The sequence below is a fragment of the Castellaniella sp. genome (assembly GCF_049671645.1).
Taxonomy (GTDB): Bacteria; Pseudomonadota; Gammaproteobacteria; order Burkholderiales; family Burkholderiaceae_B; genus Castellaniella.
The window spans coordinates 57,026-114,696 of the sequence record NZ_JBATVG010000022.1 but is presented as its reverse complement, the minus strand read 5'-3'; the positions used below and the strand labels follow the sequence as shown (position 1 = coordinate 114,696).

Sequence of the window (57,671 nt, the reverse complement as noted above, 5' to 3'; positions counted from 1 at the left end):
CACCGCCCGACTCGCCCACCCCCAGGACCCCGTCTGAACCATCATGTTTGAACAGCTACGCGAAGAAATCGCCTGCATCCACGAGCGCGACCCGGCAGCCCGCAGCCGCATCGAGATCCTGACCTGCTACCCCGGTCTGCACGCCATCCTGATCCACCGCATGGCCCATGGCCTGTGGCGGCGCAACTGGTTCTGGGCGGGACGCTTCGTCTCGCACCTGGGGCGGATGCTGACCGGCATCGAGATCCATCCGGGGGCCCGGATCGGACGGCGCGTCTTCATCGACCACGGCTTTGGCGTGGTGATCGGCGAAACCGCCGAAATCGGCGACGACTGCACGATCTACCAGGGGGTCACCCTGGGCGGCACCCGCCTGTACAAAGGCGAAAAACGCCACCCCACCCTGGAGGAAGGCGTGGTGGTCGGCGCGGGCGCCCAGATCCTGGGCGGGTTCACCGTGGGCGCCCATGCCCGCATCGGATCCAACGCCGTGGTGATCAAACCCGTGCCGGCCGGCGCCACGGCAGTGGGCAACCCGGCTCGCGTCATCCTGCCGCAGGATCACGCCGCGGATGAAGCGCACGCCTCGGACACCCGGACTTCCGCAGCAGCCGCCACCGGCGACGAGACGCCGACACCCGCCGCCACGCCGATTCAGGCCGGGGCCGCGCCGGCGTCATCCGCGCAGGCCGGGCAGGAACTGCCCTGCCAATCGGACTGGGCGGCCAAGCCTTTGCAGGACCTGCTGCAGCGCGGCCGCCAGGGCGAAGACGGCCAGACCGCCGACCGGCCGGAAGATTTCGCGCCCTATGGCGTCGGCCGCGCGGACGACGACCCCCTGGTCAAGGTACTGCACGAATTGATCAACCACACGGCCCAGCAGGACCAGCGCATCCACCGCCTGTGCCAGGCCATGGAAGACCTGGGCCAGCGCATTGAAAACGGTCAGCGCCCGCTGGACGTGGAACGCCTGAACCGGATGGTGGACTGAAGGGCCAGCCCGTCAGCCGCCGTTGGCGGCTGCGCGCGGCGCGGATGCCTGCTCGTTGATGGTCCGGACTTCACGCAGCGGGATCGGGCTGCTCAGTCCGGCGTTGCGCAGCACCTGCGGCGCCTGGCGCTGCAGGTCGAAGCGGACATCCCAGTACTTGTCCGACAGCGTCCACAAACGGATGTTCAGCATGACGGCGCTGTCGCGGTATTCCATCACCATGACCTGAGGCGCCGGGTCCTTCAGCACGTCGGCATGCCGGTCCACCAGGCCTTGCAAGGTCGCCAGGGCGGCGTCCAGGTCATCGCCCTGGCGCACCCCGACCATCATGTCCAGGCGGCGGGTCGGATTGCGGCTGTAGTTGACGATGGGATTGCCCCAGACCAGGGAATTGGGCAGCAGCAGGTGAATGCCATCGGCCTGCACCAGCCGCGTCATGAACAGGCCGATCTCGTCGACCGTGCCCATGCCCTTGCCTTCCACCGAGACGAATTCGCCCGCCCGCACCGGGCGCAGCAGCAGCAACATGATGCCGGCGGCGAAATTCTGCAAAGTCCCCTGCAAAGCCAGGCCGATGGCCAGGGCGGAAGCCCCCAGCATCGCTACCAGGCTGGCCGTCTGCACGCCCAGTCGGGCCAGCACGGCCAGCAGCACGACCGTGCGCACGGACCAGACGGTCACACTGCGCAGGATGGGAATGACGGTGGGATCGATGCGTGTCGAATGATCCGCCAGACGGCGCACCAGTCGCCCGAACCCATTCGAAACCATCCAGCCGATCACCAGGATCAGCAGCGTGACCAGCAGATGAACGGCGGCATCTTGGAAGTCCGGCATGGATGCCCAGAAAGCTTGGAATTGTGCCATGGTGAAGGCCATTATCGCGTTGAGAGGGACCGGGTAATTCTACCGTGCCGCCGGATCCGCGCCCCCGGCCCGAGGCGCCCTCAGCGGCAGCCGCACGCTGAAGCGGCTGCCCTGCCCCGGCTGGCTATCGACCTCGATCCGCCCGCCGAGCAGCCCCGTCACCAACGTATGGGTGATGTGCAGGCCCAGGCCCGATCCGCCCTGCCCCAGGCGGGTGGAAAAGAAAGGGTCGAAGATCCGCTTCTGATCGTCGGGCGCCACGCCGCAACCATCATCGCTGACGGTCAGGCACACGGTATCCGCGCCATCCGGCTGGGTCGCGGACAACTGGACCAGGCCGGTTTCACGCCCGTCAAAGGCGTGGATCAAGGCGTTATTGATCAGGTTCATCAGCACCTGCCCCAAGGGGCCGGGAAAGCTGTCTAGGGTCAGCCCATCGGGAATCTCATCCCGCAACCGGATGTTCGTCTTGCGCACCGCCGGGCGCATGGCCATGACGACCTCCTGGACCAGCACCCGCAGATCGAAGGGGCGGCGCTGGTAGCTGGTCTGGTCGGCCGAGAGCTGCTTGAACCCACCGATGAGCTCGGCCGCGCGGACCAGATTGCGTTCGATGATCTGGCCGCCTTCCTCGACATCGTCCAGGTAGCTGGCCAGGGCGCTGCGGGTCAGGCCGGATTCGGTCTGCGCCCTGAACCGGCGATGTGTCTGGGCCAGGGTCGAAGCCACCGTGACGGCATTGCCGATCGGGGTGTTGAGCTCGTGCGCCACGCCCGCGACCAAGGCCCCCAGAGACGCCAGTTTTTCGTTTTGCAGCAGCTCGTCCTGGGTGCGGCGCAGCCTGTCCAGCGTCGATTGCAATTCCACCGTGCGTTCCAGCACGCGGCGTTCCAGGCCGGTGTTCAGGTCCCGGATTTCCTGTTCCTGCCGCTTGCGTTCGGTGATGTCCAGTTCGATGCCGTCAAACGCCAGGTGGCCATTGTCCAGGCGCCGGGGCGACGACGCGATCAGAAACCAGCGCTGGCTGCCATCGGGCAGGGTCGAGCAGATCTCGAATCTGAAATCGGACATATCCGCCAGGCATTGGCGCTGCCGCGCCAGCAGGCGTTCCTTGGTACCCGGGGAAACCTGCCCGTAGATCAGTTCCGGCGACCGCAAGGCATCCGCCACCGATACCCGATGCAAATTCCAGACCCCTTCGCTGACATAGGTGAAGGTCCGGGTGTCGCCCGTGGGGCCGCAATCCACCTGGTACACCATGCTGTCGGGCAGATTGTTGCTGATCGAGGCCAGCCGTTCCTGGCTTTCGCGCAGGTGCGCCTGGGTCTGCCGCAGCGACGTCACATCGATGTGCGTGCCCACGGTGCGACTGGTCCGCCGCCCCCGATCGTCGCGCAAGGCGCTGCCGCGCGACCAGATCCAGACCCAGCCGCCGTCGGCGTGGGCCATGCGGAATTCGCTTTCATACATGTCGGCCGTATCCGAAGCCAGATAATCCGCGAAGCTGCGGCTGGCCTGTTCCCGGTCGTCGGGGTGCAGGAAGGCGATCCAGACGGCGTCCAGGTTTTCTTGGGCCTGATCGGCAAACGCCGCCGGGTCGCGCCCCAGCATCCTGAAGTATTCGGGGCTGCACCACAGATGGCGTCGGTCCGCATCCCATTCCCAGACGCCGGTATTGGATACCCGCGCCAAGGCCGCGAAACGTTCGCTTTCCTGGCGGGGCTCGCCCAGCGGCCCGCCCGGGGAGGTATCGGTAGCGTTCATGATTCCATTCTGTTGAAATACGCCGGCCGACGCAAGGCGGATCTTCAGGACGCGGCTGCCCGCCGATCCATCAACCATTGCCGGAACGCGGCCTCGTCCAGCGGGCGTGAAAACAGGTACCCCTGCCCTTCTTCGCAGCCCGACGCTTGCAGCGCCATGCGCTGCTCGCTGGTTTCGATGCCCTCGGCGATCGTGGCCACCTGCAGGTGCCGGGCCAGGGCGATGACGGTCCGGGCAATGCCGAAATGATCATCGCCGCTGCGCGGGCCGCTGATGAAACTGCGATCGATCTTCAGCCGATCCAGGTTCAGGCGCTGGATGACGCTGAGCGATGAATATCCCGTGCCGAAGTCATCCATGGCCACCCTGACGCCGCGCGCGCGCAATTCGTCCAGGCGCAGGGCCAACAGATCGATATTGCCGATGGCCACCGATTCCGTCAGCTCGATTTCCACCTGCTCCCCGGGGATGCCTGTTTCACCCAGGATACCCAGCAGCCTGCGCACGAAATCAGGCTCCGCGAACTGGACATGGGACACATTCACCGCCACCCGGAAATCATCACCCACCAGTCCCACCAGCGATCTGCGCCACTTCAGGGCGGTGCGAAACACCCATTCGCCGATCGGAATCATCAAGCCGGACTGTTCGGCCAGGGGAATGAACTGGTCAGGCGGAATGAACTGGCCTTCGGGGGTTTTCCAGCGCAGCAGGCATTCCGCCCCCATGACCCGGCCGTCTTTCAGGTGCACGAAGGGCTGATAGTGCAGAAACAGGTGTTCCGCCGAAAAAGAAGCCCGCAAGCGGTTCAGCATCTGGATCCGATCCCGGGCCGCATCCGCCTGGGCGGCCTCGAACATCATGGATTTGCCCCGCTGGAAACGCTTGGCCTGCTTCAACGCCGCCCCGGCATTCTTCAGGACCGCCACCCCCGGCAACCCGTCGTCCCGCAGCCGCACCAGGCCCGCCGTGGCCGACAGGCGCAGAGGTTCTCCACCCGCCATTTCGAAGGGTTCGGCGAAGACCTGCGCAATATGCTGCGACGTCACCTGGTCGCACGGCCCATACAGGCCGAAAAGATCGCCGCCCAGCCGGGCCACCATGGTGTCCGCGGGGAAGGCCAGCCGCAGTTTCCGGGCGGCCGCCAGCAGCACGGCATCCCCATAGCTATCGTCCAGGATGCTGTTGATTTCGGAGAAGTTGTCCAGATCCACCAAGGCCACAGTTTCCATGCCGGGCTCGTGGGCATCGATGGCGGCCACCATGGCGTTGCGATTGGGCAGGCGCACCAGCACATCCTGATAGGCCAGATCGTTGATATCCAGGTACAGCTGCAGGTTTTCAAAGGCAATGGCGATATTGCCGCAAAAGAGCTCCAACAGGCGCCGCTCGATCTCCGGCAGCGGGCCGGGCATATCGACGAAGGCGGCCAGCACTTGCTCTCCCCGTCCGGCAAAAAACAAGGCCACGCCGTCCTCGAAACAATGCCGCCGGGCATCCAGCACATGCTGCAGGCGGCGCTTGACGCGTTCGTCGGGCACATCCTGCAGCGCCATGCCCACCCAATTGTCATACTGGCCGGCCGCCGCCAGGATGTAGGACGGCGCCCCGGGTTCCCGCATCGCGGCGCACACCAGGCATTCCGCGCCGACGTTCAAGATGGCGCACAGCTGGGTCACGATGCCGCTGACAAAGGTTTTCAGGCCGACCAGCTTGCCCAGTTCGGTCGTGGCGGACAAGACCTGCTCCAGCCCGCGCCGACCGGATTCCAGCTGCCGGATCTGCGCATAGGAACGGATCGCCATTGTCAGGCTGGTGAACAAACGCACCTGGGTCAGTTCGGATTTGGTCTTGTAATCGTTCAGGTCGTACAGCCGGATCGTATCGATCTCAGGCGCATAGCCTGGCTGCCCCGTGCGCAGGATGATGCGGATCACGGGGTTGCCCAGATCCTCGCGAATCCGGCGCACCAGCTGCAGGCCTTCGTCATTGCTGCCCATGACGACATCGACCAGCGCCACGGCGAAATCATCATGCTGCGACAACAGTTCGATGGCCTGCGCCGCGGAATAGGCGTGGCTGAATTCAATCGCCCGGCCTTCGATGTCCATGCCCTTCAGCGCCAGCCGCGTGGCGGCATGAACATCGGGCTCATCGTCGACCAGCAGTACCCGCCAGACCTGCGCCTGCGCATGTTCGTGCCCTGCCGGTTCCCCCGACTCGTCCATGAAGACGAAGGCTTCATCATCACTGCTGGCCATGAAACCCCTTTGATTTTTGCTGCGCTTTTCCTGCCGGACGATGTGTCTCGGCGCGGATGAAATCAAGCTTACACCACGACAATCAGCACCATTTCTGAAAAGAAATGTCACTTTTAGGACCATCACCCTGCTTTGTGGGACATCGCCGGGCGATTCCGCCTTGCTATCTGCATGACACCAGTCCGAAGAAGCCCTCCACTGATTTATCCACGCGGTGTGTGGACAAACCCATGGACAAGCTGCGGGTTATCCCTGAATCTTCTGTCTGATCAAAGACTTGGACGCAACGCACAAAAATCGCCCAGTGTGCTGAACTTGTCCACGGAAATTGTGGACAAGGTTAGGGATAAGGCCGGGGGGTTCTGGAAGGAGGCTTTAGGATCAAGGGGTTGGGGGGATGGGGCGCGGGGTGATCGGGGATGGGGGTTCTTAAAAGGCTGCTCGGCGGCTGTGCGGGCCTGCATGGGTGCGCGGGGCAGGCGGGGAGGAGTTACTAGGATTCAGTGGACAGGGGTAGCATCCAATCAGTGACTGGGGGTAGCCATCATGTCGAAAACCAGTGTTCCCAGCACAGTAAGGCAGGCATACAAGTTCATTGAATCGCATAGCGGCCAATTCAACGTGACGACCATACTGTGCGCCCTGATCTGAATGGATCAAGGCATTCCGAGGGCGTTAACTCCGTACCGCTTTGGTGATAGCATCGAGCACCAGCTCACGGTGAATGGTTGGCCGGACGGCCCGGCCAACGATCTTTCTCGAGAATAAATCGATCACCACGGCCAGATAAAGTCAACCCTGCCAAGTCCGGATGTAGGTGATGTCCGCCACCCAGGCCTAGTTCGGTCTCGACACCATAAATTGGCGTTGTAGCAAGTTAGGGATCAGCGCTGGTGGTTTAGAGAATTGGATATGGCGTATGCGGTATCCGTGTAATGCACGCAAACCGTTCTCCGACATTAAGCGTGCGACTCTATGCTTACTGCACGTCTCCCCTTGTTCACGTAGGTCTTGCAAGATCTTCGGCGCACCATAGATACCGTGTCTAGCGGTAAAGGAGCACGGATCAACTTGAGAAGCCGGGCGTCTCCCTGAGCCCGATCAGATATTGGATGCTGAAACCATGCGTAGTAGCCTGAGCGCCGAACACCGAGAACTCGGCACATGGTCATCACGTTGAACTCGCCACTATGCGATTCAATGAACTTGTATGCCTGCCTTACTGTGCTGGGCGCATTGGCTTTCGACATGGTGGCCACCCTCAGTCACTGACTGGATGCTACCCCTATTCAGCGAATCCTGGTAACTCCACAGGTTTCAATCCACGCGCCTTCGCGAGGCGCGACGTGTCGCAAAAGGAGCCTGGCGATACGTGCTGGCGTTTCAATCCACGCGCCTTCGCGAGGCGCGACCGCCGTGGTCGGTGCGATCCGGGTTGTTGTCGAGGTTTCAATCCACGCGCCTTCGCGAGGCGCGACATGCAGAGAATTTTGAAGGGGGTTGCATGGACATGTTTCAATCCACGCGCCTTCGCGAGGCGCGACAGCATGAGATGTACCACATCGGTCAGGAGCAGGATGTTTCAATCCACGCGCCTTCGCGAGGCGCGACCTGGATCAGATCCGGCACGTCCACAATCCAGGTGTTTCAATCCACGCGCCTTCGCGAGGCGCGACCCGGCAGCTGGGAGATCATCGAGGACCACCGCAAGGTTTCAATCCACGCGCCTTCGCGAGGCGCGACATCGTTGGCATCCGGTCATTGCTGCACCTGGGACGTTTCAATCCACGCGCCTTCGCGAGGCGCGACCAATAGCCGGGGGCGGCATCACGATGGCAAACGTGTTTCAATCCACGCGCCTTCGCGAGGCGCGACAGGAGGATGAGGGCGGTTGTCGATCCGCCCGTGAGTTTCAATCCACGCGCCTTCGCGAGGCGCGACTCTGGCCGAGCGCTTGGGCTACACGATCACGATTGTTTCAATCCACGCGCCTTCGCGAGGCGCGACGCCCGTGCAGATGTCGAACACCTGGCGGAAATTGTTTCAATCCACGCGCCTTCGCGAGGCGCGACCCGCTTTGTTCGCAGCTATCGCAATCCATGCTGCGGTTTCAATCCACGCGCCTTCGCGAGGCGCGACATTGACGACCTGATGACCGGCGATGCCGGTAGCGTGTTTCAATCCACGCGCCTTCGCGAGGCGCGACTGCAGAAGCGGCGAAGATCGGACAGACAATAGGTGTTTCAATCCACGCGCCTTCGCGAGGCGCGACAGCCCGGCTTGGCCGACGCCGGCACGTTGCAAGTGTTTCAATCCACGCGCCTTCGCGAGGCGCGACCGTCCAGATGCACTTTGATCCCCTTGTCTTCGAGGTTTCAATCCACGCGCCTTCGCGAGGCGCGACCCGGCACAGGACCAGCGCACGCGGCGATATTGGGAGTTTCAATCCACGCGCCTTCGCGAGGCGCGACGGCCGGCCGAGCCTATCTCGTCGTATTTCAAAATGTTTCAATCCACGCGCCTTCGCGAGGCGCGACCCCGCTGGCCGGGGCGGCTTGCTTCAGCTCGATATGTTTCAATCCACGCGCCTTCGCGAGGCGCGACGGGCCCTGATCAGCCGTTGCGGCATCGAGTTCGGCGTTTCAATCCACGCGCCTTCGCGAGGCGCGACTGGCGCGCTGGATCAGCCGCCACGTCAATCCGCGTTTCAATCCACGCGCCTTCGCGAGGCGCGACGCCAGACGGAAGCCTGGTTCTTCGCCAATGCCCTGTTTCAATCCACGCGCCTTCGCGAGGCGCGACGCACTGCAATCTCGACGTCTTCGCGTGTGGAGCGAGTTTCAATCCACGCGCCTTCGCGAGGCGCGACCATCCAAGGGATCGCACTGGCCGCCCAGGTCCAGTTTCAATCCACGCGCCTTCGCGAGGCGCGACCCACGCTGGGCGGGTTCTTCTGCACGCTGATCGTGTTTCAATCCACGCGCCTTCGCGAGGCGCGACCTCCATTGCCCATTCACTGGCAAAGGAGCGCAGATGTTTCAATCCACGCGCCTTCGCGAGGCGCGACGGTGGCCGGTGATCTTGGCCAGCACCGTGGATGGGTTTCAATCCACGCGCCTTCGCGAGGCGCGACCTGGCTGGTCGGGTCACGCAGATTGTCATCCGTCAGTTTCAATCCACGCGCCTTCGCGAGGCGCGACAGGCCGGCGGCGAACAGCTTGCCGGCAGAGGTCATGTTTCAATCCACGCGCCTTCGCGAGGCGCGACGTGAGCAGCAAAAGCGAGTAGTCGAAGACACCCATGTTTCAATCCACGCGCCTTCGCGAGGCGCGACGCGAACCCATACCCGAGTTGGCCCAGCATCCCGAGGTTTCAATCCACGCGCCTTCGCGAGGCGCGACCGCCAGCGCCTACAACATCCATTTTGCCGCGAAGGTTTCAATCCACGCGCCTTCGCGAGGCGCGACCGGTGCCCTCGTGAGGCAGCGGCACGACCAGATTGTTTCAATCCACGCGCCTTCGCGAGGCGCGACGTCTGCCCAAGGTCAACCGCGGATCCGTACGGATGTTTCAATCCACGCGCCTTCGCGAGGCGCGACGTGCGCAGGCCGCCGATCGTGCCGGCTGCATCGCGGTTTCAATCCACGCGCCTTCGCGAGGCGCGACAACCAATGCGGACGAGGGCGCGCCCAATCCCGCTGTTTCAATCCACGCGCCTTCGCGAGGCGCGACTGGATGGTACGCCGTAGACATAAGCCAATTCATCAAGTTTCAATCCACGCGCCTTCGCGAGGCGCGACACAACACGACCGTCACTGCGGATCTGGGATATCAGTTTCAATCCACGCGCCTTCGCGAGGCGCGACTCGCCGTACCCAGTTCGACCTTTATGCTCCAAAGTGTTTCAATCCACGCGCCTTCGCGAGGCGCGACCCGCGATGATCAACTGGCTCGCCCAGGGTTACTAAGTTTCAATCCACGCGCCTTCGCGAGGCGCGACCCCAGCGCGCAAACTGATGTCGAGACATCAGCATGTTTCAATCCACGCGCCTTCGCGAGGCGCGACCCTCGTTCGCCTCATAGTGCGGCTCAGATTCACGGTTTCAATCCACGCGCCTTCGCGAGGCGCGACACCCAGCGCGCAAACTGATGTCGAGACATCAGCATGTTTCAATCCACGCGCCTTCGCGAGGCGCGACCAATGGTTGCGATAGTTCTAGACATTGAGTTTAGGTTTCAATCCACGCGCCTTCGCGAGGCGCGACTCCCCTTGCGTAAGCACGCAAAATCAAAGGGAAAGAAATAATAAATACGCGAACCGTTCTTGTACAGCAGCAAGATATGGAAGGCCACAAAAAATTTTCTGAAAACCCCTTAATAATCAAATAATTATATTTCCGCGAAAGCGGTAGGGAATTTTCAGACACTTAAGGTTCGCGTCAGAAGACCAGCGGCCCATTGAGGTTGAGAGTAGGTTTCGCGCCAATGTGCTCGATGCGGTGCTCCCACTTCGCGCCCAGTTGGTAAAAGCGCAAGCTGTCAAACTCTGGATCGATCAAGTCACACAGCCGCTGCCGCAGCTGCACCCATTGCGCAGGCTCGACTTCGATTTCGAATACAGAGTACTGCACGCGCTGCCCGTAATCACGGCAGGCCTTGGCAATGCGGCGCAAACGCCTCGCACCGTCGGAAGATGTCGTACTGACATCGTAGCTAACCAGGACCATCATCGCCATGCGCTCCGATCATTTCCAAAGAAACGGCGGATAGCCGTCAAGGTCACCACGCAAATGGCGGGCAAGCAGTTGCGCCTGTGCAAAAGGCAGCAGGCCGATATCGACTTTCTCGTCCAGGAAGGCGTGATAGAGTTGCTCGCGCTTACGCTCCTGATAGGCCACCAACACGGTCTTACGCGCATCATCTTTTAACTGCACAGCCCCACTGTCGAAAACCTGGAAATCACGTTCATTCAGCTGCCGCCGGTTGATAAGCGATAAAGCAAGCCGCTCCCCCAGCAAAGGGCGAAACTCCTCAGCCATATCGAGTGCCAAACTGGGGCGCCCTGGACGGTCACGGTGCAGAAAGCCAACAGAGGGGTCCAAGCCTACCGTCTCCAATGCAGAGCGGCAGTCATGAGTGAGCAAGGTATAAAGAAAGGACAACAGCGCGTTGAAAGCATCTCGCGGTGGGCGGCGGTTGCGACCGCCAAAACGCAACAGGGGCGACTCAGCCCGGATCAGCTGGTCGAACACACCGAAGTAGACTTGAGCCGCCTCACCCTCCAGACCACGCAGCAAGTCCACATCGCTTTCCTGCAGGATACGTTGCGGGATACGCTTGAGCCGTTTGAGCGCATGTTGAAAAGCAAGGCGGTCAGTCAGACGATCACCGTGGTCACGCCAGCCCCGGGCCAGCACCGCCCGCTGGTTGTGAATCTTGCCAACGAGTAGATTGCGCACGATGGCGGCACAGCCCTGGGGATCGTCACTGCGACGGTACTGTTCGCGGCGCAGCAGGACATTCCCAGAAACGGGGCCTTCGACGCGTGCCAGGAACCGTCCATACGGCGTGAGATAGCAGATGCTGATGCCCTGTTCTGAGCAGAAACCCAATAATTGCGGAGAGACCGCGACACGGCCAATACACACCAGACTTTCCAGCATGTGAACCGGCAGTCGCGCGCGCTCCTCGCGCTCAACCTCCATCACGATGGTGGCGCCATCCTTGCGCAGCCAGGCGCCATCGGTAGTGACGTACAGGGTGTTGAGTTGGCGACGCATGCTCAATCTTCCTTTTCATCAATCTGCCGTCGTAACCAATCGCCAACGCTGCGGCGACCTAGCAGGCGTGGTTGGCAGAGTTCCAATAGCGAACAGGCATCACAGCGTTTGGCCTCATAACAAGCGGAAGGCGTTTGCCGTGAAGCGATCATGGTGCGAACTTCAATGATGGTGCGTTGGGTTAGGTCACGCAGTTCTGGATCGAAGGGCACCTCCTTGCGCCGCCGGGTTTTTCCGTAGAACAGCGCACCTGCCTCTACGGGCACGCCAAGCATGGCTTCCAGGCAGAGTGCCTGCGCACACAACTGGACCTCATCGGCGCGGTGCGCCTTGGGCCGGCCGCGTTTGTATTCAACCGGGAAGGCACGTTCGCCAGTCTCGCCACGGTGGAATTCGACCACATCCGCCGTGCCTGTAATACCCAATTCCAGCGAAAGCAAGGGCATAGCCGTCACCGTGCGCACCCCCCGCCGCCGTTCAATCTGTGGAGTGTCGGCCCGCTGATGCAGCAAGCGGCCTTCCGCTGTCAGCCGGTTCTCCGCCCATTGCTGTTCCAAATGGATCAGCGCGCACTGGCGTGGGCAATACAGGTAATGTTGAAGAGCCGAGAGCGGAAGCAGGTCCTCGTCGTCCATGGTTTCCGCTCTCGTGGTGGGGATCAGAACAGTTGGGTGATGGTTACGCCCGAGGGCATCCCGGCATCATCCATCTTCACACTGTAGTCGGAAAAGCTGCGGGGAATTTCGGTGCTCTTTTGCACCTTGAGCCGCTCGAACAGTGCATGCGCCGGGGCGTTCCCCAGTTCCGAGTCATGTTTGAATATATACAGTCCGCGAGTGGCCATTTCGCCGCGAGCAGCGGAGCGATCATGCTCGAACATCTGTCCAAGAGCCTGCCACAACAGTGCCAGATCATCTTCCGAGAAGCCGGTTTGTTTGGCGAGAAAGCTTGATACAAAACCATGTGCAACGTAGAGACCGTAGGGGACGGTGTGCTTGCGGCCCATAGTGCGGTTGTCCCCCCCCTGCTTATCAGCCTCGGCTTCGGTCGCCACCGCCATACGGGTGATCGAGTGTTCTTGGGCAATGATCGGATCCACCGAGCGAGCAAAGGTAATCTGAACCGGACCACGTACTTGACCACAATTAACGCCGGTGGACATGACTGCGCCAAAAGTGCGTATATCGAAGAAATTCCGACACATCCAATCGCGAGCTTCGTTTACTGCATCACCACCCTTGCGCTTTTTGTCGTCACCTTTCAACAGTTCTGCCTTCCCAATGCCTTCATAGGCCCGTTCGTGAGTCTTGTTGAGAATGGCCTTTTCCTTGACATAGATCTCATACGGCGACGCATCTCCCTTGACCAGACCAACGAAATTACGCACCTTGCGTTTGAGCGACACATCGGTCACGAGCCCATGACCTGTTTCAGCGTCCAGGCGCGGCAGGTTTCCAGCATCCGGATCGCCGTTGGGGTTGCCATCCTTCACATCAAAAAGCAGGACGAAGTCGTAGCGGTGGTTGAGGCTCATTGGGATTCCTCCTTGCTCTTAGGTTCGGATTTGATAAAGAAAGCTTGGCGTTGATGGTAATAGCCAAGGGCGAAGCGCGCTTGGTCAGGCAGCGGCAGTACACGCGGAGGAAAGCTATCGACATCGAAGCCGTTCATAATGTCGCCAACCAGCCTTTCACGCGACACAGCGAGCCCGCCCGAAAGCTTACCCAGATGGTGCTTGGACAAGCGGATCAAGGTTGGAAATACGGAGGACGGCGTACTCGATGCTGCTCCGTAATACCGATCACGGATGGTGGCATTCAATCCAGGATTCGCGTCTTCCTGAATTTTTTCCAGCGCGGCGAACAGGCGCCCCAACCGGTAGCCTGGATTGATATTTTCAGGGTCAAGCATGGGCAGGAACTCCTTCTCGGGACTTAGGCGGAAACGTATCTGACGATTTAGGCAGGCCTTTATCACAGCAGCACGTGCATAACTCACGTTCTGAGTTGGCCTACCATTTTGATCCTTGCGGGATTGCTCGGCGCGGCAACGCATCACTGCTTGATTCAACAGTGCCACTGGATAGGGCAGCCCTTCTAGGATGGCGCGTACGACATCACCACCGAGATTGGGTGGAATATTGTCAGCCTTGTTGAGCAAGGCCACACCAGTCAACAGACGGAACAGCGACAGGTAACGTGGCTCGTAGTCGGCATGCGTAATGTCGGTGTCGTCAAAGTGCTGTTTGATGCGTTGCGCCAACTCAGCTGCAGTTGCCGTTTCCCAAAAACGGATGCTGATGCGAGCGGCATTTGGCGCAAGCCCCAATACATGGAAGCGCGTCTCTACACCCCCTTCGGCAAACTTCCCCGTATGGAGGGCGGAATACAAGGCCTCCACGGCCTGGACATGCCGATCAGGATCGTCTTTGGGCGCATCGCCGAATAGATCAGGTATCGCGTTCTCAAGGTCATGCGGCTCCTCTGCCCAGAAGACTGTAGAGGCATCGCCGATCTGGATACGTTGGCGTGAGTCTCGCGCCAGAAGATGATTCAATGCCGTGGTGTAGGCAAATACCGCAGCCTTTCCCAACGGAGCATTGGCGCCTTGTAATTTTCCATACGAGTTAAAGGCATCGAGATTGAAAGACACAATATTTGCGCCAAAGGTCTGCGCCCCCCATACGCCTTTGATCGCCGGATGCAGGCGTTCGATGGCAGCTGGCTGGCCAAGGACCAAACAGACCCCGTCAGGCGGGACTTCACTTTCACCTGTGACTGCATCAACAACGGCGCTGCGCTGACACACCAACTCAACGCCACCGCTCAATCGAAAACTGAGAACAGGATTACCAGCCTGAATGTCGGCAAAAGCAGGAAACCGCTCAAGCGCCGTTATTTCAAGTTTGCCAAAAAAAGCAAGTACAGCACGCACCCCAGCGTCCTCCTTCACCTCTCTTGGCAAGCCACTGATTTTTTCTAAAAACGCAGCATGCATGCCCAGCAGGCGTTCCCGATATTCGTCTTCTTTACCCTTCTTGCGACTCTCGTCAAGCTTCTTGTTATCCGGCAGACCAAGTACATATTCCGCGTTGTCCCAAAAAAGGTTCGCGGCGACGCCTGAGGTCTTCTTAATGCCTTGCGGCACCAGAAAACGTTGGCCTATCTTCTTTTTCCCCTCAGGGCTGCGTGTATCAGCAATATTGAGCAAGGCGCCATCGGCGGAAATCTCCAGAATAAACGGGATTTCCTTGTCTTCCAGGCCTTCGGCCGGAAGACGCTTGGTCGGATCTGGATCCATCTGTTTACGCCGGTAGTAGGCGTCGAGTGCTTGCAAAATCATCTGCGCACCTCACCACTGTCCCAGTCCGGAACGGCCACTACTCCATTGTTAAGCTGGGCGCGAAAGAAATGCGGCAACGGGTCGGCTGGTTCGGAAAAATCCAGGTCATGCAGCATGAAGCCCAAATCCCGTGTCTCAGTAATGGCTGCCCGCTCAGATTTAGGGTCACTCACTAACCGAAATGCAGCGGCAAATTCGCGGCAACCAAGGTAGGGCTGATTGACGCATTGTCCCTTGCGGGCACGGCGCTCAAACATTTCCTGGTACTTCATTGGATTAGCCGAAGGATCACGTTCATGCAAAAATTCCAGATCAGCGTGAACACGGTAGGCGACATCGCGAAGAAACAGGCCGGCCCGTTGCTGACGATCATCTTCGATGTACAGAGCAAGATCTCCCTTGCCAGCCTTCATTGCCGCCTCGACATTTCGCATGGAAACAACGCTGGCGACTTCATTGCGCCGTAGATTGATCCAGCGGATTGGTTTAAGCACCTCAATTTTGCGAACATGCCAGCGGACGGCAGGTTTCCATAGGATTGCTTCGAAGCAGGCGCGTCCGGCAGATGGCGTCATCACGTCATAACTCACACGCTCGACTTTCATTTCCGGACGGGTAAAACAAGCGTAATCACCGGAAAGTTCAAGACAGTAGTTTTTCAAAGGGCTCTCCATCAAAAGCTAATCAAAACGCTACATACGCTATCAACGCCGCCAGGAGTACAGCACACAACGTGTAAAAGCGACCGGCCGGAAGTTCAGTCAGCAAAATACGGAGCTCTCGAATCGCGCTTGCCCAGTCCATGACCATATGTGTGAAGTGCTCATGGACAGACTATACCATTCTTTCTTAGACAGGCCTAAAGCATGCTATTATTCTGCTCACGCGATTCTCGTGTGGATTGAAACTTAGATAGGCCAAAAGCCAAGGCAGCGGGGGACTTATCCCCCGCATTACCCCGCTCACATCACATAATCCTCAGCCGCCCACGTTTTCCCGTCAGGCAGTAATCCAAGCTGTTCGTCGTACACCCAGTGACCTTGCTCTATCTGTGCATACAGGCCCGGCAGCACCTCCTCAATGTCACCGCGATCCAGCAAAGGGACGGCCTGACGGCGATTCAGGTTGACGGTATAGCGCTGCAACTTGCGCATCAGCCAGCGTTGCGGCCCATCTCGGTGCAATAGACCGAGCCATTGATCGATACTTGTGTCTTTCCCATCTTTACCGTGATAGCGCACGACAATCGGCAGGCTATCCTCGTCATCGATCAGCCGGAATTTTTTGGCAGCGGTCCGAAAGGCAATCGCAAGTGTGTCTGCCGATAGCTTTTTATGTGCCATGAACAGGTCATCGCAGATGCCGTATTTATCCAGTGCGCATCCGTAGTACAGACGTTCGAAATAGGCCGCAAAAAGGGGGCGAGTCAGCCGCGAACCCACAACATCACGTAGCACTTCACGGCAGGCGTTTTCGCCCTGGCGCAGCAATCCTGGCGGCGCAGGGTTGGGCGGGACGAAGACGACGACCTCGCCCTTTCTATCCAATTTCCCCTCGCGATTACATCGTCCTGCTGCCTGGGCAATTGAATCCAGTCCTGCCATCGCCCGATAGACCACAGGAAAATCTACGTCCACACCAGCTTCCACCAATTGCGTGCTGACGACGCGGGTGGGCGTACCCGCCTTAAGCCGCGTCTTGATATCCTGAATGACTTGCGAACGATGTGCGCCACACATCAACGCGGACAGGTGCAGCGTCCCCTGCGGCATGGCCTCCCACAACGCACGGGCATCCTTGCGAGTGTTGACGATGGCAAGCACGGAATCGCGTGTACTGAGTTCCTCAGCCAATTGCAGCCATTCGATCGACTGCTGCCAATCTGTAGGCAATCGAACCTTGACGCGTTCCAGCGCTTCATACAACGCGTCAGGATCGGCGATGATCTCGCGCACATCGTCCAGGCCGCGAAGGCTCTGTCGAACATCGAAATACTCACGACTGGCAAGCGCAGGCTGTGTGGCGGTCGAGATCACCACAGTTACGCCATAATGCTGCGCCAACAAGTTGAGCATATCGAGAATAGGCTGTAGAAATTCCGGCGGCAGCAACTGCGCTTCGTCCAGAATAACCACCGATTCAACGATATTGTGCAGCTTGCGGCAACGCGAAGTACGTGAAGCAAATAGCGACTCGAAGAACTGCACATTGGTCGTGACGACGATGGAGGCGTCCCAGTTTTCGCAGGCCAAGCGCGAAGCCGATGTTTCCTGATCGGGGCTGGACTCGGCATTACTGTGATGCTCAACGACCGCATCGCCAAAGATATTGCGAAAGATGTTGGCTGTCTGCTCGATGATGCTGGTGTAGGGAATGACGTGGATGACGCGACGCTTGCCGTAGTGGCGTGCATGCTCCAGCGCAAAAGCCATGCCAGAAAGCGTCTTGCCACCACCGGTCGGGACGGTTAACGAAAACAGGCCGGGCTCAAGGGCAGCAGCGTCACGGCATTGACGCAGAATGCCGGCGCGCAATATGTTGACGTCGGTGGGCTTCGCTTGATCAGCGAGCTGCGTCATATGGGTGTCGAACAGAGGTGTCAGCTCTTCGAGTGTAGGCCACGTATTGCGGCGGACGAACTTATCCGGATCCATGTAACGTTCAGTGTCCAGAAAGTCCGCATCGACAAGCGCTGAGAACAGCATGCGCACCCATAGCGCGAAGCCGTTTTTTCCTCCAGGGACGGCACGTAAAGCCGCAGCGGGATCGAACTCCCCCACATCCAGTAGTTCGGCAGGAGGATTTTCGGCCAACGATTCAGACAATTCCTCGCGGCTTTTTGGATCGTCAAACCGTTCACGCAAGCCACCAAACCAATCGTCCAATCCAGCATGGTGCCCAGCAATCAGGTAGGCCAGAACGCGTCCCGCGACATCAAAACGGTCAATGGCCAACATGGCGCCAGCCGTCGAATGCGGGGCTTTCCCAGCTTCTCCCTTGATGTGCGCATCAGCCTCGAAACCGCTGACGAGCCGGATATACTTTTGAAACCGAGGGCGGAACTTCCCCAAATCATGCCAACGCCCGGCAAGCCGTGCCCAATCAGCACCAAACCACTGAGCAAAGTCAGCAGCCAGTTCGCCGACACCATGTAAATGCGCGACCAGATCATGCGGTTCACGCCAATTGCCATTTCCGTCTTGAGCGGCATGAGCAATAGGAGCAAGCCTGTGAGGAGCATTGGCTCCATCATGACTGGGCTGCATTGAGTTGCTTCCTCTCAGGATGGGTTACCAGTTCTAACATTTAACATAGTATCGGCACAAAGGCCAGCAACCCGACCCCTGTAGCAACCGCCGCGAACCCAGGGCCCGCCACAGCCAGTGGCGCATTGCCCCACCGGAAGCCATGGAACCCATCGACTCCACGTTCGAGACCCTGTAGCTACCCAGGCTGACACCTCCAACCGCCATTGAACGATAATACGTTTCTCCCCGTTCCACCCCCACGTTACGCCTCACTCATGACCACCCCCGATCTCTCCGGCCACACCCCCATGATGCAGCAATACCTACAGCTGAAAGCCCAGGCGGGCTCTCACCTGCTGTTCTATCGCATGGGGGACTTCTACGAGATGTTCTATGACGACGCGGAACGTGGGGCGCGGCTGCTGAATCTGACGCTGACCAAGCGCGGCACGTCCAACGGCGCTCCGATCCCGATGGCGGGGGTGCCGCATCACGCCATGGAAGGCTATCTGGCGCGGCTGGTGGCGCTGGGCGAATCGATCGCGATCTGCGAGCAGGTCGGCGATCCGGCGGCCAGCAAGGGGCCGGTCGAACGCAAGATCGTGCGGGTGGTCACGCCCGGCACGCTGACAGACGAGGCATTGCTGCCGGCCCGCGAAGACCGCGTGATCGCGGCCTGGGTGACGGGCCGCAACCGGCAACGGGACGGCGCGGGGCTGGCCTGGATGAATCTGGCCAACGGCGAATTCAAGACCTGCGAATGCACGCCGGAACTGCTGGACACGGAATTGGGGCGCATCGCGCCGGCCGAGCTGGTCTGCGCGGAGCAGGCGGACGTGCAGGCGCTGGAGGCATCCGGCCTGGAATCGGCGATCAGCCGGGTGCCGGACTGGCATTTCGAGCCCGACGGCGCGCGCGACACGCTGCTGCGCCACTTCGGGGTGGCGGACGTAGGGGCGTTCGGGCTGGACCACCTGCCGCTGGCGATGTGCGCGGCCGGCGCCCTGATGCGCTATGTGGGCGCCACGCAGGCGCAGACGCTCAGCCACGTCCACAGCCTGGCGGTGGACGCGGGCGGCGATTATGTCGTGCTGGATCCGGCCACGCGGCGCAATCTGGAACTTACCGACACGCTGAACGGGGGCGAAGGGCCGACGCTGTTCAGCACGCTGGACCATGCCCGCACGCCGATGGGCAGCCGCCAACTGCGCCGCTGGCTGCAGGCGCCGCTGCGCGACAACCCGCAGGCGCAAGCCCGGCAGGATGCCATCACGCAGCTGCTGCAGGCTGCCGACGCGGACCAGGCGCTGCTGACCCTGCGCGACGGCCTGCGCGCCCTGCCCGACCTGGAACGCATGGCGACCCGGCTGGCCCTGGGCACCATCCGCCCGCGCGAGCTGGCCAGCCTGCGCGACGCGCTGGGGACGCTGGAACCGCTGTCCTCGGCGGCCCAGGCCGATTTCCAGGCCGCCGGCCTGCTGGCCGACTGCCTGCAGGCGATTCCGGTGGATGCGGCGCTGGCCGCCCTGCTGGTCCGGGCCATCGCGCCCGAACCGGCGCTGATGATCCGCGACGGCGGCGTGATCGCCGAGGGCTACGACGAGGAACTGGACACCTTGCGCCAACTGGCGGGCGACAACGGAGCCTTCCTGATGGAGATGGAAACCCGCGAACGCGAACGCACGGGCATCGCCAACCTGCGGGTGGAATACAACCGGGTGCACGGCTTTTTCATCGAGGTCACGCGCGGCCAGGCCGACAAGGTCCCGGACGACTATCGCCGCCGCCAGACGCTGAAGAACGTCGAGCGCTACATCACCCCGGAACTGAAATCCTGGGAAGACAAGGTCCTGTCGGCCCGCGAACGCGGCCTGGCCCGCGAAAAACTGCTGTTCGACCAGATGCTGGCCCAGGCGGCCAGACACGCGGCGGCGCTGGCGGCAAGCGCCGCCGCCCTGGCCCGCATCGATGCGCTGGCGACGCTGGCGCACCATGCCCGCCGCCACGGCTGGGTCGCCCCCGAACTGTGCGACGACAGCTGCCTGGACATCCAGGCGGGCCGCCACCCGGTGGTGGAACACAGCATCGAGACCTTCACGCCCAATGACTGCCAGATGCACGAAGAGCGCCGCATGCTGCTGATCACCGGGCCGAACATGGGCGGTAAATCCACGTACATGCGCCAAGTAGCGCTGATCGCGCTGCTGGCCCGGATGGGCAGCTACGTTCCGGCCAGCCACGCCCGCATCGGGCCGATCGACCGCATTTTCACGCGGATCGGAGCGGCCGACGACCTGGCGGGTGGGCGCTCGACCTTCATGATGGAAATGATGGAGGCGGGCGTCATCCTGGCGGCCGCCACCCCGCACAGTCTGGTCCTGATGGACGAGATCGGCCGGGGGACGTCCACCTACGACGGGCTGGCCCTGGCCTGGGCCATCGCCCACCGCCTGCTGACGCACAACCGGGCGCTGACGCTGTTCGCCACGCACTATTTCGAAATCACCCGACTGCCGGAAAAAACCCATGGGGTGACCAACGTCCACCTGGCCGCGGCCGACGCCCCCGACGGGGTGGTCTTCCTGCACGAAGTGCGCCCCGGCCCCGCCAGCCAGAGCTACGGCCTGCACGTGGCGCAGCGCGCGGGCATCCCGCCCGTGGTGATCCGCCACGCCCGCAAGGAACTGGCCGAACTGGAAGCCCGCAACCGCGCCGATTCGCAGTTGTCGCTGTTCATCCAGCAGACCGAGGAAGAGGAGGCGGACGCGGACGCCCCCCTGAAAACCGCCCTGCAGGCCCTGGACCCGGACACGCTCAGCCCCCGCGAGGCGCTGCAGCTCATCTACCAGTTGCGCCGCGATTTTCTTTGATTTTCGGCAGCCAGCACCTACACTGACCCCACCGATCACCCCGTGACGGCGCCTACGGCGCCGTTGCGGGCTTTGCCAGGACACCCCGCCATGTCTCGCGCCTACGCCACCCCCGACATCGACCAGCCCGCCCCCTTGCTGGGGGGCCTGACGCCGCGCGAATTCATGCGCGATTACTGGCAGAAAAAGCCGCTGCTGATCCGCCAGGCGATCCCCGGCTTCCAGCCGCCGGTGACGATCCGCGACGTGCAGACCCTGGCTCGCCGGGAAGAAGTCGAATCGCGCCTGATCACGCACGGCGAAAAGGGCTGGACCCTCAAGCACGGCCCGTTTCGCGGCTTTCCACCGAAATCGCAGCCCAAATGGACGCTGCTGGTGCAAAGCGTGGATCTGCACGACGATGAATCCGCCGCGCTGATGCGGCAGTTCCGCTTCATCTCCGACGCCCGGCTGGACGATCTGATGATCAGCATCGCCACCGACGGGGGCGGCGTGGGGCCGCATTTCGACAGCTATGACGTGTTCCTGCTGCAAGGCCAGGGCCGGCGCCGCTGGCGCACCAGTTGCCAGGACGATCGCAGCCTGAGGCCTGGCCTGCCGCTGAAGATCCTGGCCGATTTCCAGCCGGATGCCGACGACATCCTGGAACCCGGCGACATGTTGTATCTGCCCCCGCACGTCTGCCACGACGGGGTGGCCATCGGCAACGACTGCATGACCCTGTCCATCGGTTTTCGCGTGCCCAGCCAGGCCACCCTGGCCCGCGGCCTGCTGGAATCGGCCGCCGACCAGTTGTCGGCGCAGCACCTGGGCGACCCCGGGCTGTATGGCCATCCTTGCCTGCCGGGCCCGGATCTATCCGCCCTGTACACCGATGCGGACACCCCCGCCACGCAGCACCCGGCCGCCCTGCCCGATGAACTGGTCCGGACCACCCTCGGCACCCTGCAGCGCATCCGCCTGGATGAAGCCGTGGCCGCCCGGTTCCTGGGCCAGTGGCTGACGAACCTGCCCGACAGCGCCTTGTTCGATCCCCCGGACGCCCCGGTGTCCTTGCTGACGGGCGTGCCCGCGCAGGGCCGGCTGACGCTGGATCGCTGTACCCGCCTGATGTACAGCGGCCCGCAGCTCTTCATCAACGGCGAAGTCGCCGAGCTGGCGGCCGCGCCAGCGCTGGAAGCCTTGGCCGATCGCCGCAGCCTGCCGGCTGCGGATCTTCAAGGGCTGGCCCCCGACGTCCTGGCCATGCTGGACGAATGGCTGCAGGAAGGCTGGGCCCACTGGGAAGACTGAACAGCTTGCCGACGGGCGGCCGGCGCCCGCCGGGGCGCCGTCGCATCGGCGGCGTCCATCAGGCGGCATACTCGGCGCCGAAGGCCTGTTCCAGCGTCTGCACCTGCCCCATCAGGCTGCAATCGTAGCCCACCAGATCGCGGACATAGGCCTGATAGGCCTCGCCATTCATCAGATCCAGCAGGCGCTGCAGGGATTGCGTGCCCACCAGGTCCTTGTTGATGCCGAAGAAATACCGTTCCTTGGCCAGGGGGATGAAATCCAGCCCGCAGCGCCAGGCGGCGGTCTCGACCCCGATGCCGACATCGGCCATGCCGCTGGCGATATGGGCCGCAATCGCCAGGTGGGTGAATTCCCCGCTGTCGAAACCCGTGACCTGACTGGGGTCGATCCCCTGGCTTTCCAGCATCAGATGCACCAGGAACCGGGTGCTGGAACCCATCTGCCGGTTGACGAAACGCACGTCCGGGCGCACGAAATCCTGGACGGACAAGATGTTTTTCGGATTGCCGGGCTGAACGAACAAACCGGTGTTGCGTTCCGCCAGATGCAGGAGCAGCATGCGATCCGGATTGAGCCAGTGGCCGTAGCGCTTGAGGATGGGCTGCTCGTATTCATCGACCGGCACCTGGAACCCCGCCAGGTCGCATTCCCCCCGATCCAGCGAGGACAGGGCCTCGATCCCGGTGCGGTAGCGCAGTTCCAGCGGCAGCATGTCCTGGCCGTTGGCCAGGCGCATCAGGCCTTCGACCGCGAAGCCATGGCTGGCGTGCAGGCGCAACACCGACATTTCCTCGGAATACAGGCGCTGCAGCTCTTCCTGCAGTTCCGACGCGATGCTTTCGAAGGTGGGCGCCAGACGCGCGTCGATGCGGCGATTGGCCCACAGCAGGTGCTGAGCGAAACTGGTCAGGCGCGAACCGCGCCGGCGGGACGTTTCGATCAGCGGCGCCTGGAAGTCGGCTTCGGCCTTGCGCAGGATGCCCCAGGCATGGCGGTACGACAGGCCGCGCGCCTGGCAGGCGCCGGCGATGTGGCCATGTTCGTCCACCGCAGCCAACAGCCGCATGACCTCGCCCATGGGCAGTATTTCCCCGGATTGCTTTTCCAGAACCCATTCTGAATCCAGCCTGGGTTTGAAGCGATAAACCGCCATGTCTCCTCCTGGTTTTTGAATAATATGCAATTAATTGCATATAAACAGAGTACCCATCTTTTTAATATGCTCTTTATATCTTATTGAAATCAATTCATTTTCGATAGTAGAGTAAACCAACGGCAATCAATATATATGCATATAAAAACATATTAAAGCGCATGGCCTGCCGCCCATGCGCCTGGAGACATCCGCATGGACAGCGTTCGCACCGACCCGATTCCCCCGGACCACAGCCCATTGATCCAGGACATCCTGACGCGGCATGCCGGCCAGCCCGGGTCGCTGCTGCCCATCCTGCATGCCGTGCAGGACGCCCTGGGCTACATCCCGGCCGACGCCATCGGCATGATCGCGGCGGGCATCCAGCGATCCCGCGCGGAAGTCCACGGGGTCATCCATTTCTACACGCACTTTCGCACTGCGCCGCCGGCCCGCACGCAGGTGGAAATCTGCCGCGCCGAATCCTGTCAGGCCTGTGGCGGCGATGCCTTGTACCGTCACGCCGAACAGCGCGTGGCGGGCGCTTCCCCAGACCAGGTATCGCTGGCCCCCGTGTACTGCCTGGGGCTGTGCGCGCAGTCTCCGGCCGTGATGATCAACGGCCGTCCGCATGCCCGCGTCACGCCGGAAAAACTCGACGCCCTGCTGGAGTCCTGACATGGCACACACCCTGTACATCCCCCTGGATTCCTCGGCGCTGGCCATGGGCGCGGACGCCCTGGCCGATGCCTTCCTGGCCGAAGCCGCCCGGCGCGGCATGGCGCTGAACATCGTGCGCAACGGCTCGCGCGGCATGCTCTGGCTGGAACCCCTGGTCGAGGCCCAGACCCCGGCCGGGCGCATCGCCTACGGGCCGGTCGCGCTGGAAGACGTGCCCTCCATCCTGGACGCCGCCTGGGCCGACGACGCCTCACATCCGCTGTGCCACGGCCCCACCGACGCCATCCCCTTCCTGCAGAAACAGGAACGCCTGACCTTCGCCCGCGTGGGCCTCACCGACCCGGTCAGCGTCGCGGACTACCAGGCCCACGGCGGCTACGCCGGGCTGCGCCGGGCGCTGGACATGGCCCCCGCCGACATCGTCTCCTGTATCACCGAATCCGGCCTGCGCGGCCGGGGCGGCGCGGCCTTCCCCACCGGCATCAAATGGCGCACGGTCCTGCAGACCGACGCCGCCCAAAAGTACATCGTCTGCAATGCGGACGAAGGCGATTCCGGCACTTTTTCCGACCGCATGCTGATGGAAGGCGACCCGCTCGCCCTGATCGAAGGCATGACCATCGCGGGGCTGGCCGTGGGCGCCACCCGGGGCTACATCTACCTGCGCTCCGAATATCCCCAGGCCGAACGCGTGCTGGCTCACGCCCTGCTGGCCGCCCGCGAGGCCGGCTGGCTGGGCGACGGCATCCAGGGCTCGAACCACGCCTTCGACATCGAACTGCGACGGGGGGCCGGCGCCTACATCTGCGGCGAGGAAACCTCTCTGCTGGAAAGCCTGGAAGGCCGGCGCGGCCTGGTGCGCGCCAAGCCGCCCCTGCCCGCCATCCGGGGCCTGTTCGGCTGCCCCACGGTCATCAACAACGTCATTTCCCTGGCGACCGTGCCTTTCATCCTGGACCGGGGCGCCGCCGCCTACCGCGACTACGGCATGGGCAAATCCCGCGGCACCCTGCCATTCCAACTGGCCGGCAACATCCGCCAGGGCGGCCTGGTCGAGAAGGCCTTCGGCCTGACCCTGCGCGAACTGCTGTTCGACTACGGCGGCGGCAGCCGCTCGGGCCGGCCGCTGCGGGCCGTGCAGGTGGGCGGGCCGCTGGGGGCCTACCTGCCCGAATCCCAGTGGGACACGCCGCTGGACTACGAGGCCTTCCTGCAGATTTCCGCCATGCTGGGCCACGGCGGGGTGGTCGCCTTCGACGACACCGTGGACATGGCCGCCATGGCGCAATACGCCCTGGAATTCTGCGCCATCGAATCCTGCGGCAAATGCACGCCCTGTCGCATCGGCTCGGTGCGCGGCACCGAAGTCCTGCAAAGAATCCGCGACCGGCAAGACCACGAAAACCAGGCCGACCTGTTGCAGGACCTGTGCGACACCATGCTGGCCGGGTCGCTGTGCGCTCTGGGGGGCATGACGCCCTACCCGGTGCTGTCGGCCCTGCGTCATTTCCCGGAAGACTTCGGTCTGTCCGCCGAACACGTCCTGCACACCGCCTAAGGAGCCCGCCATGCTGGAAACCGTCCTCAAGCGTGACCGCGATCTGGGCACGCCCGCATCCCTGTCCACCGAAACCGTCACCCTGTCCATCGACGGACAGACCCTTACCGTGCCCGCCAGCACCTCCATCATGCGCGCCGCCGCTGAAACCGGCATCCAGATCCCGAAACTGTGCGCCTCCGACAACCTGGAAGCCTTCGGGTCCTGTCGCCTGTGCCTGGTGGAAATCGAAGGCCGCCGGGGGCACCCCGCCTCCTGCACCACGCCGGTCGAAGACGGCATGGTCGTGCGCACGCAGACGCCGAAACTCCACGACCTGCGCCGCAACGTCATGGAACTCTATATTTCCGACCACCCGCTGGACTGCCTGACCTGCCCGGCCAACGGCGACTGCGAGCTGCAGGACATGGCCGGGGTGGTGGGCCTGCGCAACGTGCGCTACGGCTTCGACGGCGCCAATCACCTGCAGGACCCGCTGGACGCCAGCAATCCCTATTTCACCTACGACGCCTCGAAATGCATTGTCTGCAGCCGCTGCGTGCGCGCCTGCGACGACGTCCAGGGCACTTACGCCCTGACCGTGCAGGCCCGGGGCTTCGATTCGCGCATCGTCGCCGGCCAGGACGACGGCTTCCTGGACAGCGACTGCGTGTCCTGCGGGGCCTGCGTGCAGGCCTGCCCGACCGGCTCGCTGATCGAGAACACCATCATCGAACAGGGCCAGGCCGACCATGCCGTCATCACCACCTGCGCCTACTGCGGGGTGGGCTGCGGCTTCAAGGCCGAACTGCAGGGCGAAACCGTGGTGCGCATGACCCCCTGGAAAGACGGCAAGGCCAATCGCGGGCACTCCTGCGTGAAGGGCCGCTTCGCCTGGGGCTACGCCACCCACGCCGACCGGCTGACGACCCCTATGATCCGGGAAAAGATCACCGATCCCTGGCGCGAGGTCTCCTGGGAGGAAGCCATCGGCCACGCCGCCTCCGAACTGCGCCGCATCCAGGAAAAATACGGCGTCGATTCCATCGGCGGCATTACCTCGTCGCGCTGCACCAACGAGGAAACCTACCTCGTCCAGAAACTGGTGCGGGCCGCCATGGGCAACAACAACGTGGACACCTGCGGCCGGGTCTGCCATTCGCCCACCGGCTACGGCCTGAAGACCACCATCGGCGAATCGGCCGGCACGCAGACCTTCGATTCGGTCATGCACGTGGACGTCGCCGTGGTGCTGGGCGCCAACCCCAGCGCCGCCCACCCGGTCTTCGCCTCGCGGCTGAAACAGCGCCTGCGCCAGGGCGCCCGCCTGATCGTGATCGACCCGCGCCGCATCGAACTGGTCGACGCCCCGCACGTCAAGGCCGACTACCACCTGCCGGTGCGCCCGGGCACCAATGTGGCGGTGCTCAACGCCATGGCGCACGTCATCGTCGCCGAAGGCCTGGTCAACCAGGACTTCATCCAGGCCCGCTGCGAGGACCTGGCCTTCGAGCAATGGCTGCAGTTCATCCGCCGGCCCGAACACGCGCCCGAGGCGACCGAATCCATCACTGGCGTGCCTGCCTCCGACCTGCGCGGCGCGGCCCGCCTGTACGCCACCGGGGGCAATGCCGCCATCTACTACGGCCTGGGCGTGACCGAACACAGCCAGGGTTCCACGGCCATCATGTGCATCGCCAACCTGGCCATGCTGACCGGCAATATCGGCCGCGAAGGCGTGGGCATCAATCCCCTGCGCGGCCAGAACAACGTGCAGGGGTCCTGCGACATGGGCTCGTTCCCGCATGAATTCCCCGGCTACCGGCACGTCTCCGACGACCGGGTGCGGGGCGAATTCGAACGGGCCTGGGGCGTGCACCTGCAGCCCGAACCCGGCCTGCGGCTGCCCAATATGTTCGACGCGGCCCACAGCGGATCCTTCAGGGGCCTGTACTGCCAGGGGGAAGACATCGCCCAATCGGACCCGAACACGCAACACGTGGTGGAAGCGCTGAAATCCATGGAATGCGTCATCGTCCAGGACATGTTCCTGAACGAGACCGCGAAATACGCGCACGTTTTCCTGCCTGGGTCGTCCTTCCTGGAAAAGGACGGCACCTTCACCAACGCCGAACGGCGCATCTCGCGCGTGCGCCAGGTGATGCGGCCCAAGGCCGGCCTGGCCGACTGGGAAGTCACCTGCGCCCTGTCCACGGCCATGGGCTACCCCATGGACTACGCCCATCCGGGGGAAGTCCTGGACGAGATCGCCCGCCTGACGCCCACCTTCGCCGGCGTGTCGTTCGGCCGCATCGCCGCCCTGGGGGGCAGCCTGCAATGGCCCTGCAACGACGAGGCTCCCGAAGGCACGCCCATCATGCACGTGGGCGAATTCGTGCGCGGCAAGGGCCGCTTCATGATCACACAATACGTGCCCACCGAAGAACGCTCCACCCGCCGCTTCCCCCTGCTGATGACCACCGGCCGCATCCTGTCGCAGTACAACGCCGGGGTCCAGACGCGGCGCACGGCCAACAACGCCTGGCACAGCGAGGACGTGCTGGAGATCCACCCGCACGACGCCGAGGACCGCGGCATCCTGGAAGGCGACCGCGTGGCCATCCAGAGCCGCGCGGGTGAAACCATGCTGCGGGCCACCGTCACGGACCGCATCCAGCCGGGGGTGGTCTACACCACGTTCCACTTCCCGGAATGCGGCTCCAACGTCCTGACGACCGACAACACCGACTGGGCGACGGACTGCCCGGAATACAAGGTCACGGCCGTCCAGGTCAGCAAGGTCACGCAGCCCTCGTCCTGGCAGCGGGACTGGACCGCCTTCGGGCAGCGGCAGGATCAGCTCCTGCAGGCTCGGGAAACCATGGCCGGCGCGGCCGGGTCCTGAGGAGCCCGTCATCATGCATCCCGCCGACTTCAACCCCATGGCCACGCAGCCCGACAGCGATGCCGCCCATCAACTGGGCGCCATCGTCCGCATCCACGGGCCGCAGGCCGTCGCCGCTCAGGACGCGATCGCCTGCGAGCAGGCCGTGGCATTGGAATACAACGGCATCGCGCACGCCACCCTGCTGGCCTCCCCCCTGCACGTCCGGGAACTGGCCCTGGGCTTTTCCTTCACCGAAGGCATCATCCGCGACGCCGCCGACGTGCTGGACATGGACATCGAAACCACGCCGCTGGGCCTGATCGCGCGCGTGACGATCCTGAACAGCCGCCTGCACGCGCTCAAGCAGCGCCGCCGCCACCTGGCCGGCAGCACGGGCTGCGGCCTGTGCGGGGTCGAAGGCCTGTCGCAGATCCCCCGCGACCTGCCGTCCCTGCCCCGGCCGGCGCGCCCCTGGCGGCAGGCCGCCGTGGAACGGGCGCTTGGGCAATTGCGCCGGGGCCAGCCCCTGCACAATCTGACCGGCGCCACGCACGCGGCCGCCTGGGCCGACCCGGAAGGCGCGCTGGCCTGGATCTTCGAGGACGTCGGGCGCCACAACGCCCTGGACAAACTGATCGGCCACCTCCTGCTGCAGCCCGTGGATCGCAGCCAGGGCTTCGTGGTGGTGTCCAGCCGGGCCAGTTTCGAGATGGTGCAAAAGGCGCACGCCGCCGGCATCGGCGCCCTGATCGCGGTGTCGGCGCCCACGACCCTGGCCGTGCAGCTGGCGCAAGCCGCTCCCATGATGCTGGCCGGGTTCGCCCGGGATGGCCGCTTCACCTTGTACAGCCACCCCGATTACCTGGAACAGGAGAGCCGCCCGTGACCAATATCGAACACCTGATCCGACTGGCCAACCGCATCGGCTACTTCTTCGAGGCCATGCCGGACCGTTCCGCCGGCATCGACAGCATCGCCGACCACATCCGGCGGTTCTGGGAACCCCGCATGCGGGCGGCGCTGCTGGATTACCTGCACGCGCACCCGGACGGGCAATGGGGCGATACCGTCCTGACCCCCATCTGCCTGGAAGCCATCCAGCGCCACCGCGACCGGCTGACGCCGTCGCGGCCCGCGACAGCCTGACCCTTTTTTCCACGGATTTTCCGACCTCAACCGCAACACCAACCACAGACCGGGCATACGACCCAGGAGGAGACAGCATGAGTACGGAAGCAAGCCACCCCGGATTTTTCAGCAAGGAACGCATCACCGCCCCGCCTGGATTCAACCGCTGGATGATTCCACCGGCCGCCCTCGCGGTCCACCTGTGCATCGGCCAGGCCTATGCCTTTTCGGTGTTCAACGGCCCCATGACCAAACTCATCGGGATCCAGCAGCCCGCGCCGGACGACTGGGGCCTGCCCGCCCTGGGCTGGATCTTCAGCCTGGCCATCCTGTTCCTGGGCCTGTCGGCCGCCTTCGCGGGCAAATGGCTGGAAGAGGTCGGTCCGCGCAAGGCCATGTTCGTGGCCGCCTGCTGCTTCGGCGGCGGTTTCATCATCTCGTCGATCGGCGTCTCCACCCATCAGCTCTGGCTGCTGTACCTGGGGTACGGGGTGCTGGGCGGCATCGGGCTGGGCATCGGCTACGTGTCGCCGGTCTCGACGCTGATCAAATGGTTCCCGGACAAGCGCGGCATGGCGACCGGCATGGCCATCATGGGCTTCGGCGGCGGGGCCTTCATCGCCTCGCCCATGTCCGTCGCCCTGATGGAACACTTCCGCACGCCGATCTCCATGGGCGTGTCGCAGACCTTCCTGGTCATGGGCGTGCTGTACTTCATTTCCATGATGATCGGGTCCTATGCCATCCGCATTCCGGCGGTCGACTGGAAGCCGGACGGCTGGACGCCGCCGGCCACCCAGAAAGGCATGATCTCGCGCAACCACGTGCACATCGACCAGGCGCTCAAGACTCCGCAATTCTGGTTGCTGTGGTGGGCGCTGACGCTGAACGTCACGGCGGGCATCGGCGTGCTGGGCCAGGCGTCCGTGATGATCCAGGAAAGCTTCCGGGGCGCCATCACGCCCGCCGCCGCGGCCGGCTTCGTCGGCCTGCTGTCGCTGGCCAACATGCTGGGGCGGTTCTTCTGGTCCAGCGCCTCGGACTACGTCGGACGCAAGAACACCTATGCGGTCTTCTTCGTGCTGGGGGCCATCCTGTACTTCCTGGTGCCGGGCATGGGGTCATCCGGCAACGTGGCCCTGTTCGTGCTGTTCTACGCCATCATCATCTCCATGTACGGCGGGGGCTTTTCCACCATTCCGGCCTACCTGGCCGATCTGTTCGGCACACGCTACGTGGGCGGCATCCATGGCCGCATCCTGACGGCCTGGGCGGCGGGCGGGATCTTCGGTCCGGTGCTGGTGAACTACATCCGCCAATACCAGGTGGATCACGGCGTCCCTGCCGGCCAGTCCTATACGATCACCATGTACCTGATGGCCGGGCTCCTGGTGATCGGATTCTTCTGCAATCTGTTCGTGCGCCCGGTGGCATCGCACCACCACATGCGCAGCGAAGCGGACGGCAGCATCCTGTCCGGCGCTACCCTGGCCACCCAGAAATAAGGAGACCCCCATGTCCACCGCCACGCATACCCCGTCCCGAGCCCTGATCATCCTGTTCTGGCTCTACGTCGGCATCCCCCTGGTCCTGGGGGTCTGGGAAACCCTGCTGAAGGCCAGCGCCCTGTTTCACTAGCGCGCACCCGGGCGCCCGGCACACGCCGGGCGCCGCTTCGGCATTTGCTTATACCCGCATAAAAACATAAGCATCTGATCGTTCACGGCATGCGGGAAGCGTCCCAGAATGGACGCTTCTTTCGTTTCGACAAGGCCATGCCATGCTCGCGCCGAACTATCTGCCCGACGCCCATCATTCCCTGATCGCCGAACTGGCGGACACGCTCGAACCCACCAGCCTGCACTGGCTGTCCGGCTATTTCGCCGGGGTCGCCCAGGCCCGCCAACCGGCGCGCGAAGCCGCTCCGCCCCTGACGGTCGCCGCCGCGCCCGCAACCGACGCCGCCCAGCGCCTGACCATCCTGTACGGCAGCCAGACGGGCAACGCCAAGCGCCTGGCCACCCAGTTGCACGACCAGATCCAGGCCCAGGGGCTGAGCGCGCGCCTGGTGCGGGCCGATCAGTACAAGACCAAGGAACTGAAAGACGAACAACTGCTCTACGTCGTCATGAGCACCCAGGGCGACGGCGATGCGCCGGACGACTCCATCGCCTGGGTCGAATTCCTGCTGGGCAAGCGGGCCCCCAAGCTGCCCAAGCTGAAATACGCCGTCCTGGGACTGGGCGATTCCAGCTACCCGTCGTTTTGCGGCATTTCGCAGAAAATCGACGCGCGGCTGGCGGAACTGGGCGCCCAGCGCCTGCAGGATGCCGGCGCCGCCGACCTGGACATCGAGACCATCGCCGGCCCCTGGCAGGCCCGCGCCCTGGAACAGGCTGGACAGGCGCTGAAAGCCGCCGCGCCGCTCGCCGCCCAGGCCACGGTGACGCCGCTGCGCCCGCAGGCCGAAAAATTCACGCGCGACCATCCGTTCCCGGCCGAAGTGCTGTTGAACCAACCGATCACCGGGCGCGACAGCGACAAAGACATCCGCCATCTGGAACTGTCCCTGGAAGGCAGCAAGCTGCGCTACGAACCGGGCGACGCCCTGGGCGTATGGCCCGTGCAGGACGACACGCTGGTGGCCCGCGTGCTGGAAGCCGCGGGCCTGAATGCCGCGGACTCCGTCGACCACCAGGGCTCAGCGCGACCGCTGGGGGAATGGCTGGGCCGCTACCGCGAGTTGACCGTGCTGACCCGTCCCTTTCTGACGGCGCTGGCGGAACGCGCCGGCCAGGACGACCTGAAGGCCCTGCTGCAGCCCGAATCCCGCGAAGCCCTGTCGGCCTACATGGCGAGCCATCAACTGATCGACGCGCTGCGGGCCTGGCCGGTCCGCTGGAGCGCGCCTGACCTGGTGGCGGCCCTGCGCCCCCTGACGCCGCGCCTGTATTCCATCGCCTCCTGCGCCACGGTCGCCGAAGACGAAGTCCACCTGACGCTGGCCCATGTCGCCTTTGAACACGAGTCCGAATCCCGCTGGGGCGTGGCCTCGCATTTCCTGGCCGAACGCGCCGAAGGCGATACGGTGCCGATCTTCATCGAGGAAAACACGCGTTTCCGCCTGCCCGAGGATTCCGCCCGCGACATCATCATGATCGGCGCAGGCACCGGCGTGGCGCCCTTTCGCGCCTTCGTCCAGGCCCGCTCGGACGCGGACGCGGCAGGCCGCAACTGGCTGTTTTTCGGCAACCCGCACTTCACCAGCGATTTCCTGTACCAGACCGAATGGCAGCAGGCCCTGAAAGGCGGCCAGCTCAATCGCATCGACCTGGCGTTTTCCCGCGACCAGGCCGACAAGGTCTATGTCCAGCACCGGCTGCTGGAACGCGGCGCCGACGTCTACGACTGGATCCAGGCCGGAGCCCACGTCTACGTCTGCGGGGATGCGGATCACATGGCCCGCGACGTGCACGCCGCCCTGCTGGACATTGCCCGCGACCAGGGCGGCCTGAGCGAAGACGGCGCCCGGCAATGGCTGGACGATCTGGCGGCCCAGGGCCGCTACGCCCGGGACGTGTACTGACATCCAACCCCCGACCTGATCCGCGCGCCCGAGCGGCGCCTTCGACAGCAAATAGCAGATAGCAGCGACTGACCCAAGATGAGCATCTCCCCCCTATCCCCCCTGGAACACATCAAGACCGCCAGTCGGTTCCTGCGCGGCACGATCGCCCAGGAACTGGACAACCCGGTGACCGGCGCGATTCCCGAAGCCGACACCAAGCTGCTGAAATTCCACGGCAGCTACATGCAGGACGACCGCGACATCCGCGACGAACGGCGCAAGCAGAAGCTGGAACCCGCCCACGCTTTCATGGTGCGCGCGCGCCTGCCGGGCGGCGTCATCCCGCCGCAGCAGTGGCTGGCGCTGGACGCGCTGGCGCAACAATACGCAACCCGGGGCCTGCGCATCACCACGCGCCAGACCTTTCAGTGGCACGGCATCCTGAAGCGCAATCTGCGGGCATTCATGCAGGGCATCCACGATGCCCGGGCAACGACCATCGCCGCCTGCGGCGACGTCAATCGCCAGGTGATCAGTTCGGTCAATCCGCACCTGTCCAGCCAACACGCCCTGACCCAGGAATGGGTGCTGCGCCTGTCCAACCACTTCCTGCCGCGCACCACGGCCTACGCGGAAATCTGGCTCGGCGGCGAGCAGGTGGGCGAGGCCGGGGACGACGAACCGATCTACGGCAACGACTCCGCCTATCTGCCGCGCAAATTCAAGATCGGCATCGCCATCCCGCCGACCAACGACTGCGATGTGTTCGCCAACGATCTGGGGCTGGTCGCCATCATTGAAAACGGTCAGCTGCAAGGCTTCAACGTGGCGGTGGGCGGCGGCATGGGCGCCACGGCGGGCGATCCCACGACCTATCCGCGCCTGGGTTCGATGGTGGGTTTCGTCACCCCCGAAGACCTGATCGCCGTCGCCGAAGCGGTCGTCACGCTGCAGCGCGACCATGGAGACCGCAAGGAACGCCAGCACGCGCGTCTGAAATACACGGTGGACCGCCTGGGCGTGGAGTGGTTTCGCGAACAGATCCAGGTCCGCAGCGGCCGCACCCTGCAGGACGCCCGCCCCTACCGGTTCGAGAGCAACGGCGACCGCTACGGCTGGTCGCGCGGCGAGGACGGCCGCTGGCACCTGGGCCTGTACATCGCCTCCGGCCGCCTGTGGGACCGCGACGGCCTGCGGCTGCAGACCGGCATGCGTGAAATCGCCAAGGTGCTGACCGGCGAATTCCGCCTGACCTGCAACCAGAACCTGGTGATCGCCAATGTGGACGAAGCCGACCGCGCCGGCATCGACGCCCTGGTGCGGGAATACGGGCTGGACGGCTACAAGGAACAGAGCGGCATCCGCCGCCACCACATCGCCTGCGTGGCGCTGCCCACCTGCGGCCTGGCCATGGCGGAAAGCGAACGCTACGCCCCGGTGCTGCTGCCCAAACTGGAAGCCCTGCTGGACAAGCACGGCCTGCGCGACGAACCCATCCTGCTGCGCCTGTCGGGCTGCCCGAACGGCTGTTCGCGCCCCTATCTGGGCGAAATCGCCCTGGTGGGGCGGGCGCTGGGCCGCTACGACCTGAGACTGGGCGCCGACTTCGTCGGCGAACGGATGAACCGCCTGTACCGGGAAAACATCGACGAAGGCGAGATCCTGGGCAGCCTGGACACATTGTTCGGCGACTATGCCGGAAAACGCCAGCCCCAGGAGGCCTTTGGCGATTTCCTGGTGCGCACCGGGGTGGTGTGATCGTGCATCTGTTTCCCCTGTTCACCGACCTGAAGGGCCGCACCGTGCTGGTGGTCGGCGCGGGACTGGTCGCCGACCGCAAGATCCACCTGCTGCTGTCGGCCGGCGCCCGCGTGGTCGTCGGCGCCCATGCGGCCCATCCCCAGGTCCAGGCCCGCGCCCAGGCGGGCGACATCGAACTGCGCCTGGCGCCCTTCGACCCGGCCTGGCTGGACGAGGCCTGGCTGGTCATCGCCGCCACGAACGACCGGACGCTGAACCGGCGGATCGCGGACGCCGCCGCCGCCCGGCGGCTGTTCTGCAATGTGGTGGACGACGCGGAACTCTCCAGCGCCCAGGTGCCGGCCATCGTGGACCGGTCCCCCATCACCATCGCCATTTCATCAGGCGGCAGCGCGCCGGTCATCGCCCGGCGCCTGCGCGAACGCATCGAGTCCCTGTTCGATCCGGCGTTGGGCGCGCTGGCCGCGCTGGCGCAGCGCAAGCGCCTGGCGATCCGTCAGGCCCGGCCAGAACTGCGCGCCCGCCGGGATTTCTACGACTGGCTGATGGACGGCCCCGTGCTGGGGGCGCTGCGGCGCAGCCGGCCCGATGAAGCCGAAGCCGCCCTGGATCAAGCGCTGGGGCACAACACCCCCGCTCCGGCCGGCAAGGTCCTGCTGGTCGGCGCCGGCCCCGGCGACCCGGGCCTGCTGACCCTGCGCGGCCTGCGCGCCCTGAACGAGGCCGACGTCATCCTGGCCGACCGCCTGGTCAGCCCGGAAGTGCTGGCTCTGGCGCGGCGCGACGCGCAGGTGATCGACGTGGGCAAGGCCCTGGGCGGCCCCCACGAAGACACCCAGGCCCGCATCCATGCCCTGATGGTGTCCCACGCCCGGCAGGGCCGCTGCGTCGTGCGCCTGAAAGGCGGCGATCCCCTGGTGTTCGGCCGGGGCGGCGAGGAACTGCAGCACCTGAAGCGCCACGGCATCGCCTACGAAGTCGTGCCCGGCATCACCGCCGCATTGGCCTGCGGAGCCTACGCCGGCATTCCATTGACGCACCGTGATCACGCGCAATCGCTGACGCTGGCCACCGCCCACCGCCGCGCGGAAGCCACGCAGGCATCGGAGGACGGTGTCACGACCGATGGCCAGACCCGGGTCTACTACATGGGCGTGAAGCGTCTGCCGGTCCTGCGCGAACAACTGCTGGCCGACGGCCGCGCCCCATCCACGCCCTGCGCCCTGGTGGAAAACGGTTCCCGGGCGAACCAGAGGACGGTCTTCGCCACCCTCGACACCCTGGCCTCCACCGCTGTCGAGCACCAGGTGCAATCCCCCGCCCTGGTCCTGGTGGGCGAAGTCACTGCGCTGGGGCGGGAACTGGCCTGGTTCGGCCAGACGGTGAACGCCGGCGCAACGACACCGACAGCGGATTATCTGCAAGCCCTGGCCTGAGGTCCGCCATCCAGGCGCCGGCCGGCGTCAGGGGCGCCGTGCATAGCGCCCCGGCGGCACGCCGACGTGGCGGGTGAAGGCCACGCTGAACGTGTTCACGGAGCTGTAGCCGACGCGCTCCGCGATGTCGGCCAGCCCGCGTCCGCCGCGCAGCAACAGGTCCTTGGCCAGAGCCATTCGCCAAGCCGACAGGTACTCCATCGGCGTCGTCCCCATGATGCGGCTGAATCGCTCAAAAAACGCCGAGCGCGACAAGGCCGCTTCTGTCGCCAGCTGAGCGACTGTCCAGCGCCGAGCCGGCATTTCATGCATCCGGCGTATCGAAACCGAAAGGCGCTCATCCGCCAGCCCGCGCAACAGCCCCGGCGATGCGGCGCTCTCCGAGGTCGTGCGCAGGGCTTCGACCAAAAGCACTTCCAGCAGGCGGGCCAGGACGACATCGCGCGCCGGACGACGCGCGCGGCATTCTTCTCCCACCAGCTGGACCAGCGTCATCAGCCTGCTCTCGCCACGAGCCAGGACGAGCTGGGGCAAGAGCGGCACCAGCAAGGCGGCATCGGGCGCGCCGAAGACGCAGTAGCCGACGAGAGACCGGACATCGGGCGGCACGTCCAAAACACCCAACCTGAATTCGCCATCGGGCAGTGCGACCGGTGCTGCATCCACGCCATCCGGCGGCGGTTCCAGACTCGACATCGCGAAATTGTGCGCCGAAGGAATGAGGACGAAATCACCCTCCTGGAGGGTGATCGGTTCATGCTCGTCAGCCTGGATGAGACACGCGCCTTCGAGGATCGCACAATAAAAAACCTGCCCTGATTCTTCTCGGCTTACGCGCCAGGCCCCCGCCCCGCTGACGATCTTCGAGAATGGGGCGCCAGGCTGCAACAGCATGACCACTTCGGAGAACGGATCGATCATTTCCGGACTATTAGAACAAAAATATGGATTCTCTATTGTAGGTAATCCGGGCATGGGGATCTATCGTCTCCGTACTGCACACACTGACTCTGGAATCCCATGAAAACAGTCTTGATTACCGGATGCTCCTCCGGTTTCGGCCTTGAAACGGCCAAGCACTTCCTGAACCGCGGCTGGCAGGTTGTCGCTACGATGCGCGTGCCCCGCGAGGACCCGCTGCCCCGCTCCGAACACCTGCGCGTGCTCGCACTGGACGTCACGGATTCGGAAAGCATCCGCCTGGCGGTGCAGGCCGCCGGACCCATCGACGTCTTGGTCAATAACGCGGGGATCGGAACGCTGAATGCGCTGGAAGGCACGGCGACCGACACAGTGCGCGAAGTCTTCGAGGCGAATACCTTCGGCACGATGGCGATGACCCGGGCCGTGCTGCCGCAATTCCGAGAACGCAAGGCCGGCGTCATCATCAACATCACGTCGAGCGCGACGTTAACGCCGCTGCCCCTGCTGTCCGTGTACACCGCCAGCAAAGCGGCGATCAATGCCTTTACCGAGTCGCTAGCGCTCGAACTCCAGCCGTTCAACGTGCGCGTGAGCTTGATCCTGCCGGGCCGAGCGCCCGAGACCCGCTTCGGCGAAAACGCACGATCCCGGATGGGAAGCATCCCCGACGCCTATGTCGACCTGGCGCAGCGCACCTTCGAGGGATGGGCGCAATCGGCCGACGTCACCTATGCGGCGGATGTGGCCCAAGCCGTGTGGCGCGCAGCGAACGACCCCGCAAGCCCGACCCGCCTGCCCGCCGGGGCGGACGCGATGGCATTGGCAGCGTCGGTCGGACAAAGCGCTTTGACATAGGAAACAAACATATCCTAATATTGAGGCATGACACTTCCCACGCCTCTTTCCACAGCCCGCTCACCGGGGCGCCCGCGCGAGTTCGACATGGACCAGGTGCTGGACGCCGCCGTGGCGGTGTTTTGTCAGCGCGGCTACAACGCCACGTCGATCGCCGACCTCCATTGCGCGACCGGCTTGACCGCGGGTAGTTTGTACAAGGCGTTCAAGGATAAACGTGGCGTCTTCGTGGCGGCTCTCGACCGCTACATGGCAGGGCGGGAAACCGAGCTGGCCCGACGCCTCGCCGCCGCAACGACTGGCAGAGAACGAGTCCGCGCCATTTTGCTGGCGTATGCCGATACCGCCCACGAGGCGAGCGGACGACTCGGGTGCATGGTGCTGGGCGGGGTGACCGATATGGACACCTTCGACGCGGCATTGGCGGATCGCTTCCGCGCTGCGCTTGATCGTATCGAAAAGCGCTTTGCCGGATATCTTGAAGAAGGCATCCGCGACGGGTCATTGCCCGACCATCTGGATATTCCAGCAACGGCCCGGTACCTGCTATGCGTGGTGGAGGGGATCCGTGTGCTGGGCAAACGGGGCATGAGCAAAACGGCAGCCGATGCCGTAGTCGAGCAGACCCTGCGCGCCTTGTCCTGATATTTTTTTTCCTAATTAGGAAACAAACATTTTATTAATCGGGATTGCCCATGCTGCCTGACCTACAGCACAAAACGAACCATCGCAACGTCATGTCCATAGCGCTGGTCTTCGCCCTCGGCATGGCGGGCACCACCCTGCCAACGCCGCTGTATCCGCTATATCGGCAAACGCTGGGGCTCAGCCACCTGATGGTGGCGTTGGTTTTCGCCAGTTACGCCTTCGCCGTGCTGGCAGCCCTGATTGCGACAGGGCCATGGTCGGATCAAGTGGGACGGAAACCCATGCTGGCAGGAGCGCTGGCCACCTCAGTGATCAGCTCGATCCTGTTCCTCCTGAGCAACTCGCTGGAGCTGCTGCTGGTCGCGCGCGTGTTCTCGGGGCTGTCGGCCGGACTGTTCACCGCCACAGCCACGGCGATGATCGTCGAGTTGGCGCCGGCCGGCCACAAGCAGCGAGCCGCTATGATCGCGACCATCGTCAATATGGGAGGACTGGGACTGGGCCCCTTGCTGGCCGGCGCGATCTCCGAATATGCGCCTTGGCCCCTGCATTCGGTCTATGCGATCCACGCCATGCTCATGCTGGCAAGCAGCGTGCTCATAAGGCGTTGCCCGGAAACGGTCATGCGGCCGCCTCATCCAAAGCTCAGAAGACAAGGACTTGGAGTGCCGGCAGGCATGCGCGCCACCTTCATTCTCGCGGCCGTGGCCTGCTTTGCCGCTTTTGCCCTGTTGGGATTGTTGACCTCGCTGGAACCAGCCATTCTTGGCAAGGTCATGGGCATCTCCAACCGCGCAGCGATCGGGGCGCTGGTTTTCATGGTTTTCGCGGCATCGCTGGCCGGACAAGCAGGGCAGCGCGCACTGCCCGATCGGGTGCGTTGGCCAGTGGCCTGCGCAGCACTGGCGGTCGGCGCGGGATTCCTGGCCGTCGCCATGGCGTTGGGCTCCACCGCGTATCTGCTCTGCGGGGCACTGATCGCAGGGTTGGGCCATGGCGGGATCTTCGTTTCCAGTATCGCATCGGTGACGACGGACAGTCCGCAGGACAAGAAAGCCGAGGTCACGGCTCTGCTCTTCGTCGTCATTTATCTCGCGGTGTCCCTGCCGGTGCTGGGCCTGGGTATCGCGATTGAGCTGATCGGCCTGCAGGCCGCCGGTGTCCTGTTCGCACTGCTTGTTCTATTGCTGTCTCTGGCCGCCTGGCTCGCATCGTGGCATCGCTGCAAGCACGGCGCTGCGGACGCCCAACTTTCAACCCCACGATAGGAATGACTTCCATGAACCACGACAACCCCTCATCCTTTCATCACGACCACATTCGTGTCGGAGACGTGAATCTGCACTTCGCGGAGTGCGGCCGGGGCAAGCCCCTGCTGTTGGTACCTGGCTGGCCGCAAAGCTGGTATGCATGGCGCAAGGTCATGCCGGGCCTGGCTGCGCACGGGAGGCGCGTCCTGGCTGTCGATCCACGGGGGATGGGCGATTCGGACAAACCGGCGCAGGGCTACGACCTGAGCACAGTCGCGAACGACTTTCACCGTCTTGCCGAAGCACTGCAACTCATGTCTGACGGCCCCCTCGACGTGGCCGGACATGACGTAGGCGCCTGGATCTCCTATGCCTGGGCGGCGGACCACCCGGGAGATATCCGCCGGCTGGCCCTCTATGACGCAGCCTTGCCGGGTATTACGCCACCCGCACCCGCCGGGATCGTGGATGAAGTCGCCAATACCAGGACGTGGCATTTTGGCTTCAATCGACTCCAGGATTTACCGGAACAATTGGTGGAAGGTCGCGAGCGCTTGTACCTGGATTGGCTGTTCCGCAACAAACTGCGCGACCGATCGGCGATCACGCCAGCGGACCTGGATGAATACACCCGCGTTTTCAGCGCTCCGGGCGCCGCGCGCGCCGGCTTCAACTACTATCGGGCCTTGTTCAATGAAGGCGGCCTGGAGCGCAACCGCCAGCGAGGTGAACACCCCCTGGCAATCCCGGTCATGGCCTGGGGTGCCAGTGACGGTGTGCGCGACGCACTACTGCGCACCATGAAGCAAGTCGCCGATTCAGCGACCGGTGGCGTCATCGAGTCATGCGGCCATTACATCCCGGAAGAGGCGCCGGAAGTCGTGACCCGCCAATTGATGGATTTTTTCAGCGATTGAGGCCACGACCCCGCATCGAGCGCCGAGGGCAAGCGTACTGTTGATAAAGCACGCTGTAAAAAAAAGGTGCGCCCAAAGGGCGCACCTTGGTGACGTGGAAGCCGGTCCTACTGCGTGTCCTTCAGGTTCTTGTTCAGCACCGACAAGATCCGGCGCGCCGTGGCGTCGGTCAGCAACTGGCCGTCCGCATTCAGCACGGTGACCGCGGTGCCCGCGCCCTGCTGCGCCAGATGCACCCGCAGCTTTTGCGGTTCGGCGGAATTCTTGCTGCCGAACATGCGGCCGAAGATGTTCGGCTGTTCGATCTTTTCGCCGGTGTCCGTGTCCAGGTAGCGGATGTAGTAATCGCCCTGGTCGCGGTTGCGATCCTCGACGGTGAAGCGGGCCGAATCGATGGCCACCCCGACGCGCCGCCAGGCCCGGTCGAAGGATTCGTTGACGGTCAGGGATGCCTGCCCATCGGCCAGCTGGGCCGTGGTGCCGGGACCGGCATCCGTCGAGGCGTTCTTGATTTCCTGCGCGGCCTTTTGCTGGTCCGTGCCCAGGTACACCATCAGGCGCGCCAGCATGGCGGCGTTCAGGCCCGGATCTTCCTTGCCGAAGACCCACTTGAAGGCCGTGCCGTCCCCCGTGGGGGTTTCTTCCATGTGCTGATGGCTGATGTAGACCTCGGTCTTGCCGTTGACGCGTTCCAGACGGGTGGAGAAGCGGTCGCGTTCACCGCTGTCGAAGACCTGGTCCAGGACGCTGCCCAAGGCGCTGCGCAGCCAGCCTTCGGGGATTTTCGCCCGGTTTTCGGCCCAGTCGGTCTCGATCAGGCCGGCCTTGGAATTCTGGGACTGGATGGTGAAGCCCTGATCCCCCCAGAATTCGATGATCTTCGGGTACAGGGTTTCGGCGGTCTCGCTGACGACCAGCCAGCGCAGCGTGCCGTCGCGCATCACCTGGATGCCGGCCGTCTGCGGCAGAACGCGGTCCGCCGGGTTGGCGCTTTGGTTGCGCTGGCTGGCGGAATAGGCGCTGAGGCTGGCGGTGCCTTCGGGGGCCTTGTAGTGGGTGTTGTCGCTGGCCTGGGTCAGGTCGGGCGGAACCGACAGCGGATCGCCCGTGACCGTGCTTTTGTATTCAATGGATTCGGTCTGCCCGGTCAACTGGCCCAGCGTGGAGCAACCCGCCAGCAAGCTGAGCAGCAGGACGCTGGCCAGGGAAAACGGCGTACGTTTCATTATCATTTCAGAGGCAACCTGCATCAATCAAGGCTTGGCGCACCACCGTGCGGAAGGAATCGGACAAGGGCGTCAGGGGCAAACGGTAGCCCATCTGGATCAGGCCCATTTCCGCCACCGCCCATTTGACCGGGATCGGATTGGCTTCCAGGAACAAGACCCGGTTCAAGGTGGACAGCACCGTGTTCAGGCGCCGGGTTTCGGGCACGTCGCCGCGCAAGGCTGCCGCGCACAGTTCGTGCATCAGCCGGGGAGCGACGTTGGCCGTGACGGAGATATTGCCGCGCCCGCCCAGGAGAATCAGGGCGGCCGCCGTGGGGTCGTCACCGCTGATGACATGAAAATCCGCAGGCGCGGCGGCAATCAGTTGCGCGCCGCGGGCGATGTTGCCGGTGGCGTCTTTCACGCCGATGATGCCGGGCACCTGCGCCAGGCGCAGAATCGTCTCGTTGGACAGGTCGGCCACGGTGCGGCCCGGCACGTTGTACAGGATGCTGGGCAGCTCGACGGATTCGGCGATCGCCCGGAAGTGCTGATACAGGCCTTCCTGGGTGGGCTTGTTGTAGTAGGGCACCACCGTCAGGCCGGCCGCCGCGCCCGCCGCATAGGCATGACGCTGCAGTTCGATGGCCTCGGCCGTGGAATTGCCGCCCGTGCCGGCGATGATGGGGATGCGGCCATCGGCATGGCGCACCGCCAGTTCGATCAGTTCGGCCTGTTCCTGCACCGTGACCGTAGGCGATTCGCCCGATGTCCCGACCACCACCAGGGCATCGGTGCCCTGGTCAATGTGCCAGTCGATCAATTTTCGAAAGGCATCGAGGTCCAGTTGCCCATCCGGATGCATGGGCGTGACCAGGGCGACCATGCTGCCCTGAAAGACTGGAAGGGATGAATCCGCACCGGCCATGATGAAGAATGTCTCCGAAAAACGCCCGGGCGACATCCCAGGCGATAAAAAAATCAAGTTTACCGGATTCGCGCGACTGATTTACAAAAATCCGTTGACAATCCACTCGCCGAACTTCAGCAGCGGCATCATCAGGGGCCAGAGCCAGCCCATCATCATCAGCACGATCAGGATGACCAGGCCGTAGGGCTCGATGCGGCCATACTGCCAGGCCAGACGCGGGGGCAGCAGGCTAAAGACGATACGCCCGCCATCCAGCGGCGGCAAGGGCAGCAGATTCAGGGCCATCAGGATGAGATTGACCTGCACGCCCGCATGCGCCATCAGCGTCCAGAAACTGTCGGCGCCCTGCGCCACGCCGGTGGACAGCATCAGCCGCCAGAGCAGCACCCAGACAATGGCCTGCAGCAAATTGGAGGCCGGACCGGCCAGCGCCACCCAAAGCATGTCCTGTTTGGGACGGCGCAGCCGGCTCCAGTTGACGGGGACGGGCTTGGCCCAGCCAAAGAGCAGGCCGCCGCCCATGAAGCGCGTGACGAACAGCAGCACCAGGGGCACGACGATGGTGCCCATGAGATCGATGTGGCGCAACGGGTTCAGGCTGATGCGGCCGGCCTGCTGGGCCGTGGGATCACCGAAGAAACGGGCCACATAGCCATGGGCGGCCTCGTGCAGCGTGATGGCGAACAGGACCGGCAAGGCGTAGACCGCGATGGTCTGGATGAGTTGATCCATGAGGGGGCTGGCAAGGGAGCCGGCCCGCGCCGGCAATCCCCGCAAGCATAACCGCTATTGCAGCCCCAGCGTGGCCGGATCGCCGCGCCCCACCCGCACCACCTGCGGGACGTCCCGGGTCAGGTCGATCACGGTGGTCGGATCGAAGGGGCAGGCGCCGCCGTCGACGATGGCGGCCAGGTCATGCTGATACCGCGAGAGGATGTCCTGGGCGTCGTTCAGCGGCAGGGCCTCGCCCTGCGGGATCAGGGTGGTGGACAGCAGCGGCGAACCCACGGCTTCGATCAGGGCGCGGGCCACCCGGTGATCCGGCACCCGGATGCCGATGGTCTTGCGCGAAGGATGCGACACACGGCGGGGGACTTCTTTCGTGGCTTCCAGGATGAAGGTCCAGGGGCCCGGCGTAGCCAGCTTGAGCAGACGGTAATGGGTGTTTTCGACCTTGGCGAAATGACTGATTTCCGCCAGATCCCGACACAGCAGGGTCAGGTGATGGCGATCGTCCAGACCGCGCAGGCGGCGCAGGCTGTCGGCCGCCGCCTTGTCGTCCAGCCGGGCGACGACGGCATAGCTGGAATCCGTCGGCACGGCCACCAGTCCGCCCTGGGACAAAAGATCGCCCGCCTGTTGCAGCAGGCGGGACTGCGGGTTTTCGGGATGGACAACGAAAATCTGTGCCATAAGCGTTTCCTTTTAGAGGAGAGGCCCGGCTGGCATGAGCCCGGCCCGATCGAAACCACAACCCATAACATGACTGAAAACGCAGCGGCGATCAAGAGGTCGGGCGCATTTCAGCAAAAGGTTTACAGCCATGCTAGAATCCTTGTTCTCTCAGTGGTGACCGTAGCTCAGTTGGTAGAGTCCCGGATTGTGATTCCGGTTGTCGTGGGTTCGAGCCCCATCGGTCACCCCATCTTTTCCCCGGTTTCCGGGCCAGGCAGGGACGACCCCGCCTGAGATGCTTGAACGCGGTGACGACACCGCCTCCATAGCACACACTCTCCCATGCAGATTCATCATCGATCGCTATCCGAACGCGTCCTTCATGCGCTGGCGTTCGAAATCCTGGCCATCGGCATTTCCGCCCCCCTGGCCGCCTGGATCACAGGCCATTCCGCCCTGGACATGGGCATCATGACCGCCGCCATCGCCACCATCGCCGTCACCTGGAACATGATCTACAACTGGCTGTTCGACCGTCTGCAGGCGCGCCTGGGGTTCGACCGCACCTACTGGGTGCGCGTGGGCCATGCCTGCGGCTTCGAAGGCGGGCTGATCATCATCGCCATTCCTTTCGTGGCCTGGTGGCTGGACATTTCCCTATGGCAAGCGCTGATCCTGGATATCGGTTTCGTCTTGTTCTACCTGCCCTACGGGTTTCTTTTCAACCTGGGTTATGACAAGATTCGTCAGAATCTGATCGCCGCTCACTAGCCGCGCCCGCCCGGGAATCCCGGGCATCCGCGGCGGCGCCGGCCCATCAGCCCTGCCATCCGCCCGGATTTCCATGACGCACCACGCCGCCCCACCCTACTCGCCCGACTGGACAAGCGCGCCGCCCGACTGGGATTGGGCCGCCCAGGACGCGGACGGCCGCTGGTTCTGGTACCGGACCGAACCCGCCCCCGGCATCGGCGGCGGGGTCTGGCGGGCCAATTCACGCAACCAGCAATATGCCGGGCCCGGCGCTCCCAACCCGGACTGGCTGGATTCTCTGCAACAGCGCCCGGCCGGCGCCGACAAGGCCTGATCCCTATGCTGGCCATCTCGCAATTCCTGTCGAACTACTGGCCGCACCTGGTGGCGGCCATCTCGCTGACCCTGAGCGCATTCGCCGCCGTGCACGCGGCCATGAACAAGAACGACGTGCGGGCAGCCATCGCCTGGGTCGGGGTCGTGCTGATGTCGCCGTTCCTGGGGCCGTTCCTGTACCTGGTGGCCGGCATCAACCGGATCCGCCACGACCAGTTGTCCACCCAGCGCAGCCGGTTGATCAAGGACTATGTCAACCATGCCCGCGAACCCGTCAAAGACGTCGCGCCCCTGGCCGGTCCGCAGTTCGCATCCCTGCGCGTGCTGTGCGACCGCATCAGCCGCTTCCCCCTGCACGACGGCAACCACATCACCCTGCTCGACAGCGGCGACCAGGCCTACCCGGCCATGCTGCAGGCCATCGACTCGGCCACCCACTGCATCGCCCTGCAAAGCTACATCTTCGACCACGACCGGATCGGCCTGCAGTTCGCCGAAGCCCTGCGCCGAGCCCACGACCGGGGCATCGTCATCCGGGTCCTGATCGATTCGGTGGGCTCCCGATATTCCCGGCCCCCCATCATCCACCTGCTGCGCCGCCACGGCATCCGCACGGAACTGTTCATGTCGAACATGCTGGGCCTGCGCATGCCATACGCCAACCTGCGCAGCCACCGGAAGATCCTCTTCATCGACGGCCACCTGGGATTCATGGGCGGCATGAACATCCGCGAAGGCTTCATGGCATCCCTGACGGGGCGCCACGCCGCCTGCGACACCCATTTCCGCATCGAGGGGCCTGTCGCCACCCAGCTCTTCGCCGTCTTCGCCAACGATTGGGAATTCACCACGCGCGAACGTCTGCGCATCGAAGACTGGTGCCAACGCACCGCCGACACCCCCGAACATCAGGTGCCGGCCCGCTGCATCCGTTCCAGCCCCGACCGGTTCATCGCCGCCACCCACAACGTGCTGCTGGGCGCCCTGGCCGTCGCCCAGCGGCACGTGCGCATCCAGTCGCCCTATTTCCTGCCCGACCAGACCCTGATGGGGGCGCTGAATACGGCGGCCCGGCGAGGCATCCAGGTCGATATCGTCATCCCGGGGCGCAATAATCTGCGTCTGGTGAACTACGCCATGACCGCGCAGCTGGCGCAGGTGATCGCGGGCGGCTGCCGGATCTGGCGCAGCCGGGGCAATTTCGATCACTCCAAGCTGATCACCATCGACGAGGGCTGGTCGTACGTAGGCTCGTCGAACATGGACCCGCGCAGCCTGCGGCTGAATTTCGAGCTGGACATGGAAATCTACGACCCCGTCATGGCGCGCCGCATCGCCGAGCGCATCGACCGCGAAATCGCGGCCTCCGACCCGGTCACGCTCGAATCCCTCAAGGCCATCCCGTTCCTGAAACAGCTGCGCAACCGCATCATCTGGCTGGCCAGCCCGTACCTGTAGCGCCCTGCATACGGGACCGAAATGGTGCAGAATGAAAAGGCTCGCTCGATGAACCCTTTCGGATGACACCATGACCCAACGCCTCAACTATTTCAAGGCCTCGCCCGAGGCCGCCCAGAAGTATTCCGACTTCAGCCAGACCCTGCACAAGAACCCCTTCCTGGCCAAGATCGGCCACCTGGTCACCTTGCGGGCTTCGCAATTGAACGGCTGCGCGTTCTGCGTGGACATGCACGTGAAAGAAGGCAAGCTCGCGGGCGAGCGCGAGCTGCGGTTGCACCACGTCGCCGTCTGGCGCGAATCGCCGCTCTTCGACGCCAAGGAAAAAGCCATCCTGGAATGGACAGAGGCCCTGACGCAGTTGCCGCCCCACGGCATCCCGGACGAACTGTTCGCACGGGTGCGCGAACAGCTGTCCGAACAGGAACTGGCCGACCTGTCCTTCCTGGTCGTCGGCATCAACGGCTGGAATCGCCTGAGCGTCGCCTTCCGGGCCGTCCCGGGGTCGGCCGACAAGCAATACGGGCTGGACAAGGCCGGGCTGAACTAAGCCGCAGGCGCGGGCCGGCATCCGCCGGACCACGCGCGCCCAGGCTGCCGCTCCCAAGTCCGGGCAGGCGCGGCGCGCCCGCCCGGGCTCGACCTCAGACCGCTCCGGCCCGGGCCTGAGTCTGGATTTGCGCCCGGGCCATCGCCTGCGCCAGGTCGGCCTTCAAATCGTCGATGTGTTCCACGCCGACGGACATGCGCACGAAATTGGGCTCGATGCCGGCGGCCTGCATCTCGGCCTCGCTCATCGAACTGGCCCACATCGAGGCCGTATGCACGGCCAGGGTCTCCACCCCGCCCAGGCTGACCGCCTGGGTCGCCAGCTTCAGCGCCGACACGAAGCGCTGGGTGGCGGCATAGCCGCCCCGGATCGAATACGCCACGATGGCGCCAAAGCCCTTCATCTGGCGGGCGGCCAGGTCATGCTGGGCGTGGCTTTCCAGCCCTGGATACAGAACCCGCTCGACTTCCGGGCGCGATTCCAGCCACTGCGCCACGGCCAGGGCGTTGGCGTTGATGCGTTCCATGCGCAGGGACAAGGTACGCAGTCCGCGCAACAGCAGCCAGGCGTCCATGGGCGAGAGCACCGCCCCCAGCGTGACGTGCATTTTCCAGATCTTTTCCGCCAGTTCCTGGCTGCAGCAGATGGCGCCCGCCATGATGTCGCTGTGGCCGCCCAGATATTTGGTCGCGCTATGCACCACGATATCGATCCCCAGGTCATGGGGGCGCTGATTCAGGGGCGAGGCGAAGGTATTGTCCGCCACCGTCAGGATGCCCCGGGGCCGGGCGATCGCCGCCACCGCCGCCAGGTCCGTGATCGACAGACTGGGATTGACCGGGGTCTCGACCATGATCAGCTTGGTGTCGGGCCGCAAGGCGGCCTTCAGGCTGTCCAGGTCCGTCTGATCGAAGAAACTGACCTGCACGCCGTAGCGGGTCAGGACTTCGGAAAAGAGCTTGGACGTGCTCATGTAATGACGCTGCTGCGCCACGACATGATCGCCCGCCTTCAGCAAGGCCAGAATCGTGGTGCAGATGGCGCCCATGCCCGATCCGGTCAGCAGCGCCGTTTCCGTACCCTCCAGCCCCGCCAGGATGGCCTCGACGTGCTTGTTGACCGGATTGCCGTGGCGTGTGTAGAAATTGGCCGGCCGCACCGCGGTCGCCATGGCCGAGAATTCTTCCGCCGATTCCGCCCGGAACGTCGCGCTGTAATGAATGGGCGGCACCACCGCCGCATCATGATGGCAGGCTGCGTCGCCATGCAGGACCACGGTCTGTTCGTGCCAGGATGCCATATCGGGTGTGTCGGGCGAATGCGGATTCATGGGAAAGGTTCCAAAATGCGTCAAGAGGTTCATGATACTGCGGGGCAGTCAACGCATCGGGCCGCCCAAAGGCGGCCCGATCACCGTGTCGCGAGACCGGTCAGTGGGCGCTGGCTGCCGCCGCGCCGATGCCGGTTTCGCTGCGCACGGTCTGCGCCTCGAAGCCGGCCCGGTCGATGCGGGCGCGATCGCTGCGATCCGTGACCGAGAACAGCCAGATCGACACGAAGCCGACGGTCATGGAAAACAGCGCCGGCGACGCATACGGGAACCAGGCGGATCCCGCCGGGTGGCCCAGCGTGGCCTCCCACACGGACGGCGACACGATCGTCAGCCCCACGGCGCTGATCAGGCCGGCGAAACCGCCGATCATGGCGCCGCGCGTGGTGCAGCCCTTCCAGAGCACGGACATGAACAGCACGGGGAAGTTCGCCGACGCGGCGACCGCGAAGGCCAGGGACACCATGAAAGCGATATTCTGCTTTTCAAAGGCGATGCCCAGCACCACCGCGATGATGCCCAGGATGATCGTGGTGATCTTGGCCACTTTCATTTCCTGCTCGCGCGAGGCCTTGCCGTTCTTGACCAGCGTGGCGTAGATGTCATGCGACACCGCCGAAGTCCCCGACAGCGTCAGCCCGGCCACCACGGCCAGGATCGTGGCGAAGGCCACGGCCGACATGAAGCCCAGGAACACATTGCCCCCCACGGCATCGGCCAGGTGCACCGCCGCCATGTTGCCGCCGCCGATCAGCGCGCCGGCCGCATCCAGGAATTGCGGATTGGTGGACACCAGCACGATGGCGCCGAAACCGATGATGAAGGTCAGGATGTAGAAATAGCCGATCCAGGACGTGGCCCAGAACACGGACTTGCGCGCTTCGCGGGCATCGGGCACCGTGAAGAAGCGCATCAGGATGTGCGGCAGGCCCGCCGTGCCGAACATCAGCGCCATGCCGAAGGAAATCGCGCTGATCGGATCCTTGATGAAATTGCCCGGCCCCATGATGGACTGGCCCAGGGACCCGGCCTGAGCGGCATCCTTGCCGGCATTCAGGGCCGCCAGGGTCTTGACCTCGACGGCGGCGGCGAACAGGCGTTCCGGCGAAAACCCGTAGTGCGCCAGCACCATCAGGGCCATGAAGGTCGCCCCGGCCAGCAGCATCGCGGCCTTGATGATCTGCACCCAGGTCGTGGCCGTCATGCCGCCGAACAGCACGTAGACCATCATCAGCACGCCGACCACGACCACGGCGATCCAGTATTCCAGGCCGAACAGCAGCTTGATCAACTGGCCCGCGCCCACCATCTGCGCAATCAGGTAGAAGGCCACGACCACCAGGGTGCCGGATGCCGCGAAGGCGCGGATCGGACCCTGCTTGAAACGGTAGGCCGCCACGTCGGCAAAGGTGAATTTGCCCAGATTGCGCAGGCGCTCCGCCATCAGGAAGGTCAGGATCGGCCAACCGACCAGGAAGCCGATGGAATAGATCAGGCCGTCGTAGCCATTGATCATGACGGCGGCCGAAATCCCCAGGAAGGACGCCGCCGACATATAGTCCCCAGCAATCGCCAACCCATTCTGAAAGCCGGTGATGCCGCCGCCGGCCGTGTAGAAATCCGCCGTGGACCGGGTGCGCTTGGCCGCCCACTTGGTGATCCACAGGGTCAGCAGCACGAACACAGCGAACATGGCGATGGCCGTCCAGTTGGTCGGCTGCCGCTGCAATTCGCCCAGGTCGCCGCCGGCCGCCCAGGCCGACCCCATCATGCCCGTCAGGGCCAGCGCGCTCAAGGCGCGCGCAGTCATGCGGTGCATCTCAGGCCTCCTGCGCGATTTCGCGCGTCAGGCGATCGAACTCGCTGTTGGCGCGGCGCACGTACAGGCCTGTGATCAGCACGCTGAACACGATGACGCCGAAGCCGACCGGAATGCCCCAGGTCATGACGCCTTCACCCAGTTTCAGGGCGAACAGTTCCTTGTCGAAGGCGATGACGCCGATGAAGGCGTAATACACGATCAACATGACCACGGTCAGCGTCCAGCCGTAGCGCAGGCGGGTGCGGCGCAGGTGCTGGTATTTCGGGTTGGACACGATGCGCTGTGTCTGCTGGTCTCCCATGGGGGTCTCCTACTTGTAATGGGGGATGAATTTCTATCCGCCCGCAAGTTAGAGGTCGGGTCTTACGGAGACCTTACATTCCCGTTAAAGCGGCCCCGGATCAGGGAAAACACCGATCCGTGATTTGCACGTTAGAATTCAGGATTCACAGGCATGGCGCAATCGCCGCGCGGCGACCGGTCCGCGCCCGGCGACCCCGCCGACACCCTGCCTGACCGCCCTTAGCTCAGTTGGATAGAGCAACGGCCTTCTAAGCCGTAGGTCACTGGTTCGAATCCAGTAGGGCGGACCAAAAACCGGCCGATTCAACCCCGCACTTGACCTTCCCCCCAGGGTAAGGATCAGACTTCCAAGCAATCCGACTGGCGCTGGGCGTCAGATGCAACGAAGCATCCGATACAAGGGACAAGGGGTGAATCCATGCGACGTAGAGATTTTCTGACGAGCCTGGCGGGTTCGGCCGGCCTGGCCCTCGCCACAGGGGTCCGGCCCGCGCTGGGCATGGAACACATGCACCACGCCGCTGGCGGCGCGCCCTCTCCGCAGCCACCACACGATCCGTCCGCAGCAGGGGCGCGCAAGGGATCGCTGGCCGCCAGCGACGCCATTCCGCCCGGACGTCCTTTCGCGGCGCCAGCGACGCTGGGGAACACCGCCGCGCAACCTGGTATGTTCAGGGCGACGCTCGTCGCCGCGCCCGCAAAAATCGAGTTGATTCCCGGCGTCATGACCCAGGCCTGGGCCTACAACGGCCAGTTTCCCGGTCCGCTGATCGATCTCCAGGCGGGCGATGCAGTCGAGATCACGCTCGAGAACCGCTTGCCCGAACCGACCACGATCCACTGGCACGGCCTGCCCGTGCCTCCGGACCAGGACGGCAATCCCGACGCCGCGGTGGCTCCGGGGGCGAGCCATACGTACCGTTTCCACATCCCCGATGACGTCGAAGGCCTGTACTGGTATCACCCCCACCCGCACGGCCGGTCCGGCGAGCAGGTCTATCGGGGGCTGGCCGGGGCCATCCGGGTGCGCGCCAGACAGGACGCGCTCTCCGCCATTCCCGAGCGCATTCTCGCCATCACCGACCTGCGGCTGACGGCGCTCGGCATGATCCCGGAAAACGACATGATGGACTGGATGAACGGCCGTGAAGGCCAGTTCGCCCTGGTCAACGGCCTGAACCGCCCCACGCTGCCTTTCGACGCGCTCGGGCGGGAACGCTGGCATATCCTCAATGCCACAAACGCCCGCTATCTGCGCCTGGCCCTGCCGGGGCACGACCTGACGCTGCTCGGCACGGATGGCGGGCGTATCGAGCAGGCACAGACGGGCTTATCGGAAATCCTGGTCGCACCGGCCCAGCGCGTCGAACTGCTGGTGACCGCTGCGGGTGGACGTGGCGGCGCGCTGGTGGCAGAGACCTATGCGCGCGGCAAGATGGGAGGCGCGAGCGAGACCTCCGCCATCCCGCTCATGCAGGTGGATTTCAGTGCCGTACGGCAACCGCGGCCCCTCTCGCTGCCGCAACCGCTACGGCCATTCCAGGCGTTGCCCAAGGCAAGCGCACGGAAGCGGGTCGTCATGAGCGAAGGCATGTCCATGGCCCATGGGTCGCACGGCGCGCAAGCCATGGAGCACACGATGTCCCCGGGCGGCATGGGGATGACGGACATGAAGAGCATGATGACGGACGGGCGTCCCTCCATGATGCAGTTCATGCTCAACGGCAAAACCTTCGACATGCGGCGCGTCGACCTGAGCAGTCCGACCGGCGCATGGGAAGACTGGGAAATCGTCAATGATTCGGACATGGACCATCCCTTCCACATCCACGGCACGCAGTTCGCCGTGCTGGAACGCATGATCAACGGGCGCACAGCCCGGGAACCGTTTCGCGCCTGGTACGACACGGTCAATCTCAAGGCCCGGGAAACCGTACGCATCCGCATCATGCAGGCCGCCAAAGGCATCCGCATGTTCCATTGCCATATCCTGGAGCACGAAGACCTGGGCATGATGGGGCGCCTGGAAGTGATCTGAACGATCGCACCGGCCTCGCAAGGCCGCCCGGCGCCATCGCGCCGGCTGCCCGGAGCGCGAGTCTCAGCCGCCAGGGGCGGCTGCGCGGGGGGCGGCGTGATACCGCAAGGCGTCGATCACGAGCGCAAGCGCCGGCGCCATCTGGCGCCGGTTCGCATAGTACAGGTGGTATCCCGGCAACGTGGGCCACCAGGGTTCCAGCACAGGCGCCAAGCGTCCTTCCTCAAGATGCGACGCCGCGGCATCCAGGGGCACATAGGCCAGCCCCAGCCCATCCAAGGCGGCCTGCAGCATCAGGAACGTATTGTTGAATACGAGCTGCCCCTGCACCCGCACCGAGAGCCTCCGCTTGCCCTTTTCGAAGTCCCAGGCGTAAAGCCCCCCGTGCGTGGGCAATCTCAAATTGATGCACTGATGTTCGGTCAATTCCTGGGGGACGGCCGGAAGATCCTTGCCCCTGAGATACGAGGGCGCCCCCACCACTGCCATGCGCACATCCGGGCCGATGCGCACCGCGACCATGTCCTTGTCCACCACGTCGCCCAGACGCACCCCCGCGTCGAAATGACGGGCGACGATATCGGTCAAGGCATAATCGACGCTCAGTTCCACTTGAACATCCGGGTAGCGCTGCAATACCTCACGCAGCCTGGGCCATAGGACCGTGCCGATGGCATGGTCGTTGGCGGTGATCCGCACCGTCCCGGCCGGCCGGGCGTTGGACGACCGCAGGGACGCCAGTTCCCCTTCCAGCTCGCTGAGCATGGGCAAAAGCGTGCGCAGCAGGCGCGCGCCCGCGTCCGTCGTGGATACGCTTCGGGTAGTGCGCGCCAATAACCGCACCCCCAGGCGCGCTTCGAGCGCCGTCATGGCATGGCTCAATGCCGAGCGCGACATGCCCAGCTGCGCCGCCGCGCGGGTAAAGCTGCGTTCCCGCGCCACGGCCGCGAACGCACGCAAATCGTTGAGGTTATCCGCCATCATTGGTGAATTTCATGCACCAGACTATTCTGATATTTCTATCTTATCAGCCAATGAGCTTAGCCCTACACTGAACTCCGGCATCACCCAGGAGAGTTCCCCCATGATCACAGTCACAACCATCGGATCGCAGCCTTCGGTACCCGGGCCGGCCGAATACTTCACAGGCGTCGTCCGCATCGATGCGCCTTTCCAAGGCGCCACGCCGGCGCGGGTCGGCGGCGCCACGGTCACCTTCGAACCGGGCGCGCGCACGGCCTGGCACACTCACCCGCTCGGACAAACGCTGATCGTGACCGCCGGCGCGGGGTTCGTGCAAGAATGGGATGGCCCCGAGCGATCAATCCACCCCGGGGACCAGGTCTGGATCCCCGCAGGCGTCAAGCACTGGCACGGCGCCTCGCCCACGGCCGCCATGACCCATATCGCCATTGCCGAAGCGCTGGATGGCAAGGTCGTGGACTGGCTGGAAAAAGTAGACGACGCGCACTGAAACAGGAGTACTGCAATGACCACCAAAGCTTATGGCGCCCACGCCGGCAACCAGCCCCTCGAACCCATGGACATCACCCGGCGCGCGCCGGGCCCCCATGACGTGCAAATCGACATCGCCTACTGCGGCGTCTGTCACTCGGACATCCACCAGGTGCGCTCCGAATGGGCCGGCACGCTCTACCCCTGCGTGCCCGGACACGAAATCGTCGGGCGGGTATCCGCCGTCGGCGCTCACGTCTCCGGGTTCGCCCCCGGCGATCTGGTCGGCGTCGGCTGCATCGTCGACAGCTGCCGGCACTGCGGGGATTGCGACGAGGGACTGGAAAACTACTGCGATCACATGATCGGCACCTACAACTTCCCGACGGCCGATGCGCCGGGCCACACCCTGGGCGGATACTCGCAGCGGATCGTCGTGCACGAACACTATGTGCTGCGCGTCCGCCACCCCAAAGAGCAGCTCGCCGCCGTGGCGCCGCTGCTGTGCGCCGGCATCACCACCTACTCGCCGCTGCGGCACTGGAAAGTGGGGCCGGGCCACAAGGTGGGAGTGGTCGGCATCGGCGGCCTGGGCCACATGGGCATCAAACTGGCGCATGCCATGGGCGCGCATGTGGTGGCCTTCACCACCTCTGAATCCAAACGGGATGCGGCCAAGGCGCTGGGCGCGGATGAAGTCGTCATCTCGCGCAGCGCCGACGAGATGGCCGCGCACGCCAAGAGCCTCGACTTCATTCTCAACACCGTGGCCGCTCCGCATGACCTGGACGCCTTCTTCGCGCTGCTCAAGCGCGACGGCACGATGGCGCTGGTGGGCGCGCCGGCCACCCCCCACCCGTCGCCCAATGTATTCAACCTGATCACGAAGCGCCGCAGCCTCGCGGGATCCATGATCGGCGGCATCCCCGAAACGCAGGAGATGCTGGATTTCTGCGCCGAGCACCACATTGTGGCGGACATCGAATTGATCCGGGCCGGCCAGATCAACGAAGCCTATGAACGCATGCTCAAGGGTGACGTGAAGTATCGCTTCGTGATCGACAATGCCAGCCTGGCCGTTTGAAACCGACGGAAAAGGCCATACCGGCACACCCGCCGCAATCTGTCGGATCAGTTCTGTTACTGATTCCCCGGGTATTTTTGATCGCGACCCGGGAGGCCGGATGACGCAGATGCTACAGTTTCGGGCATAGTCCGCCATCCTGCCTTCTCCATGCGCGCTCCACGTTTTCTTCGCCTGCTTTCCCTGTCGATTCCGCTGCTGCTTGTCCTGGCCCCCGCCGCCCGAGCCGAACTCGTGCTGCGGCTGGGCAGCGTCCAGGCCGCGCCCGGCGCTACCGTCGAACTGGAAGGCCTGCTGGTCAACGACTCCGGCAACCCGCTGTCCAGCCCCATGCCCCGGGAATTGAACGGACGATGGACGGATGCCCAGGGCCGGACCACACCGGTGCATTTCCAGTTAAGGACATCGTCCGATGCGGCCGACCTGCCTGCCAACACGTTCACCCGCATGGCCTGGACCGGCACCGTCCCGGCGCAAGCCCACGGCCTGCTGACCCTGACCGTCCAGGGCGCGGACGACACGCTGCTGGCGCTGCGGGTGGGCGATGCGCCCCAGCTCGCCCAGGCCGGTGGCCCGGCCGCATCCCCGGCGCAGGCCACGCTCAGCGACAGCGCCACGCCCATTCCCCCGGCTTCCTCACAAACCGCGACGGCCCCTGCCGCGCTCTCGCCCTTCGAGACCTTCCGCAACGCGCTCTCTCCCTACGAACCCATTTATTTCGCCGCAGGCCGCACGGGCGGGGCCAACGCCCGCTTCCAGCTCAGCTTCAAATACCGCCCCTTCAGCCCTGCGGACCCGGCCCACCCCGGTTTCATGGACAACTGGTATTTCGGCTATACCCAGACGTCCCTGTGGGACCTGCATTCGGATTCCATCCCCTTCGTGGACACGACCTACAACCCCAGCCTGTTCTGGGCCCGGGAATCGCTGCTGGAAACCGCCGACAAACGCTGGACCTTCGGCCTGAACACCGGCGTCGAACACAAATCCAACGGCAAGGACGGCGACGATTCGCGGTCATTGAACGACGTGTACCTGCAGCCGGAATTCAGCTACCGCTTCGACGGCGGCAGCCAGCTCAGCTTCCAGCCGCGCGTCAAGGCCTACCTCGCGACCGACCGCGACATGGGCTATCAGGACTACCTGGGCTACGTGGACTGGAAACTGCGCTGGGCGCAGGACAACGGGCTGGGCCTGTCGGGCCTGTACCGCCAGGGCAGCCAGGGCTACGCCACGCAGATCGAGGCGACCTGGCCGCTGCAGCGGACCTTCCTGCACATGAACGGCTACCTGTATGCCCAGTACTTCCGGGGATACGGCGAAACCCTGTTAGGCTACAACCAGAAAAGCGATCCGCAAGTGCGCATCGGCATCGCCCTGGTTCCCTGACCAGGCAGTTCAAGGACACGGCATGTTCACCCAGATCGGCACTTTCATCCTGGCACTCCTGGTTTTGCTGACGGCCAGCCGCCTGCTATTGACTGCCTGGCTCTGGCCCCGGGTCAAAGCGGCCGGCGGCCCCTGGCCGATCTTTCGCTGGGGTCTGCGCATCGACCTGAACCAAGTCGCCATGTGGGCCGGCATCCCCGCCCTGCTGGCCCCCTGGCTGGCCGACCAGCCCCTGGCCATCTGGCTGACGGGCCTGTGGCTGCAGGGGGTCTGGCTGCTGTTCGTGCTGCTGGAAATTTCCACGCCCCAGTTCATCCAGGAATACGACAGCCGGCCCAACCGCCTGTATCTGGACTACCTGAAGTACCCCAAGGAAGTCTTCGGCATGCTCTGGAAAGGCTACAAGCTGGTGCTGGCCGCCGCCCTGGTGACGCTGCTGCTGGCCGCCTGGCTGGGGCACGCGCTGTTCGCGC

Annotated in this window: 47 protein-coding genes, 2 tRNA genes, 1 pseudogene and 1 CRISPR repeat array (2 of these 51 running past the window's edge); of the genes and pseudogenes, 29 read left to right on the top strand and 21 right to left on the bottom strand. The window is 64.0% G+C overall.

Going from position 1 to position 57,671, the window contains the following annotated elements; all coding sequences use genetic code 11:
• A protein-coding gene (locus WBG56_RS10955; protein WP_424268184.1) for an RNA methyltransferase crosses the window boundary here: on the top strand, positions 1–37 show its end. Its footprint begins 788 nt before the window's first position; the window shows 37 of its 825 coding nt (coding positions 789–825); its start codon lies beyond the left edge, outside the window; its stop codon occupies positions 35–37.
• Positions 38–43: 6 nt separating this feature from the next.
• Complete coding sequence (gene cysE / locus WBG56_RS10950) at positions 44–991, top strand: serine O-acetyltransferase (protein WP_424268182.1); 948 nt, start codon at positions 44–46, stop codon at positions 989–991.
• A gap of 12 nt (positions 992–1,003) precedes the next feature.
• On the opposite strand, the gene WBG56_RS10945 is transcribed toward cysE, so the two are convergent.
• From WBG56_RS10945 to cas3, 11 genes and pseudogenes are all read right to left on the bottom strand, one after another.
• Complete coding sequence (locus WBG56_RS10945; protein ID WP_424268180.1) at positions 1,004–1,858, bottom strand: mechanosensitive ion channel family protein; 855 nt, start codon at positions 1,856–1,858, stop codon at positions 1,004–1,006.
• A 39-nt stretch (positions 1,859–1,897) separates the two neighbouring features.
• Positions 1,898–3,622: a PAS domain-containing sensor histidine kinase gene (locus WBG56_RS10940; protein ID WP_424268178.1), complete on the bottom strand. Its 1,725-nt coding sequence runs from the start codon at positions 3,620–3,622 to the stop codon at positions 1,898–1,900.
• A 44-nt stretch (positions 3,623–3,666) separates the two neighbouring features.
• A complete protein-coding gene (locus WBG56_RS10935) occupies positions 3,667–5,883 on the bottom strand; it encodes a GGDEF/EAL domain-containing response regulator (RefSeq protein ID WP_424268175.1) in 2,217 nt (738 codons plus the stop codon).
• 837 nt (positions 5,884–6,720) lie between these two features.
• Positions 6,721–6,927 (bottom strand): annotated as a pseudogene (locus WBG56_RS10930) (IS3 family transposase); the annotation flags it as partial.
• A 270-nt stretch (positions 6,928–7,197) separates the two neighbouring features.
• Positions 7,198–10,148: a CRISPR direct-repeat array (repeat unit 32 nt; unit sequence GTTTCAATCCACGCGCCTTCGCGAGGCGCGAC).
• A 174-nt stretch (positions 10,149–10,322) separates the two neighbouring features.
• Entirely contained in the window at positions 10,323–10,613 is a 291-nt protein-coding gene (gene cas2 / locus WBG56_RS10925; RefSeq protein ID WP_424268220.1) for a CRISPR-associated endonuclease Cas2, read from the bottom strand.
• A gap of 15 nt (positions 10,614–10,628) precedes the next feature.
• Positions 10,629–11,663 carry a type I-C CRISPR-associated endonuclease Cas1c gene (gene cas1c / locus WBG56_RS10920; protein WP_424268173.1) on the bottom strand — a complete coding sequence of 345 codons (1,035 nt, stop codon included), beginning with the start codon at positions 11,661–11,663 and terminating at the stop codon, positions 10,629–10,631.
• 2 nt (positions 11,664–11,665) lie between these two features.
• Positions 11,666–12,298: a CRISPR-associated protein Cas4 gene (gene cas4, locus WBG56_RS10915; RefSeq protein WP_424268171.1), complete on the bottom strand. Its 633-nt coding sequence runs from the start codon at positions 12,296–12,298 to the stop codon at positions 11,666–11,668.
• 23 nt (positions 12,299–12,321) lie between these two features.
• Positions 12,322–13,197, bottom strand: coding sequence for a type I-C CRISPR-associated protein Cas7/Csd2 (gene cas7c / locus WBG56_RS10910; RefSeq protein ID WP_424268169.1), 876 nt, complete (start codon positions 13,195–13,197; stop codon positions 12,322–12,324).
• Positions 13,194–15,005 carry a type I-C CRISPR-associated protein Cas8c/Csd1 gene (cas8c, locus tag WBG56_RS10905; protein WP_424268167.1) on the bottom strand — a complete coding sequence of 604 codons (1,812 nt, stop codon included), beginning with the start codon at positions 15,003–15,005 and terminating at the stop codon, positions 13,194–13,196. The genes cas7c and cas8c overlap by 4 nt, the downstream gene beginning before the upstream one ends.
• Entirely contained in the window at positions 15,002–15,667 is a 666-nt protein-coding gene (cas5c, locus tag WBG56_RS10900) for a type I-C CRISPR-associated protein Cas5c (RefSeq protein ID WP_424268165.1), read from the bottom strand. Before cas5c ends, cas8c begins: the two co-directional genes overlap by 4 nt.
• 300 nt (positions 15,668–15,967) lie before the next feature.
• Positions 15,968–18,271, bottom strand: a complete 2,304-nt coding sequence (gene cas3, locus WBG56_RS10895) for a CRISPR-associated helicase Cas3' (RefSeq protein WP_424268163.1) — start codon at positions 18,269–18,271, stop codon at positions 15,968–15,970.
• Between the two features lie 257 nt (positions 18,272–18,528).
• Here cas3 and mutS point away from each other — a divergent pair, with 257 nt between their 5' ends.
• Together mutS and WBG56_RS10885 are read left to right on the top strand one after the other, a co-directional pair.
• Positions 18,529–21,123 carry a DNA mismatch repair protein MutS gene (gene mutS, locus WBG56_RS10890; protein ID WP_424268161.1) on the top strand — a complete coding sequence of 865 codons (2,595 nt, stop codon included), beginning with the start codon at positions 18,529–18,531 and terminating at the stop codon, positions 21,121–21,123.
• Between the two features lie 90 nt (positions 21,124–21,213).
• Positions 21,214–22,416: a cupin domain-containing protein gene (locus WBG56_RS10885; RefSeq protein WP_424268159.1), complete on the top strand. Its 1,203-nt coding sequence runs from the start codon at positions 21,214–21,216 to the stop codon at positions 22,414–22,416.
• A 58-nt stretch (positions 22,417–22,474) separates the two neighbouring features.
• Here WBG56_RS10885 and WBG56_RS10880 read toward each other — a convergent pair whose 3' ends face one another.
• The gene (locus WBG56_RS10880; RefSeq protein WP_424268157.1) at positions 22,475–23,572 is read right to left on the bottom strand and encodes a substrate-binding domain-containing protein; all 1,098 of its coding nucleotides are present in this window, start codon (positions 23,570–23,572) and stop codon (positions 22,475–22,477) included.
• 195 nt (positions 23,573–23,767) lie between these two features.
• Between WBG56_RS10880 and WBG56_RS10875 the strand changes: the two genes are divergently transcribed.
• The 10 genes from WBG56_RS10875 to cysG all read left to right on the top strand — a co-directional run bounded on the left by WBG56_RS10875 (position 23,768) and on the right by cysG (position 36,552).
• Complete coding sequence (locus WBG56_RS10875) at positions 23,768–24,232, top strand: NAD(P)H-dependent oxidoreductase subunit E (protein ID WP_424268155.1); 465 nt, start codon at positions 23,768–23,770, stop codon at positions 24,230–24,232.
• 1 nt (position 24,233) lies between these two features.
• Positions 24,234–25,793, top strand: coding sequence for a formate dehydrogenase beta subunit (locus tag WBG56_RS10870; RefSeq protein WP_424268153.1), 1,560 nt, complete (start codon positions 24,234–24,236; stop codon positions 25,791–25,793).
• A 10-nt stretch (positions 25,794–25,803) separates the two neighbouring features.
• Positions 25,804–28,677: a formate dehydrogenase subunit alpha gene (fdhF, locus tag WBG56_RS10865; protein ID WP_424268152.1), complete on the top strand. Its 2,874-nt coding sequence runs from the start codon at positions 25,804–25,806 to the stop codon at positions 28,675–28,677.
• Positions 28,678–28,690: 13 nt separating this feature from the next.
• Positions 28,691–29,545: a formate dehydrogenase accessory sulfurtransferase FdhD gene (gene fdhD, locus WBG56_RS10860; protein WP_424268150.1), complete on the top strand. Its 855-nt coding sequence runs from the start codon at positions 28,691–28,693 to the stop codon at positions 29,543–29,545.
• A complete protein-coding gene (locus tag WBG56_RS10855) occupies positions 29,542–29,805 on the top strand; it encodes a formate dehydrogenase subunit delta (RefSeq protein WP_424268148.1) in 264 nt (87 codons plus the stop codon). The genes fdhD and WBG56_RS10855 overlap by 4 nt, the downstream gene beginning before the upstream one ends.
• Positions 29,806–29,882: 77 nt before the next feature.
• Positions 29,883–31,292 (top strand): L-lactate MFS transporter, encoded by a 1,410-nt coding sequence (locus tag WBG56_RS10850; protein ID WP_424268146.1) that lies wholly within the window; start codon positions 29,883–29,885, stop codon positions 31,290–31,292.
• 10 nt (positions 31,293–31,302) lie between these two features.
• Positions 31,303–31,425: an MFS transporter small subunit gene (locus WBG56_RS10845; RefSeq protein WP_424268144.1), complete on the top strand. Its 123-nt coding sequence runs from the start codon at positions 31,303–31,305 to the stop codon at positions 31,423–31,425.
• Positions 31,426–31,567: 142 nt separating this feature from the next.
• Positions 31,568–33,373 carry an assimilatory sulfite reductase (NADPH) flavoprotein subunit gene (locus tag WBG56_RS10840; protein ID WP_424268142.1) on the top strand — a complete coding sequence of 602 codons (1,806 nt, stop codon included), beginning with the start codon at positions 31,568–31,570 and terminating at the stop codon, positions 33,371–33,373.
• 78 nt (positions 33,374–33,451) lie between these two features.
• Positions 33,452–35,113, top strand: a complete 1,662-nt coding sequence (cysI, locus tag WBG56_RS10835; RefSeq protein ID WP_424268140.1) for an assimilatory sulfite reductase (NADPH) hemoprotein subunit — start codon at positions 33,452–33,454, stop codon at positions 35,111–35,113.
• Between the two features lie 2 nt (positions 35,114–35,115).
• Entirely contained in the window at positions 35,116–36,552 is a 1,437-nt protein-coding gene (cysG, locus tag WBG56_RS10830; protein ID WP_424268138.1) for a siroheme synthase CysG, read from the top strand.
• A 27-nt stretch (positions 36,553–36,579) separates the two neighbouring features.
• On the opposite strand, the gene WBG56_RS10825 is transcribed toward cysG, so the two are convergent.
• Positions 36,580–37,473, bottom strand: a complete 894-nt coding sequence (locus tag WBG56_RS10825; protein ID WP_424268136.1) for an AraC family transcriptional regulator — start codon at positions 37,471–37,473, stop codon at positions 36,580–36,582.
• 99 nt (positions 37,474–37,572) lie between these two features.
• Between WBG56_RS10825 and WBG56_RS10820 the strand changes: the two genes are divergently transcribed.
• From WBG56_RS10820 to WBG56_RS10805, 4 genes are all read left to right on the top strand, one after another.
• Positions 37,573–38,331, top strand: a complete 759-nt coding sequence (locus WBG56_RS10820) for an SDR family oxidoreductase (RefSeq protein WP_424268134.1) — start codon at positions 37,573–37,575, stop codon at positions 38,329–38,331.
• Positions 38,332–38,418: 87 nt separating this feature from the next.
• Positions 38,419–38,976, top strand: a complete 558-nt coding sequence (locus WBG56_RS10815; RefSeq protein WP_424268132.1) for a TetR/AcrR family transcriptional regulator — start codon at positions 38,419–38,421, stop codon at positions 38,974–38,976.
• A 50-nt stretch (positions 38,977–39,026) separates the two neighbouring features.
• Positions 39,027–40,247, top strand: a complete 1,221-nt coding sequence (locus WBG56_RS10810; protein WP_424268130.1) for an MFS transporter — start codon at positions 39,027–39,029, stop codon at positions 40,245–40,247.
• 11 nt (positions 40,248–40,258) lie between these two features.
• Positions 40,259–41,146 (top strand): alpha/beta fold hydrolase, encoded by an 888-nt coding sequence (locus tag WBG56_RS10805; protein ID WP_424268128.1) that lies wholly within the window; start codon positions 40,259–40,261, stop codon positions 41,144–41,146.
• A 107-nt stretch (positions 41,147–41,253) separates the two neighbouring features.
• Here WBG56_RS10805 and bamC read toward each other — a convergent pair whose 3' ends face one another.
• The 4 genes from bamC to WBG56_RS10785 form a co-directional block, all read right to left on the bottom strand.
• Positions 41,254–42,378, bottom strand: a complete 1,125-nt coding sequence (gene bamC / locus WBG56_RS10800; RefSeq protein ID WP_424268126.1) for an outer membrane protein assembly factor BamC — start codon at positions 42,376–42,378, stop codon at positions 41,254–41,256.
• Position 42,379: 1 nt separating this feature from the next.
• A complete protein-coding gene (dapA, locus tag WBG56_RS10795; protein ID WP_424268124.1) occupies positions 42,380–43,282 on the bottom strand; it encodes a 4-hydroxy-tetrahydrodipicolinate synthase in 903 nt (300 codons plus the stop codon).
• Between the two features lie 81 nt (positions 43,283–43,363).
• Positions 43,364–44,017, bottom strand: coding sequence for a site-2 protease family protein (locus WBG56_RS10790; RefSeq protein ID WP_424268122.1), 654 nt, complete (start codon positions 44,015–44,017; stop codon positions 43,364–43,366).
• 54 nt (positions 44,018–44,071) lie between these two features.
• On the bottom strand, positions 44,072–44,698 hold the full coding sequence (locus tag WBG56_RS10785) for an L-threonylcarbamoyladenylate synthase (protein WP_424268120.1): 627 nt from the start codon (positions 44,696–44,698) through the stop codon (positions 44,072–44,074).
• Between the two features lie 156 nt (positions 44,699–44,854).
• Here WBG56_RS10785 and WBG56_RS10780 point away from each other — a divergent pair.
• From WBG56_RS10780 to WBG56_RS10760, 5 genes are all read left to right on the top strand, one after another.
• Positions 44,855–44,930 (top strand) — tRNA-His (locus WBG56_RS10780).
• A 92-nt stretch (positions 44,931–45,022) separates the two neighbouring features.
• Complete coding sequence (locus tag WBG56_RS10775; RefSeq protein WP_424268118.1) at positions 45,023–45,451, top strand: multidrug/biocide efflux PACE transporter; 429 nt, start codon at positions 45,023–45,025, stop codon at positions 45,449–45,451.
• Positions 45,452–45,524: 73 nt separating this feature from the next.
• Positions 45,525–45,767: a hypothetical protein gene (locus tag WBG56_RS10770; RefSeq protein ID WP_424268116.1), complete on the top strand. Its 243-nt coding sequence runs from the start codon at positions 45,525–45,527 to the stop codon at positions 45,765–45,767.
• Between the two features lie 5 nt (positions 45,768–45,772).
• The gene (locus WBG56_RS10765; protein WP_424268114.1) at positions 45,773–47,227 is read left to right on the top strand and encodes a phospholipase D-like domain-containing protein; all 1,455 of its coding nucleotides are present in this window, start codon (positions 45,773–45,775) and stop codon (positions 47,225–47,227) included.
• Between the two features lie 70 nt (positions 47,228–47,297).
• On the top strand, positions 47,298–47,777 hold the full coding sequence (locus tag WBG56_RS10760; protein WP_424268112.1) for a carboxymuconolactone decarboxylase family protein: 480 nt from the start codon (positions 47,298–47,300) through the stop codon (positions 47,775–47,777).
• Between the two features lie 94 nt (positions 47,778–47,871).
• Here the strand turns inward: WBG56_RS10760 and WBG56_RS10755 are convergent, their stop codons facing one another.
• The 3 genes from WBG56_RS10755 to WBG56_RS10745 form a co-directional block, all read right to left on the bottom strand.
• A complete protein-coding gene (locus WBG56_RS10755) occupies positions 47,872–49,107 on the bottom strand; it encodes a trans-sulfuration enzyme family protein (protein ID WP_424268110.1) in 1,236 nt (411 codons plus the stop codon).
• A gap of 100 nt (positions 49,108–49,207) precedes the next feature.
• On the bottom strand, positions 49,208–50,926 hold the full coding sequence (locus tag WBG56_RS10750; RefSeq protein WP_424268108.1) for a cation acetate symporter: 1,719 nt from the start codon (positions 50,924–50,926) through the stop codon (positions 49,208–49,210).
• A 1-nt stretch (position 50,927) separates the two neighbouring features.
• A complete protein-coding gene (locus tag WBG56_RS10745) occupies positions 50,928–51,230 on the bottom strand; it encodes a DUF485 domain-containing protein (RefSeq protein WP_424268106.1) in 303 nt (100 codons plus the stop codon).
• Between the two features lie 215 nt (positions 51,231–51,445).
• On the opposite strand from WBG56_RS10745, the gene WBG56_RS10740 reads away from it, so the two are divergent.
• Together WBG56_RS10740 and WBG56_RS10735 are read left to right on the top strand one after the other, a co-directional pair.
• Positions 51,446–51,522: transfer RNA gene (locus tag WBG56_RS10740), tRNA-Arg, on the top strand.
• Between the two features lie 128 nt (positions 51,523–51,650).
• Positions 51,651–53,270: a multicopper oxidase family protein gene (locus tag WBG56_RS10735; protein ID WP_424268104.1), complete on the top strand. Its 1,620-nt coding sequence runs from the start codon at positions 51,651–51,653 to the stop codon at positions 53,268–53,270.
• A 63-nt stretch (positions 53,271–53,333) separates the two neighbouring features.
• Here the strand turns inward: WBG56_RS10735 and WBG56_RS10730 are convergent, their stop codons facing one another.
• The gene (locus WBG56_RS10730) at positions 53,334–54,254 is read right to left on the bottom strand and encodes a LysR family transcriptional regulator (protein WP_424268102.1); all 921 of its coding nucleotides are present in this window, start codon (positions 54,252–54,254) and stop codon (positions 53,334–53,336) included.
• 100 nt (positions 54,255–54,354) lie between these two features.
• Here WBG56_RS10730 and WBG56_RS10725 point away from each other — a divergent pair, with 100 nt between their 5' ends.
• The 4 genes from WBG56_RS10725 to WBG56_RS10710 all read left to right on the top strand — a co-directional run.
• A complete protein-coding gene (locus WBG56_RS10725; RefSeq protein WP_424268100.1) occupies positions 54,355–54,744 on the top strand; it encodes a (R)-mandelonitrile lyase in 390 nt (129 codons plus the stop codon).
• A gap of 15 nt (positions 54,745–54,759) precedes the next feature.
• The gene (locus tag WBG56_RS10720; RefSeq protein ID WP_424268098.1) at positions 54,760–55,809 is read left to right on the top strand and encodes an NAD(P)-dependent alcohol dehydrogenase; all 1,050 of its coding nucleotides are present in this window, start codon (positions 54,760–54,762) and stop codon (positions 55,807–55,809) included.
• 150 nt (positions 55,810–55,959) lie between these two features.
• The gene (locus WBG56_RS10715; RefSeq protein WP_424268096.1) at positions 55,960–57,198 is read left to right on the top strand and encodes a phospholipase A; all 1,239 of its coding nucleotides are present in this window, start codon (positions 55,960–55,962) and stop codon (positions 57,196–57,198) included.
• A gap of 22 nt (positions 57,199–57,220) precedes the next feature.
• Positions 57,221–57,671 carry the start of an LTA synthase family protein gene (locus WBG56_RS10710; protein ID WP_424268094.1) on the top strand. 1,442 nt of this gene lie beyond the right edge of the window, so only the first 451 of its 1,893 coding nucleotides appear in the window; its start codon is at positions 57,221–57,223; its stop codon lies off the right edge, out of view.

Coding starts and splice junctions, on each gene's coding strand:
- WBG56_RS10945 (WP_424268180.1), bottom strand. CDS start 1,858: ATGGCACAATTCCAAGCTTTCTGGGCATCCATGCCGGACTTCCAAGAT.
- cas1c (WP_424268173.1), bottom strand. CDS start 11,663: ATGCGTCGCCAACTCAACACCCTGTACGTCACTACCGATGGCGCCTGG.
- WBG56_RS10750 (WP_424268108.1), bottom strand. CDS start 50,926: ATGCACCGCATGACTGCGCGCGCCTTGAGCGCGCTGGCCCTGACGGGC.
- WBG56_RS10720 (WP_424268098.1), top strand. CDS start 54,760: ATGACCACCAAAGCTTATGGCGCCCACGCCGGCAACCAGCCCCTCGAA.
- WBG56_RS10765 (WP_424268114.1), top strand. CDS start 45,773: ATGCTGGCCATCTCGCAATTCCTGTCGAACTACTGGCCGCACCTGGTG.
- WBG56_RS10810 (WP_424268130.1), top strand. CDS start 39,027: ATGCTGCCTGACCTACAGCACAAAACGAACCATCGCAACGTCATGTCC.
- WBG56_RS10730 (WP_424268102.1), bottom strand. CDS start 54,254: ATGATGGCGGATAACCTCAACGATTTGCGTGCGTTCGCGGCCGTGGCG.
- fdhF (WP_424268152.1), top strand. CDS start 25,804: ATGCTGGAAACCGTCCTCAAGCGTGACCGCGATCTGGGCACGCCCGCA.
- bamC (WP_424268126.1), bottom strand. CDS start 42,378: ATGATAATGAAACGTACGCCGTTTTCCCTGGCCAGCGTCCTGCTGCTC.
- WBG56_RS10745 (WP_424268106.1), bottom strand. CDS start 51,230: ATGGGAGACCAGCAGACACAGCGCATCGTGTCCAACCCGAAATACCAG.
- cysI (WP_424268140.1), top strand. CDS start 33,452: ATGAGCATCTCCCCCCTATCCCCCCTGGAACACATCAAGACCGCCAGT.
- cas8c (WP_424268167.1), bottom strand. CDS start 15,005: ATGATTTTGCAAGCACTCGACGCCTACTACCGGCGTAAACAGATGGAT.
- cysE (WP_424268182.1), top strand. CDS start 44: ATGTTTGAACAGCTACGCGAAGAAATCGCCTGCATCCACGAGCGCGAC.
- cas3 (WP_424268163.1), bottom strand. CDS start 18,271: ATGCAGCCCAGTCATGATGGAGCCAATGCTCCTCACAGGCTTGCTCCT.
- WBG56_RS10725 (WP_424268100.1), top strand. CDS start 54,355: ATGATCACAGTCACAACCATCGGATCGCAGCCTTCGGTACCCGGGCCG.
- mutS (WP_424268161.1), top strand. CDS start 18,529: ATGACCACCCCCGATCTCTCCGGCCACACCCCCATGATGCAGCAATAC.
- WBG56_RS10775 (WP_424268118.1), top strand. CDS start 45,023: ATGCAGATTCATCATCGATCGCTATCCGAACGCGTCCTTCATGCGCTG.
- WBG56_RS10880 (WP_424268157.1), bottom strand. CDS start 23,572: ATGGCGGTTTATCGCTTCAAACCCAGGCTGGATTCAGAATGGGTTCTG.
- WBG56_RS10840 (WP_424268142.1), top strand. CDS start 31,568: ATGCTCGCGCCGAACTATCTGCCCGACGCCCATCATTCCCTGATCGCC.
- WBG56_RS10875 (WP_424268155.1), top strand. CDS start 23,768: ATGGACAGCGTTCGCACCGACCCGATTCCCCCGGACCACAGCCCATTG.
- WBG56_RS10735 (WP_424268104.1), top strand. CDS start 51,651: ATGCGACGTAGAGATTTTCTGACGAGCCTGGCGGGTTCGGCCGGCCTG.
- WBG56_RS10850 (WP_424268146.1), top strand. CDS start 29,883: ATGAGTACGGAAGCAAGCCACCCCGGATTTTTCAGCAAGGAACGCATC.
- WBG56_RS10715 (WP_424268096.1), top strand. CDS start 55,960: ATGCGCGCTCCACGTTTTCTTCGCCTGCTTTCCCTGTCGATTCCGCTG.
- WBG56_RS10790 (WP_424268122.1), bottom strand. CDS start 44,017: ATGGATCAACTCATCCAGACCATCGCGGTCTACGCCTTGCCGGTCCTG.
- WBG56_RS10760 (WP_424268112.1), top strand. CDS start 47,298: ATGACCCAACGCCTCAACTATTTCAAGGCCTCGCCCGAGGCCGCCCAG.
- WBG56_RS10935 (WP_424268175.1), bottom strand. CDS start 5,883: ATGGCCAGCAGTGATGATGAAGCCTTCGTCTTCATGGACGAGTCGGGG.
- WBG56_RS10785 (WP_424268120.1), bottom strand. CDS start 44,698: ATGGCACAGATTTTCGTTGTCCATCCCGAAAACCCGCAGTCCCGCCTG.
- fdhD (WP_424268150.1), top strand. CDS start 28,691: ATGCATCCCGCCGACTTCAACCCCATGGCCACGCAGCCCGACAGCGAT.
- cas4 (WP_424268171.1), bottom strand. CDS start 12,298: ATGGACGACGAGGACCTGCTTCCGCTCTCGGCTCTTCAACATTACCTG.
- dapA (WP_424268124.1), bottom strand. CDS start 43,282: ATGGCCGGTGCGGATTCATCCCTTCCAGTCTTTCAGGGCAGCATGGTC.
- WBG56_RS10815 (WP_424268132.1), top strand. CDS start 38,419: ATGGACCAGGTGCTGGACGCCGCCGTGGCGGTGTTTTGTCAGCGCGGC.
- cas7c (WP_424268169.1), bottom strand. CDS start 13,197: ATGAGCCTCAACCACCGCTACGACTTCGTCCTGCTTTTTGATGTGAAG.
- WBG56_RS10870 (WP_424268153.1), top strand. CDS start 24,234: ATGGCACACACCCTGTACATCCCCCTGGATTCCTCGGCGCTGGCCATG.
- WBG56_RS10770 (WP_424268116.1), top strand. CDS start 45,525: ATGACGCACCACGCCGCCCCACCCTACTCGCCCGACTGGACAAGCGCG.
- WBG56_RS10820 (WP_424268134.1), top strand. CDS start 37,573: ATGAAAACAGTCTTGATTACCGGATGCTCCTCCGGTTTCGGCCTTGAA.
- WBG56_RS10845 (WP_424268144.1), top strand. CDS start 31,303: ATGTCCACCGCCACGCATACCCCGTCCCGAGCCCTGATCATCCTGTTC.
- WBG56_RS10885 (WP_424268159.1), top strand. CDS start 21,214: ATGTCTCGCGCCTACGCCACCCCCGACATCGACCAGCCCGCCCCCTTG.
- WBG56_RS10755 (WP_424268110.1), bottom strand. CDS start 49,107: ATGAATCCGCATTCGCCCGACACACCCGATATGGCATCCTGGCACGAA.
- WBG56_RS10940 (WP_424268178.1), bottom strand. CDS start 3,622: ATGAACGCTACCGATACCTCCCCGGGCGGGCCGCTGGGCGAGCCCCGC.
- WBG56_RS10825 (WP_424268136.1), bottom strand. CDS start 37,473: ATGATCGATCCGTTCTCCGAAGTGGTCATGCTGTTGCAGCCTGGCGCC.
- cas2 (WP_424268220.1), bottom strand. CDS start 10,613: ATGATGGTCCTGGTTAGCTACGATGTCAGTACGACATCTTCCGACGGT.
- WBG56_RS10805 (WP_424268128.1), top strand. CDS start 40,259: ATGAACCACGACAACCCCTCATCCTTTCATCACGACCACATTCGTGTC.